Genomic DNA, 55135 nt, shown 5'->3' with positions numbered 1-55135 from the left:
ACGCGGCAGATCCCGCCCCGGCCAGCGAGAACGTTGTTTCTCTGGACGCGACCAGTATTGAGGGTGTCCAGGATGAAACCAGCTACAAGACCGACACCGCGACTTCAAAAAAGTACACGGCCCCACTGCGTGAAACCCCCAAGAGCGTGACGGTCATCCCCCAACAGGTTATCCGCGACACTGGCGCCACCAGCTTGGTAGATGCCTTGCGTACCACCCCTGGTATTACCTTCGGCGCCGGTGAAGGCGGTAACCCGGCAGGTGACCGTCCGATCATTCGCGGCTTCAATGCCGAAAGTGACGTTTTCGTCGATGGCATGCGCGACGTTGCTTCGCAGAGCCGGGAGATTTTTAACGTCGAATCGGTAGAAGTAAGCAAAGGTCCAGGCTCAGCCTTTACCGGAGCAGGCTCCACAGGTGGTAGCCTCAACCTGGTGAGCAAAACCGCCCGGTTGGGTGACGCTTACAATGGTGGTTTCACTTGGGGTTCTGACCAGACCAAGCGCACAACCCTGGACCTGAACAAGCAACTGACCGACACATCGGCGTTCCGCCTGAACCTGATGAAACATGAAGCCAACGTCGCCGGCCGCGACGATGTTGATGTCAGCCGTTGGGGCGTGGCGCCTTCCTTTGCCTTTGGCCTGGGCACCGATACCCGCGTAACGGTTGGCTACTACCACCTGAACACCGATGACATGCCTGACTACGGCATTCCGCTGACTCGCAGCGCGGACCGTAGCAAATACAATGTCGACAAACCCGCACATGTTGACCGTGACAACTTCTACGGCTTGAACGGACGCGACTACCGCAAGACCACCAACGACAGTGGCACCATCAGAATCGAACACGACCTGAACGATAACCTGACCCTGTCCAACAGTTTCCGTATGTCGCGCTCCACGCTGGATTACATCGTTACCAACCCTGACGACAGCAAGGGCAACGTCGCCAATGGCCAGGTCTATCGTTCGACCAAAAACCGCAACTCGACCACCAAAGGCTGGGTCAACCAGACCGACCTGAGTGCCAGGTTCAACACCGGTTTCATCGAACACAGCCTGGTGACCGGCCTTGAGTTTACCTACGCCGATACCCACAACCGTGGCTATGTCGTGACTTCGGATGCCGGCACCGGCACTACCTGCAACCCTGCCCTGCTGGCCTCCGGTGACTGCACCAGCCTCTACGACCCGTCACCGGACGACAACTGGTCGGGTTCGATCACCGACAGCCCGGCATTTACCGACACCGATACCAAAACCAGTGCGGCTTACGTGTTCGATACGCTGACGCTCAACGATCAGTGGTCGGTTAACCTGGGCCTGCGTTATGACGACTACCAGACCAAATCCAGCGGCTACAGTACCGGCGGACGCGCCAGCCCGGCGGGCAGCTTCTCGCGCGAGAACAATGCCCACCTGTGGAACTATCAGTTGGGTGTTGTCTACAAGCCGGCAGCAAACGGCAGTATCTATGCGGCCTGGTCGACATCCAGCAACCCGACGGGTGAAACCAGCGGCAACGGCGGACTGGAACTTGCGCTCAACAACGCCGACCTCGAGCCGGAGCGCAATCGAAATTACGAGCTGGGTACCAAATGGGACTTCTTCGACGAAAACTTGTCGTTGACCGCAGCATTGTTCCGTACTGACAAAACCAACGCGCGGGTCACCGACCCGGACAACGCGACTTACCAGGTGCTCGATGGCGAGCAACGCGTCCAGGGTCTGGAACTGACGTACTCCGGTAACTTGACCCGCAAGTGGAAGGTCTACGGCGGCTACACCTACATGGAGAGCGAGATCGTCAAGACCACCACCGCGGCCAACAAAGGCAACCATATGCCAAGCACGCCGCGGAACAACTTCACCTTCTGGTCGACCTACGATGTTGTGCCACAACTGACCGTTGGTGCTGGCGCGACCTTTGTCGATTCACGCTTCGGCGATGAAGCCAACTCGGTCGAGGTGCCTTCGTACTGGCGGTACGACGCAATGGCGACCTACCGTCTGACGAAGAATGTGGATCTGCAGCTCAACCTGCAAAACCTGACGGACAAACGCTACTTCGATCAGGTGTTCCAAACTCATTACGCACACGTCGCTCCCGGACGTACCGCTCTGATGAGCGCGAACTTCCACTTCTGATTCGTGCGAGCAGCAAGCCCCGTTCATTTAGGTGACCGGGGCTTTTGTGTATCAAGGCATAATGTGCGTCGCATTCGCATTTGCGGCACGACAAGGTGATTGATGTGGTGAAGAAATCCCTGTTTCAACTGCACTGGTTCTTCGGTATCACCGCAGGTCTGGTGCTGGCCCTGATGGGTATTACCGGCGCCATCTGGTCATTCCAGGATGAACTGTTGGAGCTGTTCAATCCCCAGGTGCTCACCGTCGAGGTGCGCCAGGAAGGCGTGCTGCCGATGCCTGAGCTGGTGCGCAGGATCGAGGCCGAACAAGGCGACAAGGTTGCCATGCTCTGGGTCCAGCCCCGCAGTGACAGGGCCGCGCGGGTTTTCTTCACCCCTCCTCCCGGCGAGCGTCGCGGTTTGTTGCGCTATGCCGACCCGTACACCGGTAAGCTGCAGGGCGAGGTAGCCGGTCAGGGCTTTTTCGACCTGATGCTGCAGTTGCACCGCTTCCTGGCCATGGGTGATAGCGGCCGGCAGATCACCGGTGCCTGTACCCTGATGCTGATTTTCTTCTGTCTCTCCGGCCTGTACCTGCGTTGGCCACGCAAAGCGCTGAACTGGCGGACCTGGCTGACCCTGGACTGGGCGAAAAAGGGCCGCGCCTTCAACTGGGACCTGCACGCTGTGGCCGGCACCTGGTGCCTGTTGTTCTACCTGCTGTTTGCCCTCACCGGCCTGTTCTGGAGCTACGAGTGGTACCGTGAAGGCTTGAACAAACTGCTCGCCGATGGCCCCGCCGCCGGCCAGCAACACAAGCGTGGCGAGGGCCGCGGCGGCCGCCCGGGTGGTGCGCCAGGTAAAGACGTCAAGCCGCTGGTGGTCGACTACGAGGCCATCTGGAGCAACCTGCAAGCAGCTGCCGGCCCTAGCATGAGCAGCTACAACCTGCGCCTGCCGCCAGTTGGCGGGCAACCGGCAATGATCTTCTATTTGCTTGAAGGCGCCGAACACGAACGCGCGCTCAACACCCTGAGCATCGACCCGGCCAACGGCCAGGTAAAGAACAACGAGCGCTATGCCGACAAGTCGTTCAAGGCGCAACTGCTGGCCAGCGTCTATGCCCTGCACGTGGGCAGCTACTTCGGCCTGACCGGGCGAATTGTGGTGACCATCGCCAGCCTGACCATGCCGCTGTTCTTCGTCACCGGCTGGCTGCTGTACCTCGATCGGCGGCGCAAGAAACGTCAGGTGCGTGCAGCACGGGGCAATCTGGTGCCATCGAACGGGCAAGACGGCGGCTGGCTGGTGGGTTTTGCCAGCCAGAGCGGCTTTGCCGAGCAACTCGCCTGGCAGAGTGCCGGGCAACTGCAGGCCGCAGGTTTGCCGGTACAGGTACGGCCGCTGGCCGAGCTTACCGAGCAGGACCTTAACCAGGCCCGCCAGGCGCTGTTCGTGGTCAGTACCTTTGGTGACGGTGAAGCCCCCGACAGCGCGCGTGGCTTCGAACGCAAGGTACTTGGCCAACCTTGGGCCCTGGGCAACTTGAACTATGCCCTGCTGGCCTTGGGTGACCGCCAGTACCCGCACTTCTGCGGCTTTTCCCGGCGCTTGCAGGCCTGGCTAGGCGAGCGCGGGGCGACGACGGCGTTCGCCCCGGTTGAAGTCGACAGCGCCGATCCAAAGGCCCTGCAACACTGGCAACAACAGCTGGCACAGCTGACCGGCAGTACGCCGCCCGCCGCCTGGCAGGCACCCGAGTTCGCTAACTGGACGTTGGTCAGTCGCCAACTGATGAACCCGGGTAGCCAGGGCTCGGCAGTCTATCTGCTTGGCCTCACGCCTGAGCGACCCGCGCAATGGGAGGCCGGTGACCTGGTGGAGATCCTGCCGCGCAACAGCGCCCGGAGCCTTGAGCAGTTCCTCAAGGGCCTGGGGCTTGAAGGCGAAACAGCCGTGCAGGTCGAAGGCCTGCAAGAGAGCCTGCTGCAAGCCCTGGCCAGCCGCCAGTTGCCGAAAAGCCGCGAGCACCTGGTCGGCCTGCACGCCCAGGCCCTGGTCGATGCGCTGATCCCGCTGGCCGCTCGGGAATATTCGATTGCCTCGATCGCCAGCGATGGCGTGCTGGAGCTGATCGTGCGTCAGGAGCGCCATGCCGATGGCAGCCTCGGCCTTGGCTCGGGGTGGCTGACCGAGCATCTGCCTGTGGAAAACAGCGTCAGCCTGCGTTTGCGTCGTAACAGTGGTTTCCACCTGCCGGCGCCGGCAACGCCGATGCTCCTGATCGGCAACGGTACCGGGCTTGCCGGGTTGCGCAGCCTGCTCAAGGGCCGCATCGTGGCCGGCGAACAGCGTAACTGGCTGCTGTTTGGCGAGCGTAACCAGGCTTACGACTTCCTGTGTGGGGATGAACTGCAGGGCTGGCAGCGCAGCGGTGATCTGGCGCGGCTGGACCTGGCCTTCTCTCGCGATCAGAGCCACAAGGTCTATGTGCAGGACCGTTTGCGCGAACAGGCAACCGAGCTGCGGCGCTGGCTGGATCAGGGCGCATCGATCTACATCTGCGGCAGTTTGCAGGGCATGGCCAGTGGCGTCGATGAGGTGCTGAACGAGGTGCTGGGGGCTGCCGAGGTTGAACGGCTGATCGAGCTGGGGCGCTATCGGCGGGATGTGTACTAGCCTTCAGGACCTCATCGCGGGTCAAGCCCGCTCCCACCGCGGGGAGCGGGCTTGCGATGGCGGTCAATGCAGATCGAACGTGTCGGCATCCAGATTAGCCGGAAACCGCGTGCGATAGGCCGCCAGGTCTGCCGCACTCAGTACGACGGTAAACACCCCGTCCGCCTCGCCTGCGCTCAGCAGGCTCTCCCCCTGGAAGTCCAGCACCTGGCTGTCACCGGTATAGGCAAAGCCCTTGCCGTCTGTACCCACGCGGTTCACCGCCGCCACATAACACAGGTTCTCGATACCCCGCGCCGGCAACAGGCGGTTCCAGTGCTGGCGACGGGCTGCTGGCCAGTTGGCGGTGTACAGCAGCAAATCGGTGTCCTGGGCATCGCGACTCCACACCGGGAAACGCAGGTCGTAGCAGATCAACGGCCTTACCCGCCAGCCCTTGAGCTCGAACTGCACCTGGCGCTCGCCCGGCGTGTAGTGCTTGTGCTCACCGGCCATGCGAAACAGGTGGCGCTTGTCGTAGAACAGGATCTCGCCATCGGGCCGTGCCCACAGCAGGCGGTTGCGGTGGCTGCCGTCGGCGGCCTGGATGATCACGCTGCCGGTGACCACGGCATCGAGCTTCTTGGCCTGGCTCTTGAGCCACTTGTAGGTCGGTCCGTTCTCGGGCTCGGCCAGGCTTTCGGAGTCCATGGAAAAGCCGGTGGTGAACATCTCCGGGAGGATGATCAGGTCAGCGCCGCGGGCCTGCTCCAGCAGGGTTTCGAAATGCTCATAGTTGGCCAGGCGGTCCTGCCAGACCAGGCTGGTCTGCACCAACGCGATGTTCAGGTTGGGCAGGCTACTCAGATCGCGCATAGTTTTTCCGCTGCCTGACGCAGCGTCTCCTCGCGTTTGGCAAAGCACAGGCGCACCAGGCGCTGCTCGGGGATGGGTTGCTGGTAGAACACCGACACCGGAATGGTCGCCACGCCGTGTTCACGGGTCAGCCACAGCGACATGTCAACGTCGTTCAAGTCCGGGCGAATCTGCGAATAATCCACCAACTGGAAATAAGTCCCCGGCGTGGGTTTGAACTGAAAGCGCGAAGACGTCAGCAATTCGCAAAACAGGTCGCGCTTGGCCTGGTAGAAGGCCGGCAGCTCTTCGACATGCTCGGGGTGCGCCGCCATGAAATCAGCCAGCGCCCATTGCAGCGGCGTCACGCCGCAGAAGTTGACGTACTGGTGGACCTTGCGCAGCTCGGCGCTGAGGGCCGGTGGCGCCACCACATAACCGGTTTTCCAGCCGGTGACGTGGTAGGTCTTGCCAAACGAGCTGACCACGAAGGCGCGCGGGTACAGCGCTTCATGGGCCAGCACGCTGGCGTGCTGCACGCCGTCGAACACCAGGTGCTCGTAGACTTCGTCGCTGATCAGATAGATATCACGCTCGGCGATCAGCCGCGCCAGCTTGTCCAGGTCATCGCGGCTGATCAACGCGCCGCTGGGGTTGTGCGGCGAGTTGAGGATGATCATCCGTGTGCGTGGGCTGAGGGCGTCGGTGAGCTTCTGCCAGTCGATGGCAAACTCACCGTCAGTGAGCTGGACATGCACGCAGCGCCCGCCCGCCAGTTCCACCGAAGGCTCATAGCTGTCGTAACTGGGGTCGAAGACGATGACCTCATCGCCCGTGCGGATTACCGCATGGATAGCACAGAAGATCGCTTCGGTGGCACCGGGGGTGATGGTGACTTCATGCTCGGCATCGACGCTGACGCCATAGCTGCGGGCGATCTTGTTCGCCACCTGTTGGCGCAAGGCCGGCAAGCCGGTCATCGGGCTGTACTGGTTATGTCCGGCACTGACATGCCGGCCGACCGCATCGAGCAGTGCTTGCGGGCCGTTGAAATCGGGGAAACCCTGGGACAGGTTCAAGGCGCCGGTTTGCGCGGCGAGCTGGGACATGGTGGTAAAGATGGTCGTGCCGACGTTCGGCAACTTGCTACTGATCATGGAGCCCTCTTTCCTGCATCACTATCCGGCTCGAGGCGGCGCGGTCTGAGACCGAGCATAGCGGATTGATCGGTCAGGAAAAAGGTTGTAGCAGTCGCAGGCCAATCGCGGGTCAAGCCCGCTCCCACAGAGCAGGAGCGGGCTTGACCCGTGATGCTTGTTAGCGTTTGTCTTTACGCTTCTTCTCGGCTTTCTTGTGGTGCGACATCAAGCGACGCTTCTTGTTGACCTGGCGGTCGGTCAAGGTGTTCTTGTTGCCTTCGTACGGGTTGTCACTGCCCTTGTACTCGATGCGGATCGGCGTACCGACCAGCTTGAGCACGCGGCGGTAGGTGTTTTCCAGGTAACGCGAATAGGACTTGGGTACCTTCTCGACCTGGTTGCCGTGGATCACGATGATCGGCGGGTTGGCGCCACCGAGGTGGGCATAGCGCAGCTTGATCCGGCGGCTGTTGACCATCGGCGGCTGATGCTCGCTGACCGCGTCTTCGAGGATCTGGGTCAGGCGGCTGGTCGGCCAGCGGGTGACCGCCGACTTGAACGAGTTCTGCACCGACTGGTACAGGTTGCCCACGCCGGTGCCGTGCAGCGCCGAAATGAAGTGGATGTCGGCGAAGTCGACGAAGAACAGCCGGCGTTCCAGCTCGGTCTTCACGTAGTCGCGCTCGCCCGGCTGCATGCCGTCCCACTTGTTCAGGGCGATGACGATGGCGCGACCGGCTTCCAGGGCAAAGCCCAGCAGGTTCAGGTCATGGTCAACCACGCCTTCGCGGGCGTCCATGACGAAGATCACCACGTTGGCGTCCTTGATCGCCTGCAGGGTCTTGACCACGGAGAACTTCTCGACCTCTTCGTGGATCTTGCCGCGCTTGCGCACCCCGGCGGTGTCGATCAGGGTGTACTTCTCTTCGTTACGCTCGAAGGGAATGTAGATACTGTCGCGGGTGGTGCCGGGCTGGTCATAGACGATGACCCGCTCTTCACCGAGCATGCGGTTGACCAGGGTCGACTTGCCGACGTTCGGCCGGCCGATGATGGCGATCTTGATCCCGTCTTTTTCGCTCGGGCCAGGAATACGCACCGCTTCCTCGCCTTCGGCGACGTCGGTGTCGATTTCTTCCTCGTCCTTGTCCCGCGGGAAGTCGCTCAGCACGGCTTCCAGCAGGTTGTTGACGCCACGGCCCTGGGCGCCGGCAACACCAATGGCGTTACCCATGCCCAGTGGCGAGAATTCGGCGATGGCGGCCAGCGGATCGATGTTGTCGATCTTGTTGGCAACCAGGAACGAGCGCTTGTTGCGCTTGCGCAAGTGCTCGGAAATCATCTGGTCGGCGGCGGTCAGGCCGGCACGGGCATCCACCAGGAACAAGACCACATCGGCTTCTTCGATGGCCAGCAGCGACTGCTCGGCCATTTTCTCGTCCATGCCTTGCTCGTCACCGGAAATACCACCGGTGTCGACCAGGATGTACGAACGGCCTTGCCAGCGCGCTTCACCGTACTGGCGGTCTCGGGTCAGCCCGGACAGGTCGCCGACGATAGCGTCGCGGGTCCTGGTCAGGCGGTTGAACATGGTGGATTTACCGACGTTCGGTCGGCCCACCAGGGCGATTACGGGAACCATTCGGCTCTCCACTGCGTAAATTCAGAAAATACAAAGGCCGCTGCACTGCAGCGGCCGGAGTTCGAGCGGCACCCAAAGTGCCGCAGCCCGAGGCCGGCATGGCCTCAAGCATAGCCTCAGCGGATGGTCAGCGCCTCGAGCTTGCCGCTGTTGCCGTACACATAGATGGTGTCACCCACCACCAGCGGACGGGCGCGCAGGCCATCGCTGTCGATACGCTCACGACCGACGAAACGACCATCGACCTGGCTGAGCAGGTGCAGGTAACCCTCCAGGTCACCCACCGCTACGTAGCTGGAGAACACTTCCGGCGCCGACAACTGGCGGCGTGCCAGCGAGTCGTTGCTCCACAGGGCGCTGGACGAACGCTCGTCGATGCCTTCCACGGTGCCCGAAGCCAGGCTCACGTAGACGTTACCGAAGCCCTGGGCCACACCGGTGTAGCTGGAAGCATCACGCTGCCACAGTACCCGGCCGCTCTCCAGGTCCAGGCCGGCGGCGCGACCCTGGTAGCTGGAAACGTACAGGGTACCGCCGGACAGCAGCAGGCCACCGTCGATATCCACGACCCGGTCAAGCTCCGAGCGACCTTGCGGGATGGCCACGCGCTGCTCCCAGACCGGCACGCCGTTCTGGGTGTCGAGGGCAACCACCTTACCGGTCGACAGGCCGGCAACGGCCAGACGGTTGGTCACGATCGGTGCGCCGGTACCACGCAGGGTGAGTACCGCCGGGGTGCTTTCGTAGATCCAGCGGCGGTCGCCAGTGCTGGCGTCCAGGCCAATAACGCGGTCGTCCTGGGTTTGCACCACCACCACGTCACCGTTGGTGGCCGGCGGCGCCAGCACTTCACTGGTAACGCGCGAGCGCCAGCGTTCTTCACCGGTGCTGGCATCCAGGGCAATCACTTCGCCCTTGAGGGTGCCGAGCATGACCATGCCGTAACCGACGCCAACGGCGCCGGAAACCGGCAGTTCGAGGTCCTTCTTCCAGGCCACGTCGCCGTTGTTGCGATCCAGCGCCATCACCACGCCGGTTACATCGGCGGCGTAGATGCGGTCATTTTCGATCGCCGGAACCAGCATGTTGAAGGATTCGCCCTGACCATCACCGATCGAGCGGCTCCACTGCTTCTTCAAGACCACTTCTTCGGTGAACTTGGTGAGTTCGGCCGGTGGCAATTCCTTTTTGCTGTTGCTGCTGCAACCCACGGCCAGAAGGGCCAGGGTCAGCACTGCTGCATGTTTCCAACCGATCACGTCACGCATCCCCTTTGGCCAGGTCGTCGAGCTTGAGTTGCAGGCCACCGATCGCGGCGTCGTCAGACAGCGCAGCCTTGGCTTTTTCGTAAGCGGCATGGGCATCGCCAGCGCGGCCCAGTTGCACCAGCAGGTCGCCCTTGAGCTCTTCACGGCTGGCCAGGAACGCCTTGTCGGCATCGCCTTCAAGCAGCTTCAGCGCTTCGTCGACCTTCTTCTGCGCGGCCAGGACACGGGCCAGGCGCTGACGGGCGATTTCACCCAGGGTCGCGTCGGCCGGCTTGTCCATCACCAGCTTGAGCTCGGCAGCGGCGTCATCGAGCTTACCGCTCTCGACCGCAACCTTGGCCACGAACAGGCTGGCGTACTGGGCATAGGCCGAGCCGCCGAATTCGTTCTTGAGCTTGCCGGACAGCTCGGCGACCTTGGCCGCGTCAGGCTCGCCGCTTGGCGTCAGGGTAGTCTCCAGCAGGGCCTGGTAGAGGTTCGAGGCGCCTTGCGACTGGTTGGTCTGGTATTTCTGCCAGGCTTGCCAGCCGAACACCACGACCAGCGCCAGCAGGCCACCGGTTACCAGCGGCTTGCCATTGCGGTCCCACCAGTCCTTCATCGCGACCAGTTGTTCATCATCGGTACTCGACACCCCAATACTCCTTTTCACCAAATCGGCTGTTGACTCGCCTCACGCCTGCGCGAGCGAGGCTTCCAGGTGCTCTGCCAGAGCATCCCAGGCAATGTTTTGTTGTTCGCCCTGACCGCGCAGGGGTTTGAAACCTACCACTTGTTGCGCCAGTTCGTCGTCCCCCAGGATCAAGGCGAACAGCGCGTTGCTCTTGTCGGCCTTCTTGAACTGGCTCTTGAAGCTGCCAGCACCGGCGTTGACCTGCAGGCGCAGGTTCGGCAGACGGTCACGCAGGCGCTCGCTCAGGGTCAGACCAGCCAGTTCGGCCTGCTCGCCGAAGGCGCACAGGTAGACGTCAACCTGACGGTTGATCGACTCCGGCACCTGCTCGAGGGTTTCCAGCAGCAGGATCAGACGCTCGATACCCATGGCGAAACCAACGCCCGGGGTCGGCTTGCCGCCCATCTGCTCGACCAGGCCGTCGTAGCGGCCACCGGCACACACGGTGCCCTGGGAGCCGAGCTTGTCGGTGACCCATTCGAAAACGGTCTTGCTGTAGTAGTCCAGGCCACGCACCAGCTTGGTGTTGATCACGAACGGAATGCCGGCGGCATCCAGGCGTGCTTTCAGGCCGTCGAAGTGCACGCGGGACTCATCGTCCAGGTAGTCTTCGAGCTTCGGCGCGCCGACCAGCACTGCCTGGGTGTTGCTGTCCTTGCTGTCGAGGATGCGCAGCGGGTTGCTTTTCAGGCGGCGCTGGCTGTCTTCGTCCAGTTGCTCCAGGCGCGCCGAGAGGAACTCGACCAGCGCGTCACGGTAGCGGGCACGGGCTTCGCTGGTGCCCAGGCTGTTGAGCTCGAGCTTGACCGCGTCACGGATGCCCAGCTGGCCCCAGAGGCGCCAGGTCAGCATGATCAGCTCGGCGTCGATGTCCGGACCGTCGAGGTTGAAGACTTCGACACCAATCTGGTTGAACTGGCGATAACGGCCTTTTTGTGGGCGCTCGTGGCGGAACATCTGGCCGATGTACCAGAGCTTCTGCACCTGGCCACTACCGGTGATGCCGTGTTCGAGCACAGCGCGCACGCAGGCGGCGGTGCCTTCCGGGCGCAGGGTCAGGGAGTCACCGTTACGATCATCGAAGGTGTACATCTCTTTTTCGACGATGTCGGTGACTTCACCGATCGAGCGCTTGAACAGCTCGGTGAACTCGACGATCGGCGTACGGATCTGGCGATAGCCATAGGTATCCAGCAGGCCGGCGACGGTGTTCTCGAAATAACGCCACAGCGGCGTCTGCTCGGGCAGGATGTCGTTCATGCCACGAATGGCTTGCAGCGATTTGCTCACGGAAAATCCCTTAACAATTCTGTGTCAGTCAGCCACGGGCGATCAGCGCCGCGTCGGCCTCGGCTTTTTCAGCCGCTTTCTGGCGGATGAGCTTTTCCAGCTCATCGACCAGGTTGTCATTGGTCAGCTTCTGCGCAGGCTTGCCGTCGATGTAGATCAGGTTCGGCGTGCCACCGGTGAGCCCCACATGGGCTTCCTTGGCCTCGCCCGGGCCGTTCACCACGCAACCGATAACGGCGACGTCCAGCGGTACCAGCAGGTCTTCCAGGCGCCCTTCCAGCTCGTTCATGGTCTTGACCACATCGAAGTTCTGCCGCGAGCAGCTCGGGCAGGCGATGAAGTTGATGCCACGCGAACGCAGGTGCAGGGACTTGAGGATGTCGTAGCCGACCTTGACCTCTTCGACCGGGTCAGCTGCCAGCGAAATGCGAATAGTATCGCCAATCCCGTCGGCGAGCAGCATACCGAGGCCCACGGCGGATTTCACCGTGCCCGAGCGCAGGCCGCCGGCTTCGGTGATGCCCAGGTGCAGTGGCTGGATGATCTGCTTGGCCAGCAGGCGGTAGGCTTCGACGGCCATGAACACGTCGGAGGCCTTGACGCTGACCTTGAAATCCTGGAAATCCAGGCGGTCGAGGTGCTCGACGTGACGCATGGCCGATTCGACCAGCGCCGCCGGGGTCGGCTCGCCGTACTTTTTCTGCAGGTCTTTTTCCAGGGAACCGGCGTTGACGCCGATACGGATCGGGATACCGCGGTCGCGGGCGGCATCGACCACCGCACGCACGCGGTCTTCACGACCGATGTTGCCCGGGTTGATGCGCAGGCAGTCAACGCCCAGCTCGGCTACGCGCAGGGCGATGCGGTAGTCGAAATGGATGTCGGCGACCAACGGTACGCTGACCTGTTGCTTGATCTTGCCGAAGGCCTCGGCAGCGTCCATGTCCGGTACCGAGACGCGCACGATGTCGACGCCGGCATCGACCAGGCGGTTGATCTGCGCGACGGTCGCGGCCACGTCATTGGTGTCGGTGTTGGTCATGCTCTGGACCGCGATGGGAGCATCGCCGCCAACAGGCACATTACCTACCCAGATTTTCCGGGATTCGCGACGTTTGATCGGAGATTCGCCGTGCATGACTTATTGTCCCAACTTCAGGCGAGCGGTCTCGCCACTGGTGAACGGCGCAACGTCGACAGGCTGGCCGTTGTAGCTGACCTGCACGCCGCGGGCAAAGCCCAGGCGTACCGAAAACGGCGGCTTGCCGGTCAGGTCCAGGCTGTCGCCCTTGCGCTTGATGGCGCTGAACAGCAGCTTGCCGTTGCCATCGGTGACCGAAGTCCAGCAATCGGCGTTGAATTGCATGTGCAGCTGGCCGCTACCGGCCGGGGCTGGAGCGGCAACAGCAGGAGCCGTTGGCACTGCGGCAACTGCACTGTTGACCACCGGCGCCGCCGGCGCTGGCGCAGGTACAACCGGGGTCGCCGGGGCCACTGGTGTTACCGCAGTGCTGACAGCAGGGGCGGCAGGGGCAACAGGTGCGGCAACCGGGCTGAGCGGTGCTTGCTCAGCCGGTGCGGCGGCCACTTGCTCGGTTGGCGCCGGGGCCTGCTCGAGGTTCAGGGTAGTGCTTTCCGGTTGCTGACCAGCGGTCACTGCCTGGTCTTCAGGCTCGTCCAGCGGGTGAATCTGGGTGGTGCCGTCGGCGCTTTCGACTTCGACGTGTTCCAGGGCCATGTTGGCCAGGTCCTTGCCACGCAGGCTGGTCTGGTCCTGCCACCAGAAGAAGCCGCCACCGATCACGACCACCAGCAGCACCAGGCTGACGATACGCAGGATGTTGTGGGACAGGCGCACCGGCTCTTCGATGCGGCCAAGGGCGTGCACGTCGCTGCCCTGGGCGTGGGTGCCGGTGCACTGGTCGAAGGCTTGCACCAGGGCGGCCTGGTCCATGTCCAGCAGCTTGGCATAGGCGCGGATGTAGCCACGGGCAAAGGTATGCCCCGGCAGCTTGTCGAAGGCGCCGGCTTCAAGATTGTTCAGGGAACTCACGGTGAGGTTGAGCTTGCGGGCCACTTCGACCTGGGACCAGTCCCTGCTCTCGCGGGCCTGACGCAGGATTTCACCGGGATTTTCGCGAGTCGCTGCTGCTGCTTCGGGATGCGCCGCTTTCATCATTGCTCCGACAGGTATTGCTGATATTCCGGCGTACCGGGATAAAGTCGTTGTAATTGCAGGCCCAGTTCGCTGGCCTTGTTCCGTTCTTCGAAGACGCTGGCCAGGCGACTGCCCAGCAGCAGGCTGCGGGCACTGTGGTCGCTCAGCTGGCTGAAACGATCGTAGTAGTCACGGGCCGGCACATAATGCCTGTCTTCGTAAGACAACTCAGCCATTTCCAGCAACGCGCGCGGCTGCTGCTGGTTGAGTCGCAAAGCTTTTACCAGGTATTCCTGCGCTTCGGCGCGCTGTCCCAGCCTGAGCGCGGTCAGGCCGAGGTTCTCGAACACCCGGGAGCGTTCAGGATACAGGGTATCGGCCGCCGCTTGGGCAAACATCTGCTGCGCCTGGGCGTATTGCCCACGAGCATAAAGGAAACTGCCGTAATTGTTGCGAATTCGGCTGTCGTCCGGGCGGCTGGCCAGGGCCTTGCGAAAGTGCGCCTCGGCCAGTTCCGGCTCGTCTTCGGCCTGAAACACCAAAGCCAGGGCCGCATTGGCTGCGGCATCCTGGCTATCGAGGTCGAGGGCTTTTTTCAGCGGCGCTTTGGCCTGCTCGGTCAAACCTTGTTGCAAATAACCCAGGCCCAACTGCACATAGGCCTGTCGCGCCTGTTCGCGACCTTCACGACTGCCCAGCGCGTCCGAACTCCCGCCGGACACGCAACCTGCAAGCAGGGCGAGCGCCAGGATCGACAGCGCGAAGCGCAGGGTCATGGAGGTCCTCTCTTCAGTTGCGCGCGGCGCTTTCTTGCACTTCACCGTCGGCGTTCAACTGACGCACGGCGATATAGCGCTCGCTGCGGCGGGTACGGTCCATCACCTGGCCAACCAGCTGACCGCAAGCGGCGTCGATGTCTTCACCACGGGTGGTACGCACCGTGACGTTGTAACCGGCGTGATGCAGGTGGTCCTGGAAGCGGCGGATGGCATTGTTGCTCGGCCGCTCGTAACCGGAATGCGGGAACGGGTTGAACGGGATCAAGTTGATCTTGCACGGTACGTTCTTGAGCAGCTCGGCCATTTCCACGGCGTGTTCGAGCTTGTCGTTGACGTCCTTGAGCAGGGTGTACTCAATGGTCAGTACGCGCTTTTCGCCCAGTTGCGACATGTAGTTCATGCACGCTTCGAGCAGGACCTTGAGCGGGTACTTCTTGTTGATCGGCACCAGTTCGTTGCGCAGCGCATCGTTCGGCGCGTGCAGCGACAGGGCCAGGGAGACGTCGATGTGCTTGGCCAGCTCTTCGATCATCGGTACCACGCCGGAGGTGGACAGGGTCACCCGGCGCTTGGAAATGCCGTAGCCGAGGTCGTCCATCATCAGGTGCATGGCGGCGACCACGTTGTCGAAGTTCAGCAATGGCTCACCCATGCCCATCATCACCACGTTGGTGATGGCGCGATCGATGGTGGCCGGCACGCTGCCGAACGACTTGTTGGCAATCCACACCTGGCCGATCACTTCGGCGGCGGTGAGGTTGCTGTTGAATCCTTGCTTGCCGGTGGAGCAGAAACTGCAGTCCAGGGCGCAACCGGCCTGGGACGAGACACACAATGTGCCACGCTTGCCCTGGGGGATGTACACGGTCTCGACGCAGCTGCCGGACGCCACGCGCACCACCCATTTACGGGTGCCGTCGCTGGAGATGTCCTCGCTGACCACTTCCGGACCGCGAATCTCGGCAACAGCCTTGAGCTTTTCGCGCAAGGCCTTGCCGACATTCGTCATGGCGTCGAAATCATCGACGCCAAAGTGGTGAATCCATTTCATTACCTGACCGGCACGGAAACGCTTCTCCCCGATAGAGTCGAAGAATTTTTCCATTTCCGGCTGGGTTAGCCCCAACAGGTTAGTTTTGCCAGTCGATGTCGTCATGGATTCACCCTCACCCGTAAGCTTTCGCTTAGCGAGTGGTTACCTCGGTAGCTGCGAAGAAGTACGAGATTTCGCGAGCAGCAGCGGCTTCGGAGTCCGAACCGTGAACGGCGTTGGCGTCGATGGACTCGGCGAAGTCGGCGCGGATGGTGCCGGCAGCAGCTTCTTTAGGGTTGGTAGCGCCCATCAGCTCACGGTTCAGAGCGATGGCGTTTTCGCCTTCCAGTACCTGAACAACAACAGGGCCGGAGATCATGAAGGCAACCAGGTCACCGAAGAAACCGCGCTCTTTGTGCTCAGCGTAGAAGCCTTCGGCTTCGGCTTTGGACAGTTGCTTGAGCTTCGAGGCAACGACGCGCAGGCCGGCTTTTTCGAAACGGGTGGTGATCTCGCCGATCACGTTTTTAGCAACTGCGTCAGGCTTGATGATGGAGAAAGTACGTTGAACAGCCATGGTGAAACTCCAGAAACGTTGAGTGAAGCGAAAAATTAAACCCGCGAATTATACGCGGGTTCCAAGGGATTGCCTAACCTGCCGAGCGCGCTCAGTCGGCTTCTTCGATCCAGGCCGCCTGGATGGCTTCGAGAACCTTCTCGCCGCCACGCTGCGGATCGTCACTGAATTCCGGCAATGCCAGCACCCACTGGTGCAGATCGACGAAGTTCACATAACGAGGATCGACTTCCGGCTTGCTTTCGGCAAGCTGGATTGCAATTTCAAGTACATCAACCCATTTCAGACTCATGATGGCTCCCTGAATCAGTGCGGCGCTTCGGCGGCCAGGTTGATCGTGTACTTCGGAATCTCGATGGTCAGGTCTTCCTCACCAACGATCACCTGGCAGGCCAGGCGCGACTGACGCTCCAGGCCCCAGGCCTTGTCGAGCATGTCTTCTTCGAGTTCGTCGGCTTCCTCGAGCGAATCGAAGCCTTCACGCACGATGCAATGGCAGGTGGTGCAGGCACACACACCACCACAGGCGCTTTCCATCTCGATGTGGTGCTCGTGGGCCAGTTCCAGGATGTTGGTTCCTGGCGCCACCTCCACCACCAGCCCTTCCGGGCAGAACTTCTCGTGGGGCAGAAAAATCACCTGCGGCATCAGTTATTCCTCGATCTCATTCAGGTTGCGCCCGGCCAAAGCGGCTTTTACCGTCGAATCAAGGCGACGGGCGGCAAAGGCATCGGTCACCTGCGACAGACGCTTGGTCTGTTGCTCGATGGCCGCGCCATCGGTGCCGTTGATCAAATCACGCAAGTCTTGCATCTGTTGCTCGATCGCCAGGCGCTCTTCGGCGTCCAGCAGGCGCTCGCCATCGGCGTCCAGGGCGCCCTGCACCGCTTCGAGCAGGCGCTCGGCGTCGACCTGGTGTTCGCGCAACTGGCGCGCCACCTTGTCGAAACCGGCATGTTCGAAGGAATCCTTGAGCATGCGGGCGATTTCGCCGTCGGTCAGGCCGTAGGACGGCTTGACCTGGATGCTCGATTCGACGCCCGAACCCAGCTCGCGCGCCGAAACGCTGAGCAGGCCGTCGGCATCGACCTGGAAGGTCACGCGGATCTTCGCCGCACCGGCGACCATCGCCGGAATGCCACGCAGTTCGAAGCGCGCCAGGGAGCGGCAGTCACTGATCAGTTCACGCTCGCCTTGCAGCACGTGAATCATCATGGCCGACTGACCATCTTTGTAGGTGGTGAATTCCTGGGCGCGGGCAACCGGGATGGTGGTGTTGCGCGGAATCACCTTCTCCATCAGCCCACCCATGGTTTCCAGGCCCAGGGACAGCGGAATCACGTCAAGAAGCAGCAATTCGCCACCATCACGGCGGTTACCGGCCAGGGTATCGGCCTGGATAGCGGCGCCGATGGCGACCACCTGGTCCGGGTCGATTTCGGTCAGCGGGGTACGGCCAAACAGCGCGCCTACAGCCTCGCGCACACGCGGCACGCGGGTCGAACCACCGACCATTACCACTGCGGCGACCTCGTCGAGCTCGACGCCGCTGTCACGCACGGCACGGCGGCAGGCCTTGAGGCTGCGGGCGACCATCGGCTCGATCAGGGCATCAAAGGCGCCCCGGGTCAGCTCGGCCTGCCAGCTGCCATGGGCAACCGTCACCGAATCAGCGTCAGTCAGGGCCTCTTTGGCCGCGCAGGCGGTTTGCAGCAACTGGCGCTGGGCACCCGGATCGAGGTCCGAGGACAGGCCGGCCTGCTCGACGATCCAGTTGGCGATAGCGTGGTCGAAGTCGTCGCCGCCCAGGGCGCTGTCGCCACCGGTGGCCAGCACTTCAAAGACCCCGCCCGTCAGGCGCAGGATCGAGATATCGAAGGTACCGCCACCCAGGTCATAGATGGCCACCAGGCCTTCGGCATTCTGGTCCAGGCCATAGGCCACCGCGGCGGCGGTCGGCTCGTTGAGCAGGCGCAATACGTTGAGGCCGGCCAGACGCGCGGCGTCCTTGGTGGCCTGGCGCTGGGCGTCGTCGAAATAGGCCGGCACGGTGATCACCGCACCAACCAGCTCGCCGCCGAGGGTCTCTTCGGCGCGCTGGCGCAGCACCTTGAGGATATCGGCCGAGACTTCCACCGGGCTTTTCGGCCCCTGGACAGTGTCGATGAACGGCATATGCGACTCACCGCCGACAAAGCGGTACGGCAACTGCTCGCCCAGCTGCTTGACGTCTGCAAGGCCACGGCCCATCAGGCGCTTGACCGACAGCACAGTGTTGAGCGGGTCGCTGGAGGCGGCGTCGCGGGCGAGCTGGCCGACGTCGATGTGGTCGGCGTGATAGCGCACGGCGGACGGCAGGATAACCCGGCCTTGGGCATCCGGCAGGGGCTCGCTGCGGCCGCTGCGCAGGGCAGCAACCAGGGAATTGGTGGTACCTAGGTCAATACCCACCGCCAGGCGACGCTGGTGCGGCTGAGGGCTCTGACCGGGTTCGGCGATCTGCAGTAGGGCCATGCTTATCTGAATACCAGGGGCGCCGCCAGAAGCAGCGCCGGGTTAATCGTCGAGGCGCTCTTCCAGCTGGCGCACTTCGTAGGCGAGCTTGTCGAGAAACTGCATGCGGCGCATCAGGCGCTCGGCCTGTTCACGCTGCGCAGCATCATCCCAGCAGGCGGCGAAGTCCTCGTTGAGTGCTTCCTGGGCAGTTTTCAAGCGACGCTTGAACACGGCCACGCCATCGAGGTCGGCACTGTCCTGGAGGTCTTCGAGCTCTTCGCGCAGTTGCATCTGCTGGAAGAGGAACTCGGGATCATGGACGGTGACTTCCTGCGGCACTTCATGACCGCCGATCGCCAACAGGTAGCGGGCACGCCGGGGCGCGCTCTTGAGAGTCTGGTAAGCCTCGTTCAGCGCAGCCGAACGCTCCAGCGCAATGCGCTGTTCACGTTCGGAGGCATCGGCGAAGCGATCCGGATGGACCTCGCGGGCCAGCTCGCGATAGCGAACGGCCAGCTTGTCGAGGTCCAGACGGAAGCCAGGTTGCAGGTCAAACAGGGCGAAATGACAAGGAGTACCCACGCGCAGCCTCAGACGTTGAAGCTTTCGCCGCAGCCACACTCACCGCGCACGTTGGGGTTGTTGAACTTGAAGCCTTCGTTCAACCCTTCCTTGACGAAATCCAGCTCGGTACCGTCGAGGTACGTCAGGCTTTTCGGATCGATGATCACCTTCTCGCCATGGCTTTCGAAGACCAGGTCTTCGCTGTCCGGCTGATCGACGAACTCGAGCACATAGGCCAGGCCCGAGCAGCCAGTGGTGCGCACGCCAAGGCGAATACCTTCACCTTTGCCGCGTCCGTCGAGGGAGCGCCGCACATGTTTGGCGGCGGCTTCTGTCATGCTGATAGCCATCGAGACTCCTTACCTGCAACAGGCGACCTTAGAGCAAACCTTTCTTCTGCTTGTAATCGCGCACGGCCGCCTTGATGGCGTCCTCGGCGAGTACCGAGCAGTGGATTTTAACCGGCGGCAGCGCCAGTTCTTCGGCCAGCTGGGTGTTCTTGATGGTCTCGGCTTCGTCCAGGGTCTTGCCCTTCATCCACTCGGTAGCGAGGGAGCTGGAAGCGATGGCCGAACCGCAGCCGTAGGTCTTGAACTTGGCGTCTTCGATGACGCCCTGCTCGTTGACCTTGATCTGCAGGCGCATGACGTCGCCGCACGCCGGAGCGCCGACCATGCCGGTGCCGACATCCGGGTCCTCGGCATTCATCTTGCCGACGTTACGCGGGTTTTCGTAATGGTCGATGACCTTTTCACTGTATGCCATGGTGCAATTCCTTCCTCATCAGAGAGCCGCTCTTGCCGGCGACTACTTAGTGCGCAGCCCACTCGATCTTGGAGATGTCGACGCCGTCTTTGTACATATCCCACAGCGGCGACAATTCGCGCAGCTTGGTTACGGCCTCGCAAACCTTCTGCGCGGCGTAGTCGATTTCTTCTTCGGTGCTGAAACGACCGAAGGTGAAGCGGATCGAGCTGTGTGCCAGTTCGTCGTTGCGGCCCAGGGCACGCAGCACATAGGACGGCTCGAGCGAAGCCGAAGTACAGGCCGAGCCGGACGAAACGGCCAGGTCCTTGAGCGCCATGATCAGCGACTCGCCTTCGACGTAGTTGAAGCTCAGGTTCAGGTTGTGCGGAATGCGCGCGGTCATGCTGCCGTTGATGTACAGCTCTTCAAGGCCTTCGACCTGCTTGTAGAAGCGGTCGCTCAGGGCCTTGATGCGCACGTTCTCGCTGGCCATCAGCTCTTTGGCGATGGCGAAGGCTTCACCCATGCCGACGATCTGGTGGGTAGCCAGGGTGCCCGAACGCATGCCGCGCTCGTGACCGCCGCCGTGCATGGTGGCTTCCAGGCGCACGCGAGGCTTGCGGCTGACGTACAGCGCGCCGATGCCTTTAGGGCCGTAGGTTTTGTGCGCCGAGAACGACATCAGGTCGACTTTCAGCTTCTGCAGGTCGATTTCGACCTTGCCGGTGGACTGCGCGGCATCGACGTGGAACATGACGCCGCGGGCGCGGGTCAGCTCGCCGATGGCGGCGATGTCGTTGATGGTGCCGATTTCGTTGTTCACGTGCATGATCGACACCAGGATGGTGTCTTCACGCAGGGCTGCTTCGACCATGGCCGGAGTGATCAGGCCATCGGCGCCCGGCTCGATGTAGGTGACTTCGAAGCCTTCACGCTCCAGCTGACGAGTGCTGTCCAGAACAGCCTTGTGCTCGATCTTGGAGGTGATCAGGTGCTTGCCCTTGGTGCTGTAGAAGTGCGCGACGCCCTTGATTGCCAGGTTGTCGGACTCGGTGGCACCGCTGGTCCAGACAATTTCCCGCGGGTCGGCATTGACCAGGTCAGCGACCTGGCGACGGGCGTTCTCGACCGCTTCTTCGGCTTTCCAGCCAAAGACGTGGGAGCGCGACGCCGGGTTACCGAAGTTCCCGTCGACCAGCAGGCAGTCGCTCATCTTCTGGGCAACGCGTGGATCGACCGGGGTGGTCGCGGAGTAATCGAGGTAGATCGGCAACTTCATTGAATATCTCCTATCAGGCGGTCGCGCCGCGCGTCGAAACGGTCATTCGACGGCAGACGTCTCAATCTTGTCCAGCTGCGTTGCCCGGCCTGCAATACGACGCAGGTCCTGGCGCTGGGCGACTTCTTGTACCTCACGGCGAGTGACAAGGTCAGCCAGGCTGATGCCGCTGAGGAATTCGTGAATCTGCTGGCTGAGGTCGCACCACAGGTGGTGGGTCAGGCAGGTGTCGCCGGCGTGGCAATCACCCAGGCCCTGGCAACGCGTGGCATCGACCGATTCGTTAACCGCATCGATGACCTGGGCGACCTGAATGCTCTCCATGCTTCGCGACAGCTGATAGCCGCCGCCAGGGCCGCGCACACTGGAAACCAGGCCGCTGCGGCGCAGCTTTGCAAACAGCTGCTCCAGATAAGAGAGGGAGATGCCTTGGCGCTCGGAAATGTCGGCCAGAGACACCGGCCCATTCTGCGCGTGCAACGCCAGGTCGAGCATGGCGGTCACGGCGTATCGGCCTTTTGTAGTCAGTCGCATGGCTAGTAGGTACCACGGGGTTACGGGATGGGAGCGAGTATGCTATTCCCGAGCATTTAAGTCAACTATAAGACCTAGTGCTTTAGTCGGGTTTACCGCAAGAGGGCGGCGGAATGATAGCAAACTAAGGGGCGCTTGCGCACGCCCCTTCTGTCAATGCGTCGACGCGTCGCTACGGGCCTCATCCTTGATCTCGGCGAAGTCTTCTTCACGCAAAGCCGGCAGCTCCTTGGCGCAGTAGTCGCTGCCCAGGTTCTTCAGCGCGCCGCACATGTCCTCCAGGCGTCCGTCGACAGCCTGCAGGTGGTCGAGCAACTGACCAATGGCGCGAGCCACCGGGTCGGGCATGTCCTCGCTGACACCATAGGCATCGAAGCCGATCTTCTCGGCCATGGCCTTGCGCCTGGCCTCGACCTCGGCATCGGTCTTGACGATGATCCGCCCCGGGATACCCACGGCGGTCGCACCGGCCGGCACCGCCTTGGTCACCACCGCGTTGGAGCCGATCTTGGCCCCGGCGCCGACGGTGAACGGCCCCAGCACCTTGGCCCCGGCACCGACGACAACGCCATCTTCCAGGGTCGGGTGACGCTTGCCCTTGTTCCAGGTGGTGCCACCCAGGGTCACGCCCTGGTACAGGGTGACGTCGTCGCCAATCTCGGCGGTTTCGCCGATGACGATACCCATGCCGTGGTCAATGAAAAAGCGTCGGCCAACCTTGGCGCCGGGGTGAATCTCGATCCCGGTCAGCCAGCGGCCGAAGTTCGACACCAGCCGGGCCAGCCACTTCCAGTCCCGCCGCCACAGGGCGTGCGCCGCGCGGTGCAGCCAGATTGCGTGCATGCCCGGGTAGCAGGTCAGCACTTCAAAGGCATTGCGCGCCGCCGGATCACGGTGGAAAACGCTCTGGATATCTTCACGCAGACGCTCGAACATCTATTGATCCTTCCGCTTATGCGGTTCGCCACGGGCCGCTTTCTGGGTTTCCGTGAGAATGCCGCGCAAAATACTCATTTCCGAACGATCGACCGAGCTGCGCCCATACAACCGACGCAGGCGCGGCATCAGGTGCTTGGGCTTCTGCGGGTCGAGAAAGCCGATAGCGACCAGGGTCTTTTCCAGGTGCTCGTAGAACAGCTCCATTTCATCCATGGTCGCCAGCTCGCTGCTGCGCTCCGACGCCACGTCGATTTTTTCCGACTTCAACGACTGCCCTTCCAGCGCCAGCCAGGCCATGCGCACTTCATAGGACAGCACTTGCACCGCGGCACCGAGGTTCAGCGAGCTGAAGTCCGGGTTCGAGGGAATGTGCACATGAAAGTGGCAACGCTGCAGCTCTTCGTTGGTCAGGCCCGCGTGCTCACGACCAAACACCAGGGCGATCTCCTCGCCCTGAGTGGCATGCTCGATGACTTTGCTGGCGCACTCGCGCGGATCGACCAGCGGCCAGGGGATGCGCCGCTCGCGGGCACTGGTGCCAAACACCAGATTGCAACCGACCAGCGCATCTTCGAGGCTGGCGACCACTTGCGCACCGGCCAGCACGTCATCGGCACCCGACGCACGAGCATCGGCCTCGGGGGACGGGAAACTCTGCGGGTCGACCAGCACCAGCCGCGACAAGCCCATGTTTTTCATGGCACGCGCAGCGCCGCCGATATTGCCGGGGTGGCTGGTATTGACCAGAACAACACGAATATTTTGCAGCAAGGCGAGCGCTCACAGACGTTGCGAAGGGGGAGCAAATCTTACAGAAGCGACCGACTTTACGCTACGAAAGCAAATGTCACCCTTCTTCGCGCAAAGTTTTCTGCTAGAATGTTCGGCTTTCTTTAACGACCCAGGTGAAACGTCCATGCAGCCCATGCTGAATATCGCGCTGCGCGCCGCCCGCAGCGCCAGTGAATTGATTTTCCGCTCCATCGAGCGCCTGGATAGCATCAAGGTTGATGAAAAAGACGCCAAGGATTACGTCTCCGAAGTCGATCGCGCCGCAGAGCAGAAAATCATCGATGCCCTGCGCAAGGCCTACCCGAACCACTCCATCTACGGCGAAGAAACCGGCCTGCATGCCGGTAGCGGCGAAGAAGGCAAGGACTACCTGTGGATCATCGACCCACTGGATGGCACCACCAACTTCCTGCGTGGCGTTCCGCACTTTGCTGTCAGTATTGCCTGCAAATACCGTGGCCGCCTTGAGCACGCCGTGGTACTGGACCCTGTCCGCCAGGAAGAATTCACCGCCAGCCGTGGCCGTGGCGCCCAGCTGAACGGTCGTCGCCTGCGCGTCAGCCCTCGCACCAGCCTGGAAGGCGCCCTGCTGGGTACCGGCTTCCCGTTCCGCGACAACCAGATGGCTGACCTGGACAACTACCTGGGCATGTTCCGCGCCCTGGTCGGCCAGACCGCCGGCATCCGCCGCGCCGGTGCTGCCAGCCTGGACCTGGCCTACGTTGCCGCCGGTCGTTTCGATGCCTTCTGGGAATCGGGCCTGTCGGAGTGGGACATGGCTGCAGGCGCGCTGCTGATCCAGGAAGCTGGCGGCCTGGTGAGCGACTTCACCGGTGGCCACGACTTCCTCGAGAAGGGTCACATCGTTGCCGGCAACACCAAGTGCTTCAAGGCCGTCCTGACTGCTATCCAGCCGCACCTGCCTGCTTCGATCAAACGCTAAGTTCGATCGAACACAAAAAAAGCACCCTTCGGGGTGCTTTTTTTTGGCCTTATGAACCACCTTCTCTCTGTGGGAGCTGGCTTGCCAGCGATGAGGCCGGTATAGCCAACACTGTAGCCGGTGCCTGGATTACGACCGCTTCGCGCTCGATCGCCGGCAAGGCCAGCTCCCACAAAGACCGCGCCGTTACTGGCCTGGCTGGGCCTGGCTCAGCACCAGCTTGCCTTCTTTATCCAGCGGAATTTGCGAGCCTGGGTCACGGTCCATGCGCACCTGACCGACCTTGTCGCCGATCGAATACTTCACGTCATAGCCAACAACCTTCTCGCTCAGGTCATTGACCGTGTTGCAGCGGGTTTGCGTAGTGGTGTAGGTATCACGCTCCTGCATGCCTTCCTGCACCTTGTTGCCGGCATAGCCGCCACCGACCGCACCGGCCACGGTAGCGATCTTTTTACCGGTGCCGCCGCCGATCTGGTTACCCAGCAGGCCACCTGCCAGGGCACCGACCACGGTACCGGCGATCTGGTGCTGATCCTTCACCGGCGCCTGACGCGTCACGGTGACGTCCTTGCACACTTCACGGGGTGTCTTGACCGTCTGCTTGACCGGTTGCACCGCCAACACCTCGGCGTATTCCGGCCCGCCCTTGACCAGGCTGTAGGTGGCAACAGCACCTCCGGCTGTTACACCGACAGCACCCAGAACCGCACCCACCAGCATCGACTTGTTCACGTGAACCTCCTGATCGTACCTGCGGAACATTGCCCGCCTTCTCCCTGCCTTGGAGCATAAAAAAAGGCGCGAGTTCAACACTCGCGCCTTTTGTACGACCAACAATGTGGGAAAACCCTTATGGACGTTCGTCCACACCTTCGGCTTTCACCGTCGGGATCAGGTCTTCACTGTTCAGGTTGAGCCAGATCAGCACCACGTTGGCGATGTAGATCGACGAGTAGGTACCGGCCATGACACCGATGAACAGCGCCAGGGAGAAGCCCCACAGGTTGTCGCCACCGAAGAACAGCAGTGCGGCAATGGCCAGCAAGGTCGATACCGACGTCGCCACGGTCCGCAGCAGGGTCTGGGTGGTCGAGATATTGATGTTCTCGATCAGCGAGGCCTTGCGCAGTACCCGGAAGTTCTCACGCACCCGGTCGAACACAACGATGGTGTCGTTGAGCGAGTAACCGATGATCGCCAGCACCGCCGCCAACACCGTCAAGTCGAAGGTGATCTGGAAGAACGAAAGGATACCCATGGTCACGACCACGTCGTGGATCAGCGACAGGATCGCACCCAGGGCGAACTTCCACTGAAAGCGGAAGGCCAGGTAGATCATGATGCCGCCCAAGGCCAGCAACATGCCCAGGCCGCCCTGGTCGCGCAGCTCTTCACCGACCTGCGGGCCAACGAATTCGACGCGCTTGACCACAGCCGGGTTGTCGGTACTGACCTTTTGCAGCGCCTCGGACACACGATTACCCAGCAGCGGGTCATCGCCAGGCATGCGCACCAGCAGGTCGGTAGTCGCACCGAAGCTCTGCACCACGGCATCCTGGAAGCCGGCCTTGACCAGCTCCTCACGGACCTGGCCGAGGTTGGCCGGACGCTCGTAGGTCAGCTCGATGAGCGTACCGCCGGTGAAGTCCAGGCCGAAGTTGAGCCCTTTGTAGAACCAGCTGAACAGCGCCAGCACGGTCAGAAGCAGGGTGATGCCGAACGCAAGGTTGCGCACACCCATGAAGTTGATGGTACGTAACATGGCAGCCCCTTAAACCCACAGCTTCTTGATATCACGCCCGCCGCAGGTCAGGTTGACCATTGCGCGGGTAACCATGACGGCCGTGAACATCGAGGTGAAAATCCCGAGGGACATGGTAACCGCGAAGCCCTTGACCGGGCCGGTACCCATGGCGAAGAGGATGCCGCCGACCAGCAAGGTGGTCAGGTTGGCGTCGACAATCGCCGTGTAGGCACGGTTGAAGCCTTCGTGGATGGCGCGTTGCACCGACATGCCATTGGCCAGCTCTTCGCGGATCCGCGAGAAGATCAGCACGTTGGCGTCGACCGCCATACCCATGGTCAGGACGATACCGGCGATACCTGGCAGGGTCAGCGTCGCCCCCAGCAGGGACATCAGCGCCAGCAGCATGACCATGTTACCGGCCAGGGCGATGGTCGCGATCAGGCCGAAGAAGCGGTAGATGGCCATGATGAACAGCGAGACGAACAGCATGCCCCACAGGGAAGCGTCGATACCCTTGGTGATGTTGTCGGCACCCAGGCTCGGGCCGATGGTGCGCTCTTCAGCGAAGTACATCGGCGCCGCCAGGCCACCGGCACGCAGCAGCAGGGCCAGTTCCGACGATTCGCCCTGACCGTTCAGGCCAGTGATACGGAACTGGCTGCCCAGTGGCGACTGAATGGTCGCCAGGCTGATGATCTTCTTCTCTTCGGTGAAGGTCTGCACGGCAACGTCTTTCTCGACGCCGTCGACCATCTGCTTGACGTAGCGCGTGGTAGGACGCTGTTCGATGAAGATAACCGCCATGCTGCGACCGACGTTGCTACGGGTAGCGCGGCTCATCAGCTCGCCGCCATGACCATCCAGACGGATGTTCACTTGCGGACGGCCTTGCTCGTCGAAGCTGGCCTGAGCGTCGGTGACCTGGTCACCGGTGATGATCAGGCCACGCTCGACCGCCGCCGAACGACCGCCTTCGCGGAACTCGAAGGTTTCGGTGGTGGCTTTCGAGGCACCAGGCTCAGCGCCCAGTCGGAATTCGAGGTTGGCGGTCTTGCCGAGAATACGCTTGGCTTCGGCGGTGTCCTGCACGCCTGGCAGCTCGACCACGATGCGGTTGGCACCCTGGCGCTGAACCAGTGGCTCGGCTACACCCAGCTCGTTGACGCGGTTACGTACCGTGGTCAGGTTCTGCTTGATCGAGTATTCACGGATTTCCGCGACCTTGGCCGGGGTAATCGCCAGGCGCAGCACGGACAGGCCGTTACGCTCGGTGGTGGTCAGCTCGAAATCATTGAAATTCTTGCGGATCAGGCTACGGGCCTGTTCGCGGGATTCATCATCGGAGAAGCCCAGCTGGATGCCGCCATCTTGTTGCGGCAGGCTGCGGTAGCGCACGCGCTCTTTGCGCAGCAGGCTTTTGACTTCGCCTTCGTAGACTTTCAGGCGGGCCGACATGGCCTTGTCCATGTCCACTTCAAGCAGGAAGTGCACACCACCGGAAAGGTCCAGACCCAGCTTCATCGGGCTTGCGCCCAGGTTGCGCAGCCATTGCGGGGTAGTCGGGGCCAGGTTGAGCGCTACTACATAGTCGTCGCCCAGTGCCTTGCGCACTACGTCCTTGGCTGGCAGTTGGTCTTCCTGTTTGGTCAGGCGCACCAGGCCAACCTTGCCCTTCTCGCCCAGGCTTGCAGCCTTGACCTGGATACCGGACTCATTGAGCGCTTTGCTCACGCGGTCCAGATCGGCCTGAGTGACCTGCAGTGCAGTACTGGCACCGCTGACCTGAACGGCCGGATCATCAGGGTAGAGGTTGGGAGCGGAATAAATAAAACCGATCGCCAGTACCACCAGGATCAGTGCGTATTTCCACAGAGGGTATTTGTTCAGCATCACGCCGCCCGTTCAAGACGCGGGGCGCCTTGCGCGCCCCGTCGATTGGTAAAAAACTGAAACTTAGATCGCTTTGAGCGTGCCTTTAGGCAGGGTCGCGGCTACGGCGCCCTTCTGGAACTTCAGCTCGACGTTGTCGGACACTTCCAGAACCACGAAGTCGTCGGCAACTTTGACGATCTTGCCGGCGATACCGCCGTTGGTGACAACTTCGTCACCTTTTTGCAGGTTGCTCAGCAGGTTCTTCTGCTCTTTGGCACGTTTGGCCTGCGGGCGCCAGATCATCAGGTAGAAGATGACCAGGAAACCGACCAGGAAAATCCACTCGAAGCCAGTACCGGCTGGGCCGGCGGCTGGGGCAGCTGCGTCCGCGTATGCGGCAGGGATCAGAAAGCTCATTTAGCACTCCAGTTGCAAATCAGTACTTGTTAGGGATCGACAGAACATCAGTCCAAGGGCGGCACAGGCAGCCCGCGCTTGGCGTAAAAGGCATCGACAAAGGCGGCCAATGTACCTTGTTGAATAGCCTCGCGTAAACCAGCCATCAACCGCTGGTAATGGCGCAAGTTATGGATCGTATTCAACATACTGCCCAACATTTCGCCGCATTTATCCAGGTGATGCAGATAAGCACGGGAGAAGTTCTGGCAGGTATAGCAATCGCAGGTCGCGTCCAGGGGCGAATCATCGTGGCGATGGAACGCGTTACGGATTTTCAGCACGCCGGTATCGACAAACAGATGACCGTTGCGCGCGTTGCGCGTGGGCATCACGCAATCGAACATGTCGACGCCGCGGCGCACACCCTCAACGAGATCTTCCGGCTTGCCTACCCCCATAAGGTAACGAGGTTTGTCAGCCGGCATGCGCCCTGGCAGGTAATCCAGGACCTTGATCATTTCGTGCTTGGGCTCGCCCACCGACAGGCCGCCGATGGCCAGGCCGTCGAAGCCGATCTTTTCCAGGCCTTCGAGCGAGCGCATACGCAGGTTTTCGTGCATGCCACCCTGGACAATGCCGAACAGCGCCGCGGTGCTGTCGCCGTGGGCGTTTTTCGAGCGCTGGGCCCAGCGCAGGGACAGCTCCATGGATACGCGGGCGACGTCTTCATCGGCCGGGTACGGGGTGCATTCGTCGAAGATCATCACCACGTCCGAGCCCAGGTCGCGCTGGACCTGCATCGACTCTTCCGGGCCCATGAACACCTTGGAGCCGTCGACCGGCGAGGCAAACGTCACGCCCTCTTCGCGGATCTTGCGCATGGCGCCCAGGCTGAACACCTGGAAACCACCGGAGTCGGTAAGGATCGGGCCCTGCCACTTCATGAAGTCGTGCAGGTCGCCATGGGCCTTGATCACCTCGGTGCCCGGGCGCAGCCACAGGTGGAAGGTGTTGCCGAGGATCATGTGCGCGCCGATCGCCTCGATGTCGCGCGGCAGCATGCCCTTGACCGTGCCATAGGTGCCCACCGGCATGAACGCCGGGGTCTCGACCACGCCACGGGGGAAGGTCAGGCGGCCGCGACGGGCCTTGCCGTCGGTGGCGAGCAATTCGAAGGACATACGACAGGTGCGACTCATGCTTGATCCTCGGGGCCGCGTGGCGCCGGATTGCGGGTGATGAACATGGCATCACCGTAACTGAAAAAGCGGTACCCGTTCTCGACCGCCGCCGCGTAGGCAGCCATGGTCTCGGGGTAACCGGCGAAGGCTGAAACCAGCATCAGCAGCGTGGATTCAGGCAAATGGAAGTTGGTCACCAGGGCATCGACCACATGGAATGGCCGGCCTGGGAAGATGAAGATATCGGTGTCGCCACTGAACGCCTTGAGCTCGCCATCACGGGCGGCGCTTTCCAGCGAGCGCACGCTGGTGGTGCCCACGGCTACCACCCGCCCGCCACGGGCGCGGCACGCGGCCACGGCGTCGACCACATCCTGGCCGACCTCCAGCCACTCTTTATGCATGTGGTGGTCTTCGATGCGCTCGACCCGCACTGGCTGGAAGGTACCAGCCCCCACGTGCAGGGTGACGAAGGCGGTTTCCACGCCTTTGGCGGCGATCTTGGCCAGCAGCTCTTCATCGAAGTGCAGGCCGGCGGTTGGCGCGGCCACGGCGCCAGCGCGCTCGGCGTACACCGTCTGGTAGCGCTCGCGGTCGGCGCCCTCATCCGGACGGTCGATGTACGGCGGCAGCGGCATATGGCCGACGCGATCGAGCAGTGGCAGCACCTCTTCGGCAAAACGCAGCTCGAACAGCGCATCGTGACGGGCGACCATCTCGGCCTCGCCACCGCCATCGATGACGATCGGCGTGCCCGGCTTGGGCGCCTTGCTCGAACGTACGTGGGCCAGTACCCGGTGGCTGTCGAGTACGCGCTCGACGAGGATCTCCAGCTTGCCGCCGCTGGCCTTCTGGCCGAACAGACGCGCCGGAATCACCCGGGTATTGTTGAACACCATCAGATCGCCCGGGCGCAAATGCTCGAGCAGGTCGGTGAACTGGCGATGCGCCAGTGCCCCGCTCGGCCCGTCCAGGGTCAGCAGCCGGCTGCTATGGCGCTGCGCCAGCGGATGGCGAGCGATCAGGGAATCAGGAAGCTCAAAGGAGAAATCGGCGACGCGCATGATGGTGTTCGGTTCGACAGGGCCGGAAAGTTTAGCCGAAATGGTGAAAATTGACCATGAAACCTGATTGACCAACGGTAGGCGCCTCTCTATACTTCGCCGCCACAAGCCCTGATGGCGGAATTGGTAGACGCGGCGGATTCAAAATCCGTTTTCGAAAGGAGTGGGAGTTCGAGTCTCCCTCGGGGCACCAAACGCAACAAGAAACCGACCCTAGGGTCGGTTTTTTTGTGCCCGGCAGATCAGGCGCTGCACCTGTCGGTGGATTTCATCGCCGTGAGGCAGACACGCCCAACGCGCCGTTCTTGCAACACGTGCAGGCCTAACGCATTGCGCAGTGAATAGCCCCTTATTGCACCACCCCACACGCAATCCGCGCCCCACCACCACCTAACACTTGCGGATGATCACTGTGATTATCACCGCCGCCATGCACCATCAGCGCATGCCCCTTGAACTCCTCGGCTTTCAGGCGTGGCGCCAGGACTGGATAGCGGGCGGTGCCGTCGGCACTGACATACAGGGCCGGCAAGTCGCCTTTATGCCCGGCATCGTCGTACGGGCCCAGGTGTTTTTTACTCTGTTGCGGATCCCAGTGCCCGCCCGCAGCACCTGCCGGCGTGGTCTTGCCATCGGCGGGTGCGGGTGCGCAAGAAGGTTTTTCGTGCAGGTGAAAGCCATGTACACCCGGCGGCAAGTCGCGCAGGTCAGGCGTGAGCAAGGTGCCGTATTGGTTCTGCTCGATGGTGATGGTACCAACAGGTTTGGCGCTGCCATCGACGCCCACCAGGGCCATTTCCACGGTCTGGGCCTGGGCGGCGCCCGCTGTTGCCAGGGCGGCAGTGAACAAGAGTGCTTTCATGAGGTTGCTCCTTGTGGGTCGATGCAGCCGAAGGGCACCTTATCAAGGTGGACCCTGGCGCAGCGTGGGGATTCCATTTCCAGGTTTGTCTTGAGCGTTTGCGCATCTGCCACTCGTAAACTGAATATGTTCTACACTAAGTGATACTTTCCATCACTTTGTGTAGAGCTAATGCCCAAAAAAGTGCTGTTGCCCGCCCAACCGCTAAGGCGCCTGTATGAGGGCCTGTACGCGTTGGCAACGCCTGAACGCTATCTGTTCACGCCGGCAGACATGCGCGCTTTGGTCCCTGAGCTTTCCGATACGGCCTACCGAGCCCTCCTGAGCCGAGCGTCCCGGGACAACAAACTGATACGTCTGTGCCGTGGCTTGTACCTGTTCAACCCGGCCAAAGCCAACCCTGGCCTGGTGCTTTATCACGCCGCTGCGCGCCTACGGGCGAACGCATTCAATTACATCAGCCTGGAAACCGCTTTAAGCGATGTCGGGATCATTTCGCAGGTCCCGATCAACTGGATTACGGTAATGTCTTCCGGCCGCAGCCAAACCTTGGTGTGCGCCTCATTCGGCACCATTGAGTTCATCCACACCCAACGCAAGGCTGCAGCACTGAGCGAGCACCTCGACTACGACCACCGCTGCCGGCTGTGGCGGGCCAAACCCGCGTTGGCCCTGCGCGATATGAAAGTCGCGAAAAGAAACCTCGACCTGATCGACTGGAGTGTCGCCAATGAGTTTGTTTGACCAACTGGTACAGCATGCGCTGCAAAACACTCCGGAACTGGCCCCCTTGCAAGTGGTGGTGGAAAAGGAGCTGCTGCATCACGACATCATGCGCGTACTGAGTGAGTCGGGCATGCTCGAAAAACTCTGTTTCATCGGTGGCACCTGCCTGCGCGCCTGCTACGGCTCGAGGCGATTGAGCGAAGACCTGGACTTCACGGGTGGCGCCGACTTTCAGCGCGAAGACTTTGCAGCACTGAAAGCCACCTTGGTGGGCAAACTCAACGAGAAGTACGGCCTGCAGGTCGATGTCAGTGAGCCAACCCGCGAACAAGGCAACGTCGATACCTGGAAACTGCGCATACAGACCCGCCCTGAAGCCCGGACCCTTCCCGCACAGCGTATCCACATCGATATCTGCGCCATCCCTTCTTACCAGAAAAAACCCATGACCTTGCTCAACCCCTATGGGGTAGACATGGGCACCGAAGGCTTGATCCTCAACGCTGAAAGCCTCGAAGAAATATTTGTCGACAAGATCCTCGCCTTTGCACTGAGCCGGGGACGGATCAAGAACCGGGACTTGTGGGACCTGACCTGGCTGAAGCAACGTGCCATAACCCCGGCTTACGAGCTACTCAAAAACAAACTGCACGATCACGCTGTAGCCGCCGAGATATTCGTGAACCAAGGCGCAGCACGAACGGCCTCTCTACTGAAGGATGAGCAGGTCAAAATCGATTTTCGTGCCGAGATGCGTCGCTTCCTTCCGGCCGACGTCGTGGCGCAGACCGTGGATAACGAGCGTTTCTGGGAATACCTGGCCAATACGGTCGACCAACTGTTCACCGACGCGCAGCGCAATCTGGCCGGCAGTGCAACGCCCAATAGCCCTGAAGCGTTTCTGATGTAGCGAGTGCACCCAGCATTTCTTTCACCCTTCAGCTGATCGAGATTCTCTAATGCAATTGACCCACCGCCCCGTCCAGCCTCAGGACATCGCTGCCATCTGCTGCTTCCCCCAGGGCCCGGACGAGCTGTTCTACATGTTCCCCAAGGCCAAGTACCCGCTGACACCCGCGCAACTGAGCGAGGCCATCGCCCAGCGCAGCGGCTCGACCGTGGTCGTGGGCGACGGTACGGTGCTGGCCTTTGCCAACTTCTACAAGGCCGAGCACGGCGGCGTTTGCGCCCTTGGCAATGTGGTGGTGGCCCCCGCCGCGCGCGGCCATGGCGTAGCGCGCTATCTGGTGCAGAGCATGATCGAGCTGGCGCGCCGTCAGTTCGAGGCCCGTGAAGTACAGGTCTCATGTTTCAACAGCAACACCGCCGGGCTGCTGCTTTATCCACAGCTGGGCTTTACACCCTTCGCCATCGAAGAACGCCAGGGTCCCGGCAATACACGGGTGGCGTTGGTGCAGATGAAGCAGACGCTGTAGCCCATCGATGAGCTGCAACGAACCTTGAGCGCGCGGCGGCGTCCGATCCTGTGCATCCGCCGTTCGAGGTTCACCTGTGAAAGACGCCATTGCCCGCAAATACCACCTGATCGTCAAAACCCTCGGCTACGTCGGCTGGTCGCTGTTCTGGCTGCTGATCTGGGACGTGCTGGTAACCATCGACTTCATGCTGTTCTTCAACAGCAAGTTCACCCTGCCCTTGATGCCGCTGACCCTGCTCGGTTCGGCGCTGGTGGTGCTGGTCAGCTTTCGCAACAGCAGCGCCTACAACCGCTGGTGGGAAGCGCGCACCTTGTGGGGCGGGCTGGTCAACAGTTCACGCAGCTTTGCCCGCCAGGTGCTGACGCTGATCGATGATTTGGATGACGGCGTCAACCCGATCAAGACGACGTTGCTGCGCCGCCATATCGCCTATGTGAACTGCCTGGCCGCACACCTTCGCGGCGAACCGTGCCCGGATGAACTGATGGCCTTCATCCCGCCCGAAGAATTCGCCCGGCGCAGCCGCTCGAACAACTTCGCCAACGACATCCTCACCGGCTCTGCAGCGCTGCTAACCCGCGAATACAAGGCCGGGCGCCTGGACAGCATTCGCCTGGCGCGGCTGGAATCGACCCTGGTCGACCTGTCCAACAGCCAGGGCGGCATGGAGCGCATCGCCAACACGCCCCTGCCCTACCCTTACGTGTATTTCCCGCGGCTGTTTATTTCGCTGTTCTGTTTGATCGTGCCGATCGGGCTGGTCGAATCGCTGGGCTGGTTTACCCCGCTGGCGTCGACCGTAGTGGGGTTCATGCTGCTGGCCATCGAGCGCATCGGCACGGATTTGCAGAGCCCGTTCCGGATCAGTGAGCATCAGATTCAGATGGATGCGATTTGTGAAACCATCGAAAGGAATTTGGAGTCGATGCAACGGGATGCGCAGTGTGGGGAGCTGGTTGGCGAATCTACCCATTGACGTGCAATCGAGTGCGGGCGACTCAGAGTCTCGACGAAGCATGAGGGTGGGCCAGAAGATCAATCCCTAGCGCCCGGATGACCTTCAGCACAGTGTCAAAACGAGGCTTCGCACCAGGGGTCAACGCCTTGTACAGGCTCTCGCGCCCCAATCCACTGGCAGTTGCGATCTGGCTCATGCCTCGAGCCTTGGCGATATAGCCGAGGGCGCGAATCAGTTCGTCATGATCACCATCCGCCAGCACTTGAGAGAGGTACTCGCTGATTGCCTCATCGCTATCGAGCAACGCGGCCATATCAAACGTAGTAAGTGACAAACTCATATCAAATTTCCTTGGCCAGCTTCCTGGCCAGTTGGATATCAACAGATTGCGATGACTTGTCACCACCTGCCAACAAAACAATGACTACACCGTCCCGAGCCGTGAAATACACCCGATAACCCGCCCCCACATCGATGCGCATCTCGGACACCTGACCACCGACGGACTTCACATCTCCCAGATTTCCCGCCGTGCAATTGCCACCCTTGCACGCATGTCGCGTACGGAAATCAACCAAGAGGTGAATCTGGGCGTCTGCAAAACACTGTATTTCAAGGCTCACACCAATGTATCCCATTGGATACAAGCAAGCAACCAGCAACCCACACCTATCATCGCCTGGCCAGAAATTTGGCCGGGTTATGCAGATGCCTGAAGATGGCAACAATGACACCGAGAGAAAGGTTGCTGGATACCGCTGTTTCGCTGTTTCGTGTAGTCCATTTCCCAAGCATAATCCCCAGGCACTTCAGTTGTTGCGCCTGCGTCGCTAGCTGCCTAGTCTTGGCCGGTCGTTGCCAAATCAACGACCGGTTTTGACAGACCGCTGTTGATACAGTCGCACTGCTCTATGGCAGCTGTGCGTGGGGCACATTCGTGTGCGCCGGTTCCTGTATCACCGGTCTGTCAACCCACGTACTGCTGCCACCCTCCTGTTTGACAGCGGGTTTGTGGCGGCTCGACCGATACAGGAGTTGACCATGCTGAAAATAGTCCCCGATCCCCCGCATCTCCCCACCGATTCCCCTCATTGCCTCGAAGACATCCTCGTACAGGCCGGCGAGCATCTGACCTGTGCCCTGGCTGTCAGCCAGCAAGCAGTGTTGTTACATCCCGATTTGCATGGACAGGCGCTGGTGCGTACTGCCCTGCACGAGATGGAAACAGCGCGCTGGCGGGTTGAGCAGGCGCTGGCCTGCGTTCAGATAGCCCACTGATAGCGAGCGCTTCGCGCTCGATCGCTGGCAAGGCCAGCTCCCACAGGGTTCAGCGAACACAGGTCCACTGTGTGTGGCAGCTTGATTAGGACAACTGCTTCACAGGTCCGGCGAACAGAGATCCACTGTGGGAGCCGGCCTTGCCGGCGATGGGCGGCAAGGCCGACCCGAGGATCACCCCATGAGCAATGAAACGATCGGCACAGCAAGCCTTACCAGGTTGTTCCACATCAACCCGGGCATCCCCTGCGAACAGGCACTGGAACACGCCTCGCTGATGCTCGGCTGTATCAACAAACTGACCGCGCTAGGCGCCACGGAAGAAGACCCCACCCTGGTCTGGGCCGCGCATCTGCTCGGCGAAATGGCCAAGGCGATTGTCGATGACGTGAGCCTGGGGTTACCGCTCAAACCCGCACAAAGCGCTGCCTGAGCACATCACTCAAGGCATCCACCAGCAACACCAGCACCAGCATGGCGATGATCACCGTGCTGGCCTGGGCTTCCTGGAACAGGCTCAGGGTGGTGTAGAGCATCTGCCCCAGGCCACCGGCACCAACAAAACCCAGCACGCTGGCCATGCGGATGTTGTTTTCCCAGCGGTACAGGCTGTAGGCCAGCAACTGCGGCCAGAGGTTGGGCAAGGTGCCGAAGCAGAACGCCGTGACCTGGCTGCCGCCTTGCAGGCGAATGGCCGCAGCCGGTTCTGGCGGGGCGTTTTCCAGGGCTTCGGCGAACAGGCGGCCGAGTACGCCTGAGGTATGCAAGGCCAAGGCCAGCGTGCCGGCATTGGGCCCAAGGCCCGCGGCCAGGACGGTCAAGGCCGCCCACACCAGCTCCGGAATCGCGCGCAATGCGTTGAGCAGCAGGCGCGCAACGCCTTGCAACGGCCAGCCAAAACGCCCGGCAGCCGGCAAGGCCAGCAACAGGCCGAGCACCACCGCAAGCAAGGTACCCAGCCCTGACATGGCCAGGGTTTCCAGTGCGCCTTTGCCAACCGCCCGCAGGTGATCGGGGCTCAGGTCGGGGCTGAGGAATCGCAGCGCGTAAGCGCCCATCTGCCCTAACCCGCCATCGCCAAACAGCGCCTGCAGATCAAGGCTCAAATAAGCGAACGAAGCGGCCACCGCCGCCAACAGCACCAGCACCAGCGCCGTGTTGATCAACGCTCTCATGCCAGCCTCCCGCGCAGCAGGCGACTGAGCTGGTCGGCCAGCCATACCAGCAGCAGAAACGTCAGCAGCATGCTCGCCACCTCGGCGCCGGCGAACATGCGCATGGACAGGTCGATCTGCTGGCCCAACCCGCCCGCGCCGACAAAGCCCATCACCACCGAGGCACGGATCGCACATTCCCAGCGGTACACCGTGTAGGACACCAGCTCCGCCGCCGCTGCGGGCAGGACGCCGTAAAAAAACGCGCTCAAGCGGCTGCTGCCGGCATGCAACAAGGCATGGGCCGGGCGCTGGTCGACCGATTCGAAGATCTCCGCGTAGACCTTGCCAAGCATGCCGCTGTAGGTAATGGCGATGGCCAGCACCCCGGCGGTCGGGCCCAGGCCGACCGCGCGGACGAACAACAGTGCCCAGACGATCTCCGGCACGCTTCGCAGGAAGATCAACAGGCCGCGCACCGGCAGGCGCAGGGTGCGCGACCAGAAGCCCAGGCGACCGCCACGGGAAGCGGCGCGCAACGACAGCGCCCGGCTGGCCAGCAGGCTGGCCGGGATCGCCAGCAGCAAGGCTAGGGTCATGCCGGCGGTAGCCACTGCCAGGGTCTGCAAAGTGGCATCCCAAAGCAGCCGCAGGAAATCAGGCTCATGGGCCGGCGGCCAGAAGGCGCTGACAAAATTGCCCATCTCGCGGCGGTTATCGGCCTGCAGCAACACCCCGGGGTTCAGCTCACTGAGGCGGATGCCCGGCCACAACAGGGCAATCGCCAACAGCGCCAGCAACAACCTGGGCAGTGCCGCCGGGTCGCGGCTATCGGCCTTCAGCATCGGGGAATCTGCAGGCTCAAAGCCGGCAGCGGTAACGGCGGCGACACCAACTGTTCGTTGGCATACAGCGCATCGAGCATCTCGCTGGAGACCTCGCTCGCCGGGCGATCAAAGACGATACGCCCTTCGCGAATACCGATTACCCGTGGAAAATGCGCCAGCGCCAGCTCTACCGCATGCAGGCTGGCGATCAGGGTCACGCCGCGCTCGCTGGCATGCTGGTTGAGGGTTTTCAGGCTGTGTTCGGCCAGCACCGGATCCATGGCCGATACCGGCTCGTCGGCCAGCAGTATCTCTGGTTGCTGGTACAGCGCCCGGGCAATGCCGACCCGTTGCAACTGGCCGCCGGACAATTGCCCGCACTGAACAAAAATCTTCTCGGCCATGCCCAGGTCAGTCAGCACTTCGCGCACACCCGGAACATCCGCCGGATGCAGCAGGTTGAGTAGCCCGCGCAAGGTGCTCCACTGCCCCAGGCGCCCCGCCAGCACCGCCGTCACTACTCGCTGGCGCGGTGGCAACGGCGGTGCTTGATGGATCAGGGCGATCCGCGCGCGCAGGCGCTGGCGCGCACCCGCGGACAACCGCCAGGGCGCCATATCGAGCAGTTCGACGGTGCCGGTACTGGGCTCGATGGCCGTGCCCAGCAACTGCAGCAGGCTCGACTTGCCCGCCCCCGACGGACCGATGATTGCCACCCGCTCGCCGCCAGCAATCTGCAAGTCGATCCCGTGCAGCGCCTGAACCTGGCCGTGGCGCAAGCTGGCATCGCTCAAGCGCAGGGTCATTTCAGCAGTTCGGCGGCGCGAGCAGCCTCTTCGATACCCTTGTAGTTGTCCGGGCTGGTTTCGATAAAGCGGCTGGCGGCCTGCAGGTCGAGGATAGCCTTGTCGCCAGGCTTGGCCGGATCAAGATCGAGGAACGCTTGCTTGATCTTGTCTTTCAGCGCCGGGTCGAGGCTGCCACGCACGGTCCAGTTATAGTCGTAGTAGCTTGGGGTGGTGGCGAACACCTTGACCTTGCTGGTATCGACCTTGCCCGACGCCACCAGCTTTTCCCAGACGCTGGCGTTAAGCACCCCGCCATCGGCCTTACCGGCCTGTACCCAGGCCGCAGTGGCATCGTGGGCACCGGAATAGGCGACGCGGCTGAAATAGGTTTCAGGCTTGATGCCATCCTTGAGCATGAAGTAGCGCGGCATCAGGCTGCCCGAGGTGGACGAAATGGAACCGAAGGCAAAGGTCTTGCCCTTGAGGTCGGCCAGGCTTTTCACATTTGGGTTAGCGGTGATGAATTTGCTGGTGAACTTGGCGTCCTGTTCACGCTGCACCAAAGGTGTGGCTGTCGGATCCTTAAGGTGCACCTGTACGAAAGTGAAACCGCCCAGCCAGGCCATATCCAGCTTGTTGGCGACCAGCGACTCGACCACTGCCGGGTAATCTGCCACCGGCACGAACTCGACCTTCATGCCCAGCTTCTGCTCCAGGTATTCGCCCAATGGCTTGAACTTGCGTAGCAGTTCGGTGGGCGCTTCGTCAGGGATGGCACTGACTCGCAGCGTGTCGGCCGCCTGGGCCAGGTAGGACGAGCAAGACAACACCAGGCCGGCAAACAGCGCCAGGGGACGTTTGAGCATGGGGATTCTCCGGTTCAATAGCGGGGAAAGGGCCGGCATGGGCCACCCCGGAAATTATAAGAGGCATCGGCGCAAAGGCCAGCTTTGCTACACTCGGGCGTTCACGACAAGTCGAGGTGCCTATGAACGAGCCGATCCGCCTGACCCAGTACAGCCACGGCGCCGGCTGTGGCTGCAAGATCTCCCCGAAGATGCTCGAGGTGATTCTCGCCGAAAGCGGCACCCAGGCGCTGGACCCGAAACTCTGGGTCGGCAACGCCTCGCGCGATGACGCGGCCGTCTACGCCCTTGATGACGAACGCGGCGTGGTGTCGACCACCGACTTCTTCATGCCCATCGTCGACGACCCGTACGACTTCGGCCGCATCGCCGCCACCAACGCCATCAGCGACATCTACGCCATGGGCGGCGACCCGCTGATGGCCATCGCCATTCTCGGCTGGCCAGTCAACGTGCTGGCCCCGGAAGTGGCCCGTGAAGTGATCCGTGGTGGCCGCGCGGTATGCGCCGAAGCGGGCATTCCCTTGGCCGGTGGGCACTCCATCGATGCCCCCGAGCCGATCTTCGGCCTGGCCGTGACCGGCGTGGTGCAAAAACGCCACATGAAACGCAACGACACCGCTAGCGTCGGCTGCCGCCTGTACCTGACCAAACCGCTGGGCATCGGCATCCTTACCACCGCCGAGAAAAAGGCCAAGCTGCGCGACCAGGACAAGGGCCTGGCCCGCGACTGGATGTGCACTTTGAACACCCCGGGCAGCCGCTTCGGCAAGCTGGCCGGGGTCAAGGCCATGACCGACGTCACCGGCTTCGGCCTGCTTGGCCACCTGGTGGAACTGGCCGACGGCAGCGGCCTGAGCGCACGCCTGAACTACAGCGCGGTGCCCCGCCTGCCGAGCGTCGAGCACTACCTGGCCGAAGGCTGCGTGCCCGGCGGTACCCTGCGCAACTTCGACAGCTATGGCGAGAAAATCGCCCCATTGAGCGACGAGCAGAAGCACCTGCTGTGCGACCCGCAAACCAGCGGCGGCCTGCTGGTGGCGGTGGCGCCAGAAGGGGAAGCGGAGTTTCTCGCCGTTGCGGGCGAGCTGGGCCTGAACCTGGCGCCAATCGGCGAGCTGGTCGAGCGACAGAGCCATGCGGTTGAGGTGCTTTGATGCGTGACAACTGCACCGACTACCGCCAGCTGTTTCTCAACGATGTAGCCATGATGGACATGCGCGCCCCGGTGGAATTCACCAAGGGCGCCTTTCCCGAAGCTATCAACCTGCCGCTGATGAACGACCTTGAACGGCAGAAGGTCGGCACCTGCTACAAGCAGCACGGCCAGGAGGCCGCCATCGCCCTCGGCCATCAACTGGTCAGTGGCCCGCTCAAGGATCAACGCATTGCCGCCTGGGCCGCCTTTGCCCGAGCCAACCCCGAGGGTTACCTCTACTGTTTTCGCGGCGGCCTGCGCTCGCAGATCGCCCAGCAGTGGCTCAAGACCGACGCCGGCATTCACTATCCCAAGGTGGTCGGTGGCTACAAAGCCATGCGTAATTTCCTGCTCCATACCACCCAGCAAGCGGTGGCCGACTGTGACTTCGTGCTGATCGGCGGCCTCACCGGCACCGGCAAGACCGAAGTGCTGCAACGGCTGGATAACGCTGTTGACCTCGAAGGTCACGCCAATCACCGCGGCTCCAGCTTCGGCAAACGCGCCACCGGCCAGCCGGCGCAGATCGACTTCGAGAACCAGTTGGCCATCGATGTGCTGAAAAAACGCGCCCGCGGCGTCGAGCAGTTCGTGCTCGAAGACGAGGGCCGCATCGTCGGCAGCTGCACGCTGCCGCTGGAGCTGTACCAGGGCATGCAGCACTACCCGCTGGTGTGGCTGGAAGACAGCTTTGATAACCGCGTCGAGCGGATTCTGCGCGATTACGTGATCGACCTCAGTGCCGAGTTCGTTGCCCTGCACGGTGATGAAGAGGGTTTGCGACTGTTTGCCGAACGCCTGACCCAGAGCATGGCCAACATTCTCAAGCGCCTCGGCGGCGAGCGCTACCAGCGGCTGTCGGCGTTGCTCGAGCAAGCGCTGCAAGAGCAACTGCGCAGTGGCGCAGTAGACTTGCACCGCGCCTGGATCAGCGGCCTGCTCAACGAGTACTACGACCCGATGTACGCCTACCAGCGCCAGAGCAAGGCCGAGCGAATCGAGTTCGCCGGTGACCAGCGCGAAGTGCGCGAATACCTGCGCGCTCGCGCCAGCCGACGCTGACCTTACGGCTGCAGCAGGGCCTGCAGCTCGTCGGCGCGGTCGCGGGTGCTGCTGAGGATGCACCCGGCGCCATTGAGCTGATCGACGGTGCCGCCGGTGAGGCTGTAATACAGGTTGCAGTTGGCGTCGCGATACTTGATCCAGGCCCGTTGGGCTTCACGCAGTTGGGTTTGCTGAGGCCCTTCGAGGCCGGTCATGGCCTTTTTGTAGGCGCTGTTCAAGCGGCTATCCTGGCGCTTGATCTCGGCGCCGTTGCAGTTGTTCATGGCCAGCGTTGATTCGGCGGTTTTCATGCAGGCGCTGTAGGCCGGGGAGTACTCGTCCTGGGCCTGGGCTATTGAGGAACAACAGACCCATAGGCCGATAAGCAAAAATGGACGTTTCATGCTGCGGACTCCGTCTTGGGTAGGAGCGGGCTTGCCCCGCGATCAGGCCGGCCCAGACACTACATCGACATCGCTTGAATTACGAGCGCTACGCGTTCGATCGCGGGGCCGCTCCTGCGCACACCTGCATCACCTTCTCGCGCAACCAGCGATGCCCCGCCTCTCCTTCCCGGCGTTGATGCCATGCTTGCTGAAAGGCAAACGGCCTGATCGCCAGCGGCGGCTGGAACCTGCGCAAGCGCGAATCCAGCTTGCCGCTGTCCAGGCTGCGCCGGGCCACCGTGAGGATCAGGTCGGTGCCGGCAATCACTTCCTGGGCCGCAGCCCAATGGGGCAAGGCCAGCGCCACCCGGCGCTGGGCGCCGATACCCTGGAGCGCCAGGTCGATTTCGTTATCGACGCCGGGGCGCACCGCCACCAGCACATGCGGCCGCACCAGCCACTCGTCCAGGCTCAGACCACCACGCGTAGGCAAATGACTGCGATCGGCAATACAGGTGAAGGTCTCATCGAACAGCGTCTGCGCCCGCAGTTCCGTCGCCAGCTCAGGAAAGACCGCCAGGGCCAGATCGGCCTCACCATCGAACAGCTGGCCGAGCATGGCCTCACGGCTGCCCTGGGAGACAATCAGGTCGATCCCCGGCGCCTCATTACGCAGGAGCCGCATCAGCCCCGGCAATACGACCCGGGCGCCGTAATCCGACATTGCCAGACGAAAACTGCGCTGCGCCCGCTGCGGGTCGAAACCGGGGCTACCGAGCAGGCCATCCAGTTGCTCCAACGCCTGCTGCAAGGGCTCGACCAGCGCCTGAGCCCGCGCCGTGACCTGCAAGCGCCCCCCTCGGCGCACCAGCAGCGGATCACCGAAAAGTTCGCGCAGTTGCGCCAGGGCATGGCTGACCGCCGGCTGGCTGCGGTGCAGGCGCAAGGCGGCACGCGATACATGTTGCTCGGCCAGCAGGGCATGCAGGGTCAACAGCAGGTTGAGGTCGATTCGGCGCAAATCATCCATCCGGCGAATAACTCCTGTGCAGCATTCGAATTTCCATTATTGGGGTGGATAACCAAGACTTTGGCAAGTCACTTTTGAGGAGTCCTGCCATGAACCTGCCCGCCATTACCGCCACCTTGCTGCCGCTGGCCATCGCCCTGCTGGCCGGCGCCGCCGTGCCCTTCCAGGCTGGCAGCAACGCCGCGCTGGGGCGCTTGCTCGGGCATCCGTTGTGGGCGTCGTTGGTGTCGCTGGCGGTGAGTGTGCTGATGGTGATTCCGGCGTTACTGGTGCTGCGGGCGCCGCTGCCGCAACTCAATGCGTTGGTTCAAGCCCCTTGGTGGGCCTGGTTGGGAGGCGTGGCCGGCGTCGCCTACATCACCGCCGCGCTGGTGCTGACACCACGCCTGGGCGCTGCTGGGTTCATCGTCTGCGTCATTGCCGGCCAGGTGCTGTCGTCATTGATCATCGACCAATGGGGCCTGATGGGCTTGCCCGAACGCCCGGTCAACGGCCTGCGTCTGGCCGGCGTCGGGCTGATCGTGGTCGGCATGCTGGTGGTGCAGTGGGGGACGTCGACGTCAGCCCGCTAGATAGCGTCCTTGTCGATCTGGATCGGCGGCGGTGGCTCGATCACTTTCTTTAGCTGGAAGTGCAGGCTAGGGGTCTGGATCGCGTAGACGATGGTAATGTTGAGCACGATTGCCAGGCCGCCATCAAGCCAGTGCCACCCGGGCATCTGTGCGCCTTTGAGTACCTGCCGACACCACCAGGCCTGAGCGGCACAGAAGAAGCTGATCGAGGCCAGCCAGAGGTAGTAACCAGGCCCAAAGCCGGTGACATCCAGGAAGTCGTAGCTCTGGTTGTTCGGCAGCCGCTCGACGAGCAGCGAGCTGAGCGCCAGGTACAAGGCGCCAAGCCCCAGTACCAGCGAAAGCCAGCGCCAGCGCCGATGAGTGATGATCGCCAGGCCCAGCAGCGGGTTGGCGAACCAGCTGAAAACCTGCATGACAATGCCCCAAGGCCCGTAAAGCATCGCCTGCAAGGCATGCAGCCGACTATCGCCAGACAGATAGATGGCATCGAAACACAGGCTCAGCAAGTACAACGCCAGGGTGATTGCAACGTAGAACCGGGCCATCAGTTGCCTCCACACTCAATGCACGACGTTTGCTCGGGTACCGAACGAAACGGCACTTTACTCCAGGGCGTGAAGGCCAGTGGCACGGTCACCACAATCCCGGCGATCAGCACCCAGGCCGGCCAGCCCAGCAGCGGTACCCTGCTGCTGCCCGCAGGTTCATGCCGGTAGCGCCACTGGCCGAGGATGAACACCAGCATCGCCAGCAACCACACGTAGTAACCAGGCAGTAGCCCCGGCCCGTTGGGCGAATCAGGCACCGGGGTCCAGTCGAGCCAGCCCAGCGGTATCATCAGGCCACTCAGCAACAGCGCGGAGCAGCCCAGGTACAGGGCTACCCGCGGTTGTTTGCGGTGCATCACCAGGGCGGCGAAATACAGCGGGTTGGCAAACCAGAAGGACCCATTCAACACCCCGAGGGCCAGGGCGTGCATGCCGCGCATCACATCGTGTTCACGGGCGCAGGCCTGGAGGAACAGGCAGGTGAGGTAGCATCCCAGGCTTAAGGTCAGATAGTTCAGCGGCACCAGTAAATCCATTTGGCTGGTCAAAGAGCGCGCGACAATAGCGCAGACGGCGCTGCCGCGCTTGATTATTCAACCTTCCAGCGGCGCCTGATCGAGCAGCAACCCGTACAGCCCCGAGTCCGACAGCTCACCGGCCACGCACCAGCGCTGGCGCAGCAGCCCTTCAAGCACAAAGCCCTGGCGCTCCAGGGTGCGTGCCGAGCCGTGGTTACGCGGGTCGATCTCGGCCTCCAGGCGCCGCAGGTGCAGGCCGTGAGCGAGGTAGTCGATGAAACAGGTCAGCGCCTCGTCCATGAAGCCGCGGCCTTGCGCAGTGCTGGCCAGGCAATAGCCGATTTCACCACGGCGCGAGGTGGGATCGAGGTTGAACAGCTGGGTCATGCCGATCAGTTCGCCGTTGTCACGTCGATAGATGCCCAGCTTGAGCATCTGGCCGGCGGCACAGGCGTTGCGGTCTTCGGCCAGTGCGGCCTGAGCCTCTGCCAGCGCTTGCCAGGGGCCGTGGTTCCAGTAACGCATGACCTGCGGGTCGGCCATGATGGCAAACCACGCTTCGGCATCCTCGGGCACCATCGGGCGCAGCTGCAAGCGCGGGCTTTCGAGGCACAGGTCAGCGGGAAAACTGTACATGCGGGTCACGCGGGACCTCCTGTCCGATCCATGAACCGCCCAGTGTAACCTTCAAGCCGCGCCTCAGGCGACCTCCGCGCCCTCGTCCGGCCAGATCGGCTCGTTGGCCTCTAGCGGGGGCAGGCCATAGGCGGCACGGGCCGCATCGCAGCTGGGGTTGGCTTCGCCATTGACCCAGGCCGCATCGAACTCGCGGCACGGGGTTGAGCGCTGTTCATACAAGGTGCAGCTCACACCTTTGCCAATCTCGCCTTCGAGCCCGATGCAGCGACAGGGCTTGCTGTCGGTACCGATCATCGCAACGCGGCTGGGGCTGATCTGGACCACCAGATCGTCGGGCACGACACCGCCCGCCGACGTGCACTCACCCCAGAAGAAAGACACACGGAAATACCCGCAGCAGGCGCCGCAGTTCAAACAAGGATTATGTTCGGACATGATGAGAAGGGGGGGAGGTTGATTATCGTTATAGGGAGAAACCCGCCGCCATTCTATGCTTTGCCGGATGTTTGAGAAGGGGGGTAATGCAGAAATAAATCGCCGCTGACGGACGGTGGTGATGGCGCCCTGCCCAGCGTTGAATTTGCCCTATCGGGGCTGCTTTGCAGCCCTTTCGCCGGCAAGGCCGGCTCCCACACACTGCCCTTGTGGGAGCTGGCCTTGCCAACGATGGAGCGCAGATGCTCCCGTTACTTCTGGGCCGGCTTGCTGCCCACACCATCAGCCCTGAACATCTGACGGATGCCGCGCACCGCCTGACGAATGCGGTCCTGGTTTTCGATCAGGGCAAAGCGCACATGGTCATCGCCATAGTCACCAAAGCCGATGCCCGGCGACACGCAGACCTTGGCCTCGGCCAGCAGCTTCTTGGCAAACTCCAGCGAACCCAGGTGTGCATACTCTTCGGGGATCTTCGCCCAGACGTACATCGACGCCTTGGGGTTCTCGACCATCCAGCCCAGCTCGTGCAGGCCCTTGACCAGCACGTTGCGGCGCTGGCGGTACTGCTCGGCGATGTCGCGCACGCACTGCTGGTCACCTTCGAGCGCAGCAATGGCCGCCACCTGCAGCGGGGTGAAGGTGCCGTAGTCGTGGTAGCTCTTGATGCGGGCCAGGGCGCTGACCAGCTCGGGGTTGCCGACCATGAAGCCGATCCGCCAGCCGGCCATGTTGTAGCTCTTGGACAGGGTGAAGAACTCCACGGCAATGTCCTTGGCGCCGGGCACCTGCATGATCGACGGTGCCTTCCAGCCGTCGTAGACGATGTCGGCGTAGGCCAGGTCGTGGATCACCAGCACGTCGTACTGCTTGGCCAGGGCCACCACCCGCTCGAAGAAGTCCAGCTCGACGCACTGCGCGGTCGGGTTGGACGGGAAGCCGAGGATCATCATCTTCGGTTTCGGGATGGATTCGCGGATCGCCCGCTCCAGTTCGTTGAAGAAGTCCACACCCGGAATCAGCGGCACCGAACGCACCTGGGCACCGGCAATCACCGCACCGTAGATGTGAATCGGGTAGCTGGGGTTGGGCACCAGCACGGTGTCGCCATGGTCGAGGGTGGCGAGCATCAGGTGCGCCAGGCCTTCCTTGGAGCCGATGGTGACGATGGCTTCGCTTTCCGGGTCGATCTCGACCTCGTAGCGGTCTTTGTACCAGCGCGAAATCGCCCGGCGCAGGCGTGGGATGCCGCGGGAAGTCGAGTAGCCGTGGGTGTCTTCACGCTGGGCGACCTGCACCAGCTTCTCGACAATGTGCGGCGGCGTGGCGCCGTCGGGATTGCCCATACTCAGGTCGATGATGTCCTCGCCACGACGGCGTGCAGCCATCTTGAGCTCGGCGGTGATGTTGAACACGTAAGGGGGGAGACGATCAATGCGCGCAAAGCGGCGCGGCGAACCTTGGTCAGCCATGGCTTCCTCGAAGACGTAAGCGCCCGGAACCGTCCGAGCGACGTTGGCCACTGCGGTGGCCGAAGCTGAAGATAGGGCCTCGGCCACCGCGCTGTCCAGTATAAAAATCAGGGCTAGCGGATTTCCTTGTACGACGAGGCCTGCCAGGTTATCGGCGCTGCCAGTCCGGCCAGCGGCAGCAGGGTGCCACCCTTCACCGTAGAGAAGCCGGTGCCCTGGCTTCCCAGCGAAACGGCCCGCTCCCCCTGCTCCGCCTCGGTCAGCAGGGTGTAGGAATGCTTGCGCATCGCCTGGTACTTGCTGTCGTCTCGGGCAAGCACCTGGTGGTAGGCCTGCAGGTCACCCTCGCCGAGGTTGAGCATTTTTTGCAACTTCACTCCCCAGCGGGTCAGGCAGACTTCGGCAAAATGCCGCACGATCAGCCCAGGCTCGGCCAGAACCTTGCCACCGGAGGCGCCGTCGGCAGCCGCGTTACCCACCAGCGTGGCGTGGCGCCCCGGCACCGGGTAGATATGACAGAGGGTTGCAGCGTGCGTCTTGGGAATCACACAGGCAAAGCCCTTGGAGCGCTCGTCACGGGAATAGAAGCCGACGTATTGTTTGACGTTCTCGCCCAGCTGGACCCGATGCGCCTGGAAGTTCAGCAGCCCCGGCACCGGATCGACGGCGAAGATGTTCACCGGGATATGCTTCAAGGCGTTGTCTTTGAGCATGGCATTGGCCAGCATGTGACAGCTCACCCCACCGCGACTCCAACCGACCAGGTTGACCTGGGTCGGCAGCGCCCCGTCCTTCCTGAATATCTTGATGATCTGCTCCTGCAATTGCTGCGGGGTGACGACGCGCTCGCCATAGCTGTAAGTGCGCCACAACCATGAGCCGCTCACCTGCACGTCCTCTATGGGAATCCCGGCAGCCTTGAGCTGCTTGTATTCCTGCTCGCTGAGGGTTTTTCGCTGCCAGCTGAACTGGCCCTTGATGATATGCAGGGCATGGCTGACGTTCTCTTCCCAGCCCCTGCCGAACAGGGTCCCGGAGAGCCCGTAGGCCTTGGTCTGGATGAACAGCTCATCGGCCTGCAGGTTGCCACTGCCAGGGCCGTCGATGGCGACCCAATGGGCGAACTCCTTGCCCTGGTCGTTGGAGGCCAGGGTCGAAACCAGCTCGCCATTCCAGAAATTGGGGTTCTTGTCGTCAAAGCGGTGGGAACCGGTACCACAAAAGTAAACAGTCAAAATGCTCATGCCATGATCCTGTGGGGTTGAGGATCAGCACACGTTATTGCAGCCCTGGCGCCACCAGCAGGCGGAAAGACACCCTGACAACGGGCACGAAACCCGCTGCCAGGGCCAGCGCCTCAGTAGACCTGAACTCGCCAAAGCTCGCGCGAAGCCGAAGCCGGCGACATCGGCAAGCGGCCATGCAGGGTCTGGTAGTTGTCGATCAGCACCAAATCGCCTTCGGCCCACTCATGGGCGATCAGGCAATCCTCGTCGTAGGCCAGGGCATTGAGCTGTTCGAGCAGGGCCTGCTGGGCTTGCGCCTCGAAACCTTGCACTTCCTGGCTCAAGGTCTGCAGCGTCGAATCCGTGCCCTCCTGGTAGCGCAAGATGCGCTCACCGGTACGTGGGTGCAGGTCCACCAGGCTGTAGCTACGCGGCGAGCCACCGAAATAGGTCATCCGCGTGTAATAGGTGATGTCCACTGCCTGCCACTGCCGGGCGACCTGATTGCCTACCTTGCGCAGGGCATTGCGACTGTCGACGATGGTGGTCTGGCCCTCACCCGCTTGCGGCGGGGTCTTGCAATAGAGCATGAACTTGCTCGCGCAGAACTTCGGATCGCGTTGCACCTGGGCGTCACTGGACGGCAGCATGTTCAGGTCCCAATGCAGCGGGGTCTTTTCCAGCGAGTGCACCACGCCTTCGGGCTTGTCGGCCGGCTTGACCACATGCACCTTGCCGAACGCCCACTGGTAAATGGTGCCGAAGCGCTCGCAGTCGCGGGCGAAGCTGTCACGGTCATCGAAGCTGCAGCCGCGCAGGCAGACGAAACCGAAGGTTTCCACCAGTGCTTCGAGCAGTTGCGTTGAGAAACGCTCGAAGCCCAACCCTAGCGGGTCACGCACCAGCAGCCCGAACAGGGGGCGCTTCTGCAGTTCGAATTCGAATTCCTGCAGCGATTCACCCAGGGTTTCATGGTAAAGCCATGGCCGCCCCTGGTACTGCACCAGCACATGCTTGTCGATGTCCACCTCGGCACGGCCACGCAAGGTCTGGCTACCGTCGAGATGACGCACCGGTACCGCATGCCAGGGGCTGGAAACCCGCGACAGACCGTCGGCCAGGGCCAGGGTGAACTTCGGCCCGGCATTGTCGTACTGATGCACCGACAAGCGAATGTCTTCAGGGAAGAACCGATTGACCGCGGCATTCAGCGCCTGCCCGCGGAACATCATCTGATAGGCCTTGTAGCCGATCTGCAGCAGGTGCTCGTCTTCGCTCTGCCCCGCTTCACGGCACAGGCGCAGGTCGTTGTAGAGGTGGCTGCACAGCTTGTCGTGGGCGTGACTGAGCGTCTCGTCATGGCGGCTTTGTTCGATCAGCGCCTCGACGCTCTTCCACGGCAGGCGGGCCTGCTTGATCAGGGTCGCGCGCACGGCATCGGCGCTGCTGGCCTGGGGGAACAGGTCTTCCATGCTTACCCAGTTGATGGTGTGGGTGGTGCACAACTCGCGCAGTGCCTGGTTGTAGGTCCTGCGTACTTCGTCGGGTACGCCGACGATGTCGTTGAACGTCGTGCCGTCACTCAGGATCGACACCACGCAACCTGGCGCGTGCAGCGCCGCAATCTCCTGGCCCAGCTGGTCCAGGCGCTCGATGGCCATCGCCTCGCCGTAGTCCGGCAGCACACCGAACGTCTGGTCACGCGCGTTCGGCGATTTGCACGGGAAGCCCGGCAGCACCAGGCGTACCGGCGCCTGTTGATCGTAGAAGCAGGCAAGGCTGATGGCCAGGTTGGCCCGGCCCGCCGTTTCGAAGCGATCATCGCCGTCCTTGAGCAGATAACCTGCCAGCACGTCGCTGACCGCCTTGATCCAGGTGTCTTTGTGTTGCATGACCTTTCTTCCTTGAGAGGTGGTGTTTCAGCGCTGGCTGGCGAGGGTGCCAGCCATGCAAGAAGTGAGCGCCCCGTGCAGGGCATGCAGCAGCTCTGCCGGCTGTTCGCAGTAAAGATCCGCCGCCTGCGCCTGTAGCGCATAGACCCGACCATAGCCCCAGGTCACCGCAGCCGCGTGCATGCCGGCGGCCCGGGCGGTCATCAGGTCGATGACGGTGTCGCCGACGAACAGGCATCGGCACGGCTCGATCGCCAGGTAGCGGGCAGCCTCCAGGGCTGCGTCGGGTTGCGGCTTGAGCGGATGGCCGCGCCGCTGGCCAAGAACAATTTCGAAGGTGCCCGGGGGGAACAGCTGCCCGGCCACCTGCAGTGCCATGTCATGGGCCTTGTTGGTGACGATGGCCATCGGCAGTTGTAATTGGCGGCAACCCTCGAGCATCTCCAGTACACCGTCGAACGGCCGGGAGAACTGCACCAGGTGCTGCTGGTAACAGCCGATGTAGCGCTCATGCAGCGTCTTGTCGTCGCTAATGCCCAGGCGTGCGGCAACCCGCTCGAGCATCGCCCCGGTGCCGCCCCCCACATAGGCACTGATGGTCTCCAGCGGCAAGGGTGGGTAGCCCTGCTCCTGCAGCACCCGGTTCAGGCACCAGACGATGTCGGGCAAGGTATCGACCAGGGTGCCGTCGAGGTCGAAGATCACGGCTTCAGCCGCTAGCGGTCCAGGCATCATTGCGCACTGGCGTAGTGGCAAGGACGGCCTTGGCGGAACACCAGGCGGCTGTAGCGCTCGTCGATGTTGCTGCGCTTGTCGAGCATCACCACCCCGCGGCGCTTGATCGCCACCGAGTGCCAGGGCGTGCGCCACAGGTCGCTGGTGGGCACCAGGCGGATGCCGATTTTCGCCGACACCGCCAGTTGCGGGTGGATCGACAGGCGCAGGCACTGTGGATAACGCGCCTGCAGCAGTGCGCTCCAGGCTTCGCTGCGCTGGATTACCCGCTGGGATGCCGGCTTGGCGATCTTCTTCACGGCGTTGAGGCTCATGTCGGCGAATTCGGCAAGACCCGAATAGTCCTCGGACAAAAAGCGATGGATGCCGCAGTACATCAGCATCATGTGCGGCTCGTCCTGGAAACGCTGGCCCAGCGCGATCAGCGATTGACCGAATTCGATCATCAGCTCTTCGCGCATCGAGTCCAGGCAACCCAACTGCGGGTAGGCATCCTTGAGATCGAACAGGGCGAAGCTTCGCGGGTAGTGCTGTTCGGCGTAGCGCTGGATCTCGTCGGTGTAGGCCTTCACGTGTTCGTCGGGCACGCGCACCAGGTCGGAAAACACGTAGCCGTCGGAACAGATGTGAATCAAGGCGCCCGGCGCGTACAGGGCCTGAATTTCAGCGCACAGGTGCTGCAGCTCGTCGATGGCGTGGCGCTCGGCAAGGTCTGGCAGGTGGCTGAGGGTTTTTTGCCGGTTCGGCGACTTTCCCGGGAAGGCGGGCAGGACCATCTCGATGCGCAGGCCGGCTTCGATTGCCTTGAGGACTTTATCCAGATGCGGTTCGAGCACTTCGGCCGACAGCTCATCATCCTGCCCGGGCGCCAGGCTCCGACGGCGGAACAGGCAGTCGAGCACCTGCAAGGCAGTCTCGAGATGCGGGGAAGTATGGCGTTCGCGCAGCAGCGCGAGGCACGCCCGTTGGGTAACGGCGTTTGGCTCGATCATCGACAATCCCTTGTGTGGTGGATCACGGCCAGTATCCTCTGGCCATGCGCAGATACTCCTGATCTGCGCCGCGATAAAATCCGGCAAACGCCGGGTATTTGTCAACAGCAGTTTCGGTCGTTGTGGGAGCGGGCTTGCCCCGCGATAAGACCGCAGAGACAAAAAAAAACGCCCCAGGCTGTGAAGCCTGGGGCGTTTTCATTACACGCTGATGAATCAGTGCGCGTAAGTCAGCAGCAGCTCGGCCGGCACCTTGGTGTCCAGCGACATCATCACGCTCAGGGCAGTGATGGTGAAGATCGAGAACACGAACAGCTTGCGTGCCCACAGACGATCGTCCACCGCCTTGTAGCCGGTCCAGGCCATGTACAGCCAGTACATGCCCATGGCCGCAGCCACCGCCATGTAGCTCATGCCCGCGTAGCCACCCAGGGTCAACATCAGGGTCGCTACCAGGAACGCCACGATGTACCAGAGGATGTGCTTCTTGGCCACCAGGATCCCGCGTTTGACCGGCAGCACCGGAATCGATGCGGCCAAGTAGTCGTTGAAGCGGAAGATCGCAATGGCGTAGGAGTGCGGCATTTGCCACAGGCTGAACATCACCAGCAGGGTCAGTGCAGCCAGGTCGAAGCTGTTGCTCACCGCGCAGTAGCCGATCACCGGAGGCATGGCACCGGACAGGCTGCCCACCAGGGTGCCGTGCACCGATTTGCGCTTGAGGTACAGGCTGTAGAAACCGACATAGATGACAAAGCCGATCAGGCCGAACAACGCCGCCAGGGCATTGGCCTGCACATACAGCAGGCCAAGGCCGGCCACCCCGAGCAGGGTGGCGTAGGCCAGCGCGACTTTCAGCGAGATCTGGCCCTGGACCATCGCACGGTTCTTGGTGCGCTCCATCTTGATGTCGATGTCACGGTCGATGCAGTTGTTGAACACGCAACCGGACGCCACCACCAACGAAGTGCCAATCACCGTGGCCAGGAACAGCATGAAGTCGACATGCCCTTGCGCGGCAAGGAAGAAACCGCCTGCCACAGAAAGCACGTTACCGAAAATGATCCCCGGTTTGGTGATTTGGATAAAGTGCTTAACGGACATGTCGTCTTACCTCACTTCGCCATCATGCTGGTGTGGATGCTGAACATGATCCACAGCGACAGGCCGACCAACAGTGCAATGACCATCGCTGTAAACAGGAAGGTCGACACGTTGGAGCGCTGCTCGGCAGAACGGTCCATGTGCAGGAAGTACACCAGGTGTACCACCACCTGAATGACCGCCAGGGCCACCACGACCATGATCGTGATGTCTTTCGGCATGCTCGGGAACATCACCAGGCCGAACGGAATCGCAGTCAGGATCACCGACAGGATGAAGCCGATCACATACGACTTGACGCTACCGTGGTTGCCCTCGGCGTGGCTGTTATGTGCGTTAGCCATTTACAGAACCCCCAGCAGATACACGACGGTGAACACGCAGATCCAGACCACGTCCAGGAAGTGCCAGAACAGGCTCAGGCAGCTCATGCGGGTCTTGGCGGTACCGGTGATACCGTGCTTGTTGATCTGGTACATCATGACCGCCATCCAGATCAGACCTGCGGTCACGTGCAGACCGTGGGTACCAACCAGCGCGAAGAACGCCGACAGGAAGCCACTGCGCTGCGGGCCGAAGCCTTCGGCGATCAGGTGATGGAACTCATAGATTTCCATCGCGATGAAGCCGGCACCAAACAGGAAGGTGACAGCCAGCCAGCCCAGCACGCCGCCCTTGTTGCCTTTGAACATCTGCAACATGGCGAAGCCGAAGGTGATACTGGAGAACAACAGCAGTGCGGTTTCAACCGCGACAAAGTCCAGCTGGAAAATGTCATGACCCGACGGGCCGCCGGCAAAACTGCCGGACAGCACCGCGTAGGTGGCGAAGAGCGACGCAAACAGGATGCAGTCGGTCATCAGGTACAGCCAGAAACCGAAGACGGTCATCTGGCCCGAGTCGTGGTGGTGATCGTCATGCCCATGGTCGTGACCATGAGCATGCGTGTCTGCATTGATTACATGACTGGACATTGATTAAACCCGTTCAAACGATTTGACACGTGCGCCATCCGGCGAACCGGTAGCCAGGCCCAGGGCCTTCATGCGCTCGCCTTCGATACGCGCCACTTCCTCTGCAGGAACCATGTAGCCCTGGTCGTCACGCGCAGCGTGAGCAACGAAGACAGCGATGGTGCCGACCAGGCTGGCAGCAACCAACCACCAGATGTGCCAGATGAAGGCGAAACCGAATACGGTGAGCAACGCACCCATGAACACACCGGTAGAGGTGTTGTTCGGCATGTGGATCGCTTCGTACTTGGCTGGAACCTTGTAAGCCTTACCGGCTTGCTTGGTTTCGTGCCATGCATCCAGATCGACGTTCTCAGGCATGCTGGCGAAGTTGTAGAACGGCGGTGGCGACGAAGTCGACCATTCCAGGGTACGGCCGCCCCATGGGTCGCCGGTCACGTCCATGTTGTCCTTGCGGTCGCGGATCGAAACGTACAGCTGGATCAGCTGGCAAGCGATACCGAACAGGATCAGCACGGCGCCGAACACGGCTACGTACAGGTAGGGTTCCCACAGTGGGTTGTCGGAGTGGTTCAGACGACGGGTCATACCCATGAAGCCCAGTGCGTACAGTGGCATGAAGGCCACGTAGAAACCGGAGATCCAGAACCAGAAGGCAGCTTTGCCCCACTTCTCGTTCAGGGTGAAACCGAAGGCTTTCGGG

Annotated in this window: 60 protein-coding genes, 1 tRNA gene and 1 pseudogene (2 of these 62 only partly in view); 13 read left to right on the top strand and 49 right to left on the bottom strand. The window is 62.0% G+C overall.

Annotated elements, in window-relative coordinates; translation table 11 throughout:
- Both ABM562_RS06725 and ABM562_RS06720 read left to right on the top strand, forming a co-directional pair.
- On the top strand, positions 1-2153 hold the 3' portion of the coding sequence (locus ABM562_RS06725; RefSeq protein ID WP_115088630.1) for a TonB-dependent receptor. Its footprint begins 100 nt before the window's first position; 2153 of the gene's 2253 nt are visible here — the last part of the coding sequence; the start codon falls outside the window, past its left edge; it ends in the stop codon at positions 2151-2153.
- A gap of 104 nt (positions 2154-2257) precedes the next feature.
- Positions 2258-4813, top strand: coding sequence for a PepSY domain-containing protein (locus tag ABM562_RS06720; protein WP_134064201.1), 2556 nt, complete (start codon positions 2258-2260; stop codon positions 4811-4813).
- A gap of 63 nt (positions 4814-4876) precedes the next feature.
- Here ABM562_RS06720 and ABM562_RS06715 read toward each other — a convergent pair whose 3' ends face one another.
- The 21 genes from ABM562_RS06715 to trmJ form a co-directional block, all read right to left on the bottom strand.
- The gene (locus ABM562_RS06715; protein ID WP_115088631.1) at positions 4877-5668 is read right to left on the bottom strand and encodes an amidohydrolase; all 792 of its coding nucleotides are present in this window, start codon (positions 5666-5668) and stop codon (positions 4877-4879) included.
- On the bottom strand, positions 5656-6804 hold the full coding sequence (locus ABM562_RS06710; RefSeq protein WP_460421225.1) for a pyridoxal phosphate-dependent aminotransferase: 1149 nt from the start codon (positions 6802-6804) through the stop codon (positions 5656-5658). Before ABM562_RS06710 ends, ABM562_RS06715 begins: the two co-directional genes overlap by 13 nt.
- Positions 6805-6964: 160 nt before the next feature.
- Positions 6965-8428 carry a ribosome biogenesis GTPase Der gene (der, locus tag ABM562_RS06705; RefSeq protein ID WP_115088633.1) on the bottom strand — a complete coding sequence of 488 codons (1464 nt, stop codon included), beginning with the start codon at positions 8426-8428 and terminating at the stop codon, positions 6965-6967.
- 116 nt (positions 8429-8544) lie between these two features.
- The gene (bamB, locus tag ABM562_RS06700) at positions 8545-9696 is read right to left on the bottom strand and encodes an outer membrane protein assembly factor BamB (protein WP_115088634.1); all 1152 of its coding nucleotides are present in this window, start codon (positions 9694-9696) and stop codon (positions 8545-8547) included.
- The gene (locus tag ABM562_RS06695) at positions 9689-10297 is read right to left on the bottom strand and encodes a tetratricopeptide repeat protein (RefSeq protein ID WP_176470444.1); all 609 of its coding nucleotides are present in this window, start codon (positions 10295-10297) and stop codon (positions 9689-9691) included. Before ABM562_RS06695 ends, bamB begins: the two co-directional genes overlap by 8 nt.
- A gap of 72 nt (positions 10298-10369) precedes the next feature.
- Positions 10370-11659: a histidine--tRNA ligase gene (hisS, locus tag ABM562_RS06690; RefSeq protein ID WP_115088635.1), complete on the bottom strand. Its 1290-nt coding sequence runs from the start codon at positions 11657-11659 to the stop codon at positions 10370-10372.
- A gap of 28 nt (positions 11660-11687) precedes the next feature.
- Positions 11688-12797: a flavodoxin-dependent (E)-4-hydroxy-3-methylbut-2-enyl-diphosphate synthase gene (ispG, locus tag ABM562_RS06685; RefSeq protein ID WP_115088636.1), complete on the bottom strand. Its 1110-nt coding sequence runs from the start codon at positions 12795-12797 to the stop codon at positions 11688-11690.
- A 3-nt stretch (positions 12798-12800) separates the two neighbouring features.
- Positions 12801-13835: a RodZ domain-containing protein gene (locus ABM562_RS06680; RefSeq protein WP_460421222.1), complete on the bottom strand. Its 1035-nt coding sequence runs from the start codon at positions 13833-13835 to the stop codon at positions 12801-12803.
- Complete coding sequence (pilW, locus tag ABM562_RS06675; RefSeq protein WP_134064207.1) at positions 13835-14593, bottom strand: type IV pilus biogenesis/stability protein PilW; 759 nt, start codon at positions 14591-14593, stop codon at positions 13835-13837. The genes ABM562_RS06680 and pilW overlap by 1 nt, the downstream gene beginning before the upstream one ends.
- A 13-nt stretch (positions 14594-14606) precedes the next feature.
- Complete coding sequence (gene rlmN / locus ABM562_RS06670) at positions 14607-15752, bottom strand: dual-specificity RNA methyltransferase RlmN (protein WP_038997019.1); 1146 nt, start codon at positions 15750-15752, stop codon at positions 14607-14609.
- Between the two features lie 28 nt (positions 15753-15780).
- On the bottom strand, positions 15781-16206 hold the full coding sequence (gene ndk, locus ABM562_RS06665) for a nucleoside-diphosphate kinase (RefSeq protein WP_007964426.1): 426 nt from the start codon (positions 16204-16206) through the stop codon (positions 15781-15783).
- Positions 16207-16297: 91 nt separating this feature from the next.
- A complete protein-coding gene (gene iscX / locus ABM562_RS06660; protein WP_028942766.1) occupies positions 16298-16498 on the bottom strand; it encodes a Fe-S cluster assembly protein IscX in 201 nt (66 codons plus the stop codon).
- A 14-nt stretch (positions 16499-16512) separates the two neighbouring features.
- Positions 16513-16854 (bottom strand): ISC system 2Fe-2S type ferredoxin, encoded by a 342-nt coding sequence (gene fdx / locus ABM562_RS06655; RefSeq protein WP_115088639.1) that lies wholly within the window; start codon positions 16852-16854, stop codon positions 16513-16515.
- 3 nt (positions 16855-16857) lie between these two features.
- On the bottom strand, positions 16858-18720 hold the full coding sequence (hscA, locus tag ABM562_RS06650; protein ID WP_233674470.1) for a Fe-S protein assembly chaperone HscA: 1863 nt from the start codon (positions 18718-18720) through the stop codon (positions 16858-16860).
- Positions 18721-18762: 42 nt separating this feature from the next.
- Positions 18763-19284, bottom strand: coding sequence for a co-chaperone HscB (hscB, locus tag ABM562_RS06645; RefSeq protein ID WP_115088641.1), 522 nt, complete (start codon positions 19282-19284; stop codon positions 18763-18765).
- A gap of 8 nt (positions 19285-19292) precedes the next feature.
- A complete protein-coding gene (gene iscA, locus ABM562_RS06640; RefSeq protein WP_010223463.1) occupies positions 19293-19616 on the bottom strand; it encodes an iron-sulfur cluster assembly protein IscA in 324 nt (107 codons plus the stop codon).
- A 28-nt stretch (positions 19617-19644) separates the two neighbouring features.
- Positions 19645-20031 (bottom strand): Fe-S cluster assembly scaffold IscU, encoded by a 387-nt coding sequence (iscU, locus tag ABM562_RS06635; protein WP_002552476.1) that lies wholly within the window; start codon positions 20029-20031, stop codon positions 19645-19647.
- Between the two features lie 46 nt (positions 20032-20077).
- Positions 20078-21292: an IscS subfamily cysteine desulfurase gene (locus ABM562_RS06630; RefSeq protein ID WP_115088642.1), complete on the bottom strand. Its 1215-nt coding sequence runs from the start codon at positions 21290-21292 to the stop codon at positions 20078-20080.
- Between the two features lie 42 nt (positions 21293-21334).
- Positions 21335-21826, bottom strand: coding sequence for a Fe-S cluster assembly transcriptional regulator IscR (gene iscR / locus ABM562_RS06625; RefSeq protein WP_115088643.1), 492 nt, complete (start codon positions 21824-21826; stop codon positions 21335-21337).
- Positions 21827-21979: 153 nt separating this feature from the next.
- Positions 21980-22762: a serine O-acetyltransferase gene (gene cysE / locus ABM562_RS06620; protein ID WP_115088644.1), complete on the bottom strand. Its 783-nt coding sequence runs from the start codon at positions 22760-22762 to the stop codon at positions 21980-21982.
- Positions 22763-23536, bottom strand: coding sequence for a tRNA (cytosine(32)/uridine(32)-2'-O)-methyltransferase TrmJ (trmJ, locus tag ABM562_RS06615; protein ID WP_115088645.1), 774 nt, complete (start codon positions 23534-23536; stop codon positions 22763-22765).
- Positions 23537-23681: 145 nt separating this feature from the next.
- Between trmJ and suhB the strand changes: the two genes are divergently transcribed.
- The gene (suhB, locus tag ABM562_RS06610) at positions 23682-24500 is read left to right on the top strand and encodes a type III secretion system regulator SuhB (RefSeq protein WP_010223469.1); all 819 of its coding nucleotides are present in this window, start codon (positions 23682-23684) and stop codon (positions 24498-24500) included.
- 186 nt (positions 24501-24686) lie between these two features.
- Here suhB and ABM562_RS06605 read toward each other — a convergent pair whose 3' ends face one another.
- The 6 genes from ABM562_RS06605 to queA form a co-directional block, all read right to left on the bottom strand.
- Positions 24687-25235, bottom strand: coding sequence for a glycine zipper 2TM domain-containing protein (locus ABM562_RS06605; protein ID WP_115088646.1), 549 nt, complete (start codon positions 25233-25235; stop codon positions 24687-24689).
- Positions 25236-25353: 118 nt separating this feature from the next.
- The gene (gene secF / locus ABM562_RS06600) at positions 25354-26265 is read right to left on the bottom strand and encodes a protein translocase subunit SecF (protein ID WP_115088647.1); all 912 of its coding nucleotides are present in this window, start codon (positions 26263-26265) and stop codon (positions 25354-25356) included.
- Between the two features lie 9 nt (positions 26266-26274).
- Positions 26275-28140, bottom strand: coding sequence for a protein translocase subunit SecD (secD, locus tag ABM562_RS06595; RefSeq protein WP_115088648.1), 1866 nt, complete (start codon positions 28138-28140; stop codon positions 26275-26277).
- A 63-nt stretch (positions 28141-28203) separates the two neighbouring features.
- Positions 28204-28539 carry a preprotein translocase subunit YajC gene (yajC, locus tag ABM562_RS06590; protein ID WP_010223473.1) on the bottom strand — a complete coding sequence of 112 codons (336 nt, stop codon included), beginning with the start codon at positions 28537-28539 and terminating at the stop codon, positions 28204-28206.
- A 47-nt stretch (positions 28540-28586) separates the two neighbouring features.
- Positions 28587-29702: a tRNA guanosine(34) transglycosylase Tgt gene (gene tgt / locus ABM562_RS06585; RefSeq protein ID WP_162195925.1), complete on the bottom strand. Its 1116-nt coding sequence runs from the start codon at positions 29700-29702 to the stop codon at positions 28587-28589.
- A gap of 14 nt (positions 29703-29716) precedes the next feature.
- A complete protein-coding gene (gene queA, locus ABM562_RS06580; protein WP_115088649.1) occupies positions 29717-30766 on the bottom strand; it encodes a tRNA preQ1(34) S-adenosylmethionine ribosyltransferase-isomerase QueA in 1050 nt (349 codons plus the stop codon).
- 108 nt (positions 30767-30874) lie between these two features.
- Between queA and ABM562_RS06575 the strand changes: the two genes are divergently transcribed.
- Positions 30875-30959 (top strand) — tRNA-Leu (locus ABM562_RS06575).
- Positions 30960-31115: 156 nt separating this feature from the next.
- Here the strand turns inward: ABM562_RS06575 and sodC are convergent.
- Positions 31116-31628 (bottom strand): superoxide dismutase [Cu-Zn] SodC, encoded by a 513-nt coding sequence (sodC, locus tag ABM562_RS06570; RefSeq protein WP_460421216.1) that lies wholly within the window; start codon positions 31626-31628, stop codon positions 31116-31118.
- Positions 31629-31799: 171 nt separating this feature from the next.
- Here sodC and abiEi point away from each other — a divergent pair, with 171 nt between their 5' ends.
- The 4 genes from abiEi (at position 31800) to ABM562_RS06550 (ending at position 34769) form a co-directional block, all read left to right on the top strand.
- Complete coding sequence (gene abiEi, locus ABM562_RS06565; RefSeq protein WP_460421214.1) at positions 31800-32372, top strand: type IV toxin-antitoxin system AbiEi family antitoxin; 573 nt, start codon at positions 31800-31802, stop codon at positions 32370-32372.
- Entirely contained in the window at positions 32359-33264 is a 906-nt protein-coding gene (locus ABM562_RS06560; RefSeq protein WP_258578795.1) for a nucleotidyl transferase AbiEii/AbiGii toxin family protein, read from the top strand. The genes abiEi and ABM562_RS06560 overlap by 14 nt, the downstream gene beginning before the upstream one ends.
- Before the next feature lie 49 nt (positions 33265-33313).
- Positions 33314-33790, top strand: coding sequence for a GNAT family N-acetyltransferase (locus tag ABM562_RS06555; protein ID WP_115088650.1), 477 nt, complete (start codon positions 33314-33316; stop codon positions 33788-33790).
- Between the two features lie 76 nt (positions 33791-33866).
- Complete coding sequence (locus ABM562_RS06550; RefSeq protein ID WP_460421211.1) at positions 33867-34769, top strand: bestrophin family protein; 903 nt, start codon at positions 33867-33869, stop codon at positions 34767-34769.
- Positions 34770-34791: 22 nt separating this feature from the next.
- Here the strand turns inward: ABM562_RS06550 and ABM562_RS06545 are convergent, their stop codons facing one another.
- Together ABM562_RS06545 and ABM562_RS06540 are read right to left on the bottom strand one after the other, a co-directional pair.
- Positions 34792-35091 carry an addiction module antidote protein gene (locus ABM562_RS06545; RefSeq protein ID WP_115088652.1) on the bottom strand — a complete coding sequence of 100 codons (300 nt, stop codon included), beginning with the start codon at positions 35089-35091 and terminating at the stop codon, positions 34792-34794.
- A gap of 1 nt (position 35092) precedes the next feature.
- Positions 35093-35367 (bottom strand): annotated as a pseudogene (locus ABM562_RS06540) (type II toxin-antitoxin system RelE/ParE family toxin).
- A gap of 425 nt (positions 35368-35792) precedes the next feature.
- Between ABM562_RS06540 and ABM562_RS06535 the strand changes: the two are divergent.
- Together ABM562_RS06535 and ABM562_RS06530 are read left to right on the top strand one after the other, a co-directional pair.
- Positions 35793-36029, top strand: a complete 237-nt coding sequence (locus tag ABM562_RS06535; protein ID WP_115088653.1) for a hypothetical protein — start codon at positions 35793-35795, stop codon at positions 36027-36029.
- 181 nt (positions 36030-36210) lie between these two features.
- The gene (locus tag ABM562_RS06530) at positions 36211-36462 is read left to right on the top strand and encodes a DUF3077 domain-containing protein (RefSeq protein WP_115088654.1); all 252 of its coding nucleotides are present in this window, start codon (positions 36211-36213) and stop codon (positions 36460-36462) included.
- Here the strand turns inward: ABM562_RS06530 and phnE are convergent.
- The 4 genes from phnE to ABM562_RS06510 are packed head-to-tail and all read right to left on the bottom strand — an operon-like array spanning position 36437 to position 39664.
- Entirely contained in the window at positions 36437-37204 is a 768-nt protein-coding gene (gene phnE / locus ABM562_RS06525; protein ID WP_115088655.1) for a phosphonate ABC transporter, permease protein PhnE, read from the bottom strand. The genes ABM562_RS06530 and phnE overlap by 26 nt on opposite strands.
- Positions 37201-38028 (bottom strand): PhnE/PtxC family ABC transporter permease, encoded by an 828-nt coding sequence (locus ABM562_RS06520; protein ID WP_115088656.1) that lies wholly within the window; start codon positions 38026-38028, stop codon positions 37201-37203. The genes phnE and ABM562_RS06520 overlap by 4 nt, the downstream gene beginning before the upstream one ends.
- Positions 38022-38816 (bottom strand): phosphonate ABC transporter ATP-binding protein, encoded by a 795-nt coding sequence (locus ABM562_RS06515; RefSeq protein WP_115088657.1) that lies wholly within the window; start codon positions 38814-38816, stop codon positions 38022-38024. The genes ABM562_RS06520 and ABM562_RS06515 overlap by 7 nt, the downstream gene beginning before the upstream one ends.
- The gene (locus ABM562_RS06510; protein ID WP_460421209.1) at positions 38813-39664 is read right to left on the bottom strand and encodes a putative selenate ABC transporter substrate-binding protein; all 852 of its coding nucleotides are present in this window, start codon (positions 39662-39664) and stop codon (positions 38813-38815) included. The genes ABM562_RS06515 and ABM562_RS06510 overlap by 4 nt, the downstream gene beginning before the upstream one ends.
- 122 nt (positions 39665-39786) lie before the next feature.
- On the opposite strand from ABM562_RS06510, the gene selD reads away from it, so the two are divergent.
- Positions 39787-40821: a selenide, water dikinase SelD gene (gene selD / locus ABM562_RS06505; protein ID WP_115088659.1), complete on the top strand. Its 1035-nt coding sequence runs from the start codon at positions 39787-39789 to the stop codon at positions 40819-40821.
- The gene (gene mnmH, locus ABM562_RS06500) at positions 40821-41924 is read left to right on the top strand and encodes a tRNA 2-selenouridine(34) synthase MnmH (RefSeq protein ID WP_460421207.1); all 1104 of its coding nucleotides are present in this window, start codon (positions 40821-40823) and stop codon (positions 41922-41924) included. The genes selD and mnmH overlap by 1 nt, the downstream gene beginning before the upstream one ends.
- 2 nt (positions 41925-41926) lie before the next feature.
- Here the strand turns inward: mnmH and ABM562_RS06495 are convergent, their stop codons facing one another.
- Together ABM562_RS06495 and ABM562_RS06490 are read right to left on the bottom strand one after the other, a co-directional pair.
- Positions 41927-42310 (bottom strand): lysozyme inhibitor LprI family protein, encoded by a 384-nt coding sequence (locus tag ABM562_RS06495; RefSeq protein WP_115088661.1) that lies wholly within the window; start codon positions 42308-42310, stop codon positions 41927-41929.
- Between the two features lie 88 nt (positions 42311-42398).
- Positions 42399-43322 carry a LysR family transcriptional regulator gene (locus ABM562_RS06490; RefSeq protein WP_258578789.1) on the bottom strand — a complete coding sequence of 308 codons (924 nt, stop codon included), beginning with the start codon at positions 43320-43322 and terminating at the stop codon, positions 42399-42401.
- Positions 43323-43411: 89 nt separating this feature from the next.
- On the opposite strand from ABM562_RS06490, the gene ABM562_RS06485 reads away from it, so the two are divergent.
- The gene (locus ABM562_RS06485) at positions 43412-43894 is read left to right on the top strand and encodes a DMT family transporter (protein WP_115088663.1); all 483 of its coding nucleotides are present in this window, start codon (positions 43412-43414) and stop codon (positions 43892-43894) included.
- Here the strand turns inward: ABM562_RS06485 and ABM562_RS06480 are convergent.
- From ABM562_RS06480 to cyoB, 13 genes are all read right to left on the bottom strand, one after another.
- Positions 43891-44442 carry a hypothetical protein gene (locus tag ABM562_RS06480; RefSeq protein ID WP_115088664.1) on the bottom strand — a complete coding sequence of 184 codons (552 nt, stop codon included), beginning with the start codon at positions 44440-44442 and terminating at the stop codon, positions 43891-43893. The genes ABM562_RS06485 and ABM562_RS06480 overlap by 4 nt on opposite strands.
- Entirely contained in the window at positions 44442-44969 is a 528-nt protein-coding gene (locus ABM562_RS06475) for a hypothetical protein (protein WP_148708573.1), read from the bottom strand. Before ABM562_RS06475 ends, ABM562_RS06480 begins: the two co-directional genes overlap by 1 nt.
- A 69-nt stretch (positions 44970-45038) precedes the next feature.
- Positions 45039-45608, bottom strand: a complete 570-nt coding sequence (locus tag ABM562_RS06470; protein ID WP_115088666.1) for a GNAT family N-acetyltransferase — start codon at positions 45606-45608, stop codon at positions 45039-45041.
- Between the two features lie 54 nt (positions 45609-45662).
- Positions 45663-46037 (bottom strand): YkgJ family cysteine cluster protein, encoded by a 375-nt coding sequence (locus ABM562_RS06465; RefSeq protein ID WP_038997055.1) that lies wholly within the window; start codon positions 46035-46037, stop codon positions 45663-45665.
- 251 nt (positions 46038-46288) lie between these two features.
- The gene (alaC, locus tag ABM562_RS06460; RefSeq protein WP_115088667.1) at positions 46289-47509 is read right to left on the bottom strand and encodes an alanine transaminase; all 1221 of its coding nucleotides are present in this window, start codon (positions 47507-47509) and stop codon (positions 46289-46291) included.
- 113 nt (positions 47510-47622) lie between these two features.
- Positions 47623-48753 (bottom strand): hypothetical protein, encoded by a 1131-nt coding sequence (locus ABM562_RS06455; RefSeq protein WP_460421202.1) that lies wholly within the window; start codon positions 48751-48753, stop codon positions 47623-47625.
- A gap of 113 nt (positions 48754-48866) precedes the next feature.
- Positions 48867-50627: an isocyanide synthase family protein gene (locus tag ABM562_RS06450; protein WP_134064247.1), complete on the bottom strand. Its 1761-nt coding sequence runs from the start codon at positions 50625-50627 to the stop codon at positions 48867-48869.
- Between the two features lie 27 nt (positions 50628-50654).
- The gene (locus tag ABM562_RS06445; RefSeq protein ID WP_325175827.1) at positions 50655-51359 is read right to left on the bottom strand and encodes an HAD family hydrolase; all 705 of its coding nucleotides are present in this window, start codon (positions 51357-51359) and stop codon (positions 50655-50657) included.
- Positions 51359-52354 (bottom strand): isocyanide synthase family protein, encoded by a 996-nt coding sequence (locus tag ABM562_RS06440; RefSeq protein ID WP_115088671.1) that lies wholly within the window; start codon positions 52352-52354, stop codon positions 51359-51361. Before ABM562_RS06440 ends, ABM562_RS06445 begins: the two co-directional genes overlap by 1 nt.
- Positions 52355-52570: 216 nt before the next feature.
- Entirely contained in the window at positions 52571-53458 is an 888-nt protein-coding gene (gene cyoE / locus ABM562_RS06435) for a heme o synthase (RefSeq protein WP_134064248.1), read from the bottom strand.
- An 11-nt stretch (positions 53459-53469) separates the two neighbouring features.
- Positions 53470-53802 (bottom strand): cytochrome o ubiquinol oxidase subunit IV, encoded by a 333-nt coding sequence (cyoD, locus tag ABM562_RS06430; protein ID WP_045188206.1) that lies wholly within the window; start codon positions 53800-53802, stop codon positions 53470-53472.
- A complete protein-coding gene (locus tag ABM562_RS06425) occupies positions 53803-54432 on the bottom strand; it encodes a cytochrome o ubiquinol oxidase subunit III (RefSeq protein WP_045188204.1) in 630 nt (209 codons plus the stop codon).
- Positions 54433-54435: 3 nt separating this feature from the next.
- Positions 54436-55135 carry the final stretch of a cytochrome o ubiquinol oxidase subunit I gene (gene cyoB / locus ABM562_RS06420; RefSeq protein WP_115088673.1) on the bottom strand. The gene runs 1319 nt beyond the window's last position, so the window shows 700 of its 2019 coding nt (coding positions 1320-2019); its start codon lies beyond the right edge, outside the window — the gene reads right to left on this strand; its stop codon occupies positions 54436-54438.

This window comes from Pseudomonas sp. ZL2, from assembly GCF_054788455.1.
Note: the sequence above shows the minus strand (reverse complement) of the source record. Positions and strands in the feature narration are given on the sequence as shown.

Coding starts and splice junctions, on each gene's coding strand:
- ABM562_RS06715 (WP_115088631.1), bottom strand. CDS start 5,668: ATGCGCGATCTGAGTAGCCTGCCCAACCTGAACATCGCGTTGGTGCAG.
- ABM562_RS06710 (WP_460421225.1), bottom strand. CDS start 6,804: ATGATCAGTAGCAAGTTGCCGAACGTCGGCACGACCATCTTTACCACC.
- der (WP_115088633.1), bottom strand. CDS start 8,428: ATGGTTCCCGTAATCGCCCTGGTGGGCCGACCGAACGTCGGTAAATCC.
- bamB (WP_115088634.1), bottom strand. CDS start 9,696: ATGCGTGACGTGATCGGTTGGAAACATGCAGCAGTGCTGACCCTGGCC.
- ABM562_RS06695 (WP_176470444.1), bottom strand. CDS start 10,297: ATGAAGGACTGGTGGGACCGCAATGGCAAGCCGCTGGTAACCGGTGGC.
- ispG (WP_115088636.1), bottom strand. CDS start 12,797: ATGCACGGCGAATCTCCGATCAAACGTCGCGAATCCCGGAAAATCTGG.
- ABM562_RS06680 (WP_460421222.1), bottom strand. CDS start 13,835: ATGAAAGCGGCGCATCCCGAAGCAGCAGCAGCGACTCGCGAAAATCCC.
- pilW (WP_134064207.1), bottom strand. CDS start 14,593: ATGACCCTGCGCTTCGCGCTGTCGATCCTGGCGCTCGCCCTGCTTGCA.
- rlmN (WP_038997019.1), bottom strand. CDS start 15,752: ATGACGACATCGACTGGCAAAACTAACCTGTTGGGGCTAACCCAGCCG.
- ndk (WP_007964426.1), bottom strand. CDS start 16,206: ATGGCTGTTCAACGTACTTTCTCCATCATCAAGCCTGACGCAGTTGCT.
- iscX (WP_028942766.1), bottom strand. CDS start 16,498: ATGAGTCTGAAATGGGTTGATGTACTTGAAATTGCAATCCAGCTTGCC.
- fdx (WP_115088639.1), bottom strand. CDS start 16,854: ATGCCGCAGGTGATTTTTCTGCCCCACGAGAAGTTCTGCCCGGAAGGG.
- hscA (WP_233674470.1), bottom strand. CDS start 18,720: ATGGCCCTACTGCAGATCGCCGAACCCGGTCAGAGCCCTCAGCCGCAC.
- iscA (WP_010223463.1), bottom strand. CDS start 19,616: ATGGCTATCAGCATGACAGAAGCCGCCGCCAAACATGTGCGGCGCTCC.
- iscU (WP_002552476.1), bottom strand. CDS start 20,031: ATGGCATACAGTGAAAAGGTCATCGACCATTACGAAAACCCGCGTAAC.
- ABM562_RS06630 (WP_115088642.1), bottom strand. CDS start 21,292: ATGAAGTTGCCGATCTACCTCGATTACTCCGCGACCACCCCGGTCGAT.
- iscR (WP_115088643.1), bottom strand. CDS start 21,826: ATGCGACTGACTACAAAAGGCCGATACGCCGTGACCGCCATGCTCGAC.
- cysE (WP_115088644.1), bottom strand. CDS start 22,762: ATGTTCGAGCGTCTGCGTGAAGATATCCAGAGCGTTTTCCACCGTGAT.
- suhB (WP_010223469.1), top strand. CDS start 23,682: ATGCAGCCCATGCTGAATATCGCGCTGCGCGCCGCCCGCAGCGCCAGT.
- secF (WP_115088647.1), bottom strand. CDS start 26,265: ATGTTACGTACCATCAACTTCATGGGTGTGCGCAACCTTGCGTTCGGC.
- secD (WP_115088648.1), bottom strand. CDS start 28,140: ATGCTGAACAAATACCCTCTGTGGAAATACGCACTGATCCTGGTGGTA.
- yajC (WP_010223473.1), bottom strand. CDS start 28,539: ATGAGCTTTCTGATCCCTGCCGCATACGCGGACGCAGCTGCCCCAGCC.
- tgt (WP_162195925.1), bottom strand. CDS start 29,702: ATGTCCTTCGAATTGCTCGCCACCGACGGCAAGGCCCGTCGCGGCCGC.
- queA (WP_115088649.1), bottom strand. CDS start 30,766: ATGCGCGTCGCCGATTTCTCCTTTGAGCTTCCTGATTCCCTGATCGCT.
- sodC (WP_460421216.1), bottom strand. CDS start 31,628: ATGAAAGCACTCTTGTTCACTGCCGCCCTGGCAACAGCGGGCGCCGCC.
- abiEi (WP_460421214.1), top strand. CDS start 31,800: ATGCCCAAAAAAGTGCTGTTGCCCGCCCAACCGCTAAGGCGCCTGTAT.
- ABM562_RS06560 (WP_258578795.1), top strand. CDS start 32,359: ATGAGTTTGTTTGACCAACTGGTACAGCATGCGCTGCAAAACACTCCG.
- ABM562_RS06555 (WP_115088650.1), top strand. CDS start 33,314: ATGCAATTGACCCACCGCCCCGTCCAGCCTCAGGACATCGCTGCCATC.
- ABM562_RS06545 (WP_115088652.1), bottom strand. CDS start 35,091: ATGAGTTTGTCACTTACTACGTTTGATATGGCCGCGTTGCTCGATAGC.
- ABM562_RS06535 (WP_115088653.1), top strand. CDS start 35,793: ATGCTGAAAATAGTCCCCGATCCCCCGCATCTCCCCACCGATTCCCCT.
- ABM562_RS06530 (WP_115088654.1), top strand. CDS start 36,211: ATGAGCAATGAAACGATCGGCACAGCAAGCCTTACCAGGTTGTTCCAC.
- phnE (WP_115088655.1), bottom strand. CDS start 37,204: ATGAGAGCGTTGATCAACACGGCGCTGGTGCTGGTGCTGTTGGCGGCG.
- ABM562_RS06520 (WP_115088656.1), bottom strand. CDS start 38,028: ATGCTGAAGGCCGATAGCCGCGACCCGGCGGCACTGCCCAGGTTGTTG.
- ABM562_RS06515 (WP_115088657.1), bottom strand. CDS start 38,816: ATGACCCTGCGCTTGAGCGATGCCAGCTTGCGCCACGGCCAGGTTCAG.
- ABM562_RS06510 (WP_460421209.1), bottom strand. CDS start 39,664: ATGCTCAAACGTCCCCTGGCGCTGTTTGCCGGCCTGGTGTTGTCTTGC.
- selD (WP_115088659.1), top strand. CDS start 39,787: ATGAACGAGCCGATCCGCCTGACCCAGTACAGCCACGGCGCCGGCTGT.
- mnmH (WP_460421207.1), top strand. CDS start 40,821: ATGCGTGACAACTGCACCGACTACCGCCAGCTGTTTCTCAACGATGTA.
- ABM562_RS06495 (WP_115088661.1), bottom strand. CDS start 42,310: ATGAAACGTCCATTTTTGCTTATCGGCCTATGGGTCTGTTGTTCCTCA.
- ABM562_RS06490 (WP_258578789.1), bottom strand. CDS start 43,322: ATGGATGATTTGCGCCGAATCGACCTCAACCTGCTGTTGACCCTGCAT.
- ABM562_RS06485 (WP_115088663.1), top strand. CDS start 43,412: ATGAACCTGCCCGCCATTACCGCCACCTTGCTGCCGCTGGCCATCGCC.
- ABM562_RS06480 (WP_115088664.1), bottom strand. CDS start 44,442: ATGGCCCGGTTCTACGTTGCAATCACCCTGGCGTTGTACTTGCTGAGC.
- ABM562_RS06465 (WP_038997055.1), bottom strand. CDS start 46,037: ATGTCCGAACATAATCCTTGTTTGAACTGCGGCGCCTGCTGCGGGTAT.
- alaC (WP_115088667.1), bottom strand. CDS start 47,509: ATGGCTGACCAAGGTTCGCCGCGCCGCTTTGCGCGCATTGATCGTCTC.
- ABM562_RS06455 (WP_460421202.1), bottom strand. CDS start 48,753: ATGAGCATTTTGACTGTTTACTTTTGTGGTACCGGTTCCCACCGCTTT.
- ABM562_RS06450 (WP_134064247.1), bottom strand. CDS start 50,627: ATGCAACACAAAGACACCTGGATCAAGGCGGTCAGCGACGTGCTGGCA.
- ABM562_RS06445 (WP_325175827.1), bottom strand. CDS start 51,359: ATGCCTGGACCGCTAGCGGCTGAAGCCGTGATCTTCGACCTCGACGGC.
- ABM562_RS06440 (WP_115088671.1), bottom strand. CDS start 52,354: ATGATCGAGCCAAACGCCGTTACCCAACGGGCGTGCCTCGCGCTGCTG.
- cyoE (WP_134064248.1), bottom strand. CDS start 53,458: ATGTCCGTTAAGCACTTTATCCAAATCACCAAACCGGGGATCATTTTC.
- cyoD (WP_045188206.1), bottom strand. CDS start 53,802: ATGGCTAACGCACATAACAGCCACGCCGAGGGCAACCACGGTAGCGTC.
- ABM562_RS06425 (WP_045188204.1), bottom strand. CDS start 54,432: ATGTCCAGTCATGTAATCAATGCAGACACGCATGCTCATGGTCACGAC.